This window comes from Streptomyces mutabilis, from assembly GCF_014649815.1.
Lineage (GTDB): Bacteria > Actinomycetota > Actinomycetes > Streptomycetales > Streptomycetaceae > Streptomyces > Streptomyces mutabilis.
Window position 1 is genome coordinate 1 of record NZ_BMTT01000022.1, and the last position, 57,234, is coordinate 57,234.

General features: G+C 71.8%; 47 protein-coding genes and 5 pseudogenes (1 of these 52 only partly in view). 30 read left to right on the forward strand and 22 right to left on the reverse strand.

The genetic code is table 11. The features are described 5' to 3' along the window. Positions 1–93: 93 nt before the first annotated feature. The 4 genes from IE142_RS29790 to IE142_RS29805 form a co-directional block, all read right to left on the reverse strand. Positions 94–2,532 carry a right-handed parallel beta-helix repeat-containing protein gene (locus IE142_RS29790; protein WP_191888616.1) on the reverse strand — a complete coding sequence of 813 codons (2,439 nt, stop codon included), beginning with the start codon at positions 2,530–2,532 and terminating at the stop codon, positions 94–96. A gap of 108 nt (positions 2,533–2,640) precedes the next feature. Beyond that, on the reverse strand, positions 2,641–3,246 hold the full coding sequence (locus IE142_RS29795) for an Rv1733c family protein (protein WP_191888668.1): 606 nt from the start codon (positions 3,244–3,246) through the stop codon (positions 2,641–2,643). A 201-nt stretch (positions 3,247–3,447) separates the two neighbouring features. Continuing rightward, complete coding sequence (locus IE142_RS29800; protein WP_191888617.1) at positions 3,448–4,275, reverse strand: MOSC domain-containing protein; 828 nt, start codon at positions 4,273–4,275, stop codon at positions 3,448–3,450. A 42-nt stretch (positions 4,276–4,317) separates the two neighbouring features. Beyond that, positions 4,318–4,758 (reverse strand): DUF6643 family protein, encoded by a 441-nt coding sequence (locus IE142_RS29805; protein ID WP_191888618.1) that lies wholly within the window; start codon positions 4,756–4,758, stop codon positions 4,318–4,320. A gap of 293 nt (positions 4,759–5,051) precedes the next feature. On the opposite strand from IE142_RS29805, the gene IE142_RS29810 reads away from it, so the two are divergent. Beyond that, positions 5,052–6,350, forward strand: a complete 1,299-nt coding sequence (locus tag IE142_RS29810; protein ID WP_191888669.1) for a TerD family protein — start codon at positions 5,052–5,054, stop codon at positions 6,348–6,350. Between the two features lie 37 nt (positions 6,351–6,387). Here IE142_RS29810 and IE142_RS29815 read toward each other — a convergent pair whose 3' ends face one another. Then, complete coding sequence (locus IE142_RS29815; protein ID WP_191888619.1) at positions 6,388–7,611, reverse strand: glycosyltransferase; 1,224 nt, start codon at positions 7,609–7,611, stop codon at positions 6,388–6,390. A 39-nt stretch (positions 7,612–7,650) separates the two neighbouring features. Between IE142_RS29815 and IE142_RS29820 the strand changes: the two genes are divergently transcribed. From IE142_RS29820 to IE142_RS29845, 6 genes are all read left to right on the forward strand, one after another. Further along, positions 7,651–8,436, forward strand: a complete 786-nt coding sequence (locus tag IE142_RS29820; RefSeq protein ID WP_191888620.1) for a glutamate racemase — start codon at positions 7,651–7,653, stop codon at positions 8,434–8,436. A gap of 78 nt (positions 8,437–8,514) precedes the next feature. Next, entirely contained in the window at positions 8,515–9,057 is a 543-nt protein-coding gene (locus IE142_RS29825; protein WP_191888621.1) for a hypothetical protein, read from the forward strand. 143 nt (positions 9,058–9,200) lie between these two features. Continuing rightward, a complete protein-coding gene (gene lnt, locus IE142_RS29830) occupies positions 9,201–10,814 on the forward strand; it encodes an apolipoprotein N-acyltransferase (protein ID WP_191888622.1) in 1,614 nt (537 codons plus the stop codon). A gap of 67 nt (positions 10,815–10,881) precedes the next feature. Further along, positions 10,882–11,361 carry an NUDIX hydrolase gene (locus IE142_RS29835; RefSeq protein WP_107480264.1) on the forward strand — a complete coding sequence of 160 codons (480 nt, stop codon included), beginning with the start codon at positions 10,882–10,884 and terminating at the stop codon, positions 11,359–11,361. 54 nt (positions 11,362–11,415) lie between these two features. Continuing rightward, a complete protein-coding gene (locus IE142_RS29840; RefSeq protein WP_191888623.1) occupies positions 11,416–12,216 on the forward strand; it encodes a 3-hydroxybutyrate dehydrogenase in 801 nt (266 codons plus the stop codon). Between the two features lie 100 nt (positions 12,217–12,316). Next, the gene (locus tag IE142_RS29845) at positions 12,317–14,287 is read left to right on the forward strand and encodes a helix-turn-helix domain-containing protein (RefSeq protein WP_191888624.1); all 1,971 of its coding nucleotides are present in this window, start codon (positions 12,317–12,319) and stop codon (positions 14,285–14,287) included. A 42-nt stretch (positions 14,288–14,329) separates the two neighbouring features. On the opposite strand, the gene IE142_RS29850 is transcribed toward IE142_RS29845, so the two are convergent. Beyond that, a complete protein-coding gene (locus tag IE142_RS29850) occupies positions 14,330–15,721 on the reverse strand; it encodes an MFS transporter (RefSeq protein WP_191888625.1) in 1,392 nt (463 codons plus the stop codon). A gap of 932 nt (positions 15,722–16,653) precedes the next feature. Here IE142_RS29850 and IE142_RS37045 point away from each other — a divergent pair. Further along, positions 16,654–16,829, forward strand: a pseudogene (locus IE142_RS37045) (PhzF family phenazine biosynthesis protein); the annotation flags it as partial. Positions 16,830–16,892: 63 nt separating this feature from the next. Here IE142_RS37045 and IE142_RS29855 read toward each other — a convergent pair. Both IE142_RS29855 and IE142_RS29860 read right to left on the reverse strand, forming a co-directional pair. After that, positions 16,893–17,933, reverse strand: coding sequence for an MBL fold metallo-hydrolase (locus IE142_RS29855; RefSeq protein WP_191888626.1), 1,041 nt, complete (start codon positions 17,931–17,933; stop codon positions 16,893–16,895). Between the two features lie 83 nt (positions 17,934–18,016). Next, positions 18,017–18,976 (reverse strand): serine hydrolase, encoded by a 960-nt coding sequence (locus tag IE142_RS29860; RefSeq protein WP_191888627.1) that lies wholly within the window; start codon positions 18,974–18,976, stop codon positions 18,017–18,019. A gap of 39 nt (positions 18,977–19,015) precedes the next feature. Here IE142_RS29860 and IE142_RS29865 point away from each other — a divergent pair, with 39 nt between their 5' ends. Together IE142_RS29865 and IE142_RS39380 are read left to right on the forward strand one after the other, a co-directional pair. Then, the gene (locus IE142_RS29865; protein ID WP_191888670.1) at positions 19,016–19,993 is read left to right on the forward strand and encodes a LysR family transcriptional regulator; all 978 of its coding nucleotides are present in this window, start codon (positions 19,016–19,018) and stop codon (positions 19,991–19,993) included. Positions 19,994–20,337: 344 nt separating this feature from the next. Next, positions 20,338–20,478 (forward strand): DUF6924 domain-containing protein, encoded by a 141-nt coding sequence (locus IE142_RS39380; RefSeq protein WP_381788735.1) that lies wholly within the window; start codon positions 20,338–20,340, stop codon positions 20,476–20,478. Positions 20,479–20,748: 270 nt separating this feature from the next. Here the strand turns inward: IE142_RS39380 and IE142_RS29870 are convergent, their stop codons facing one another. Continuing rightward, on the reverse strand, positions 20,749–21,453 hold the full coding sequence (locus IE142_RS29870) for an OBAP family protein (protein WP_229830979.1): 705 nt from the start codon (positions 21,451–21,453) through the stop codon (positions 20,749–20,751). A gap of 211 nt (positions 21,454–21,664) precedes the next feature. On the opposite strand from IE142_RS29870, the gene IE142_RS29875 reads away from it, so the two are divergent. Next, positions 21,665–23,161 carry a fused MFS/spermidine synthase gene (locus IE142_RS29875; RefSeq protein ID WP_229830981.1) on the forward strand — a complete coding sequence of 499 codons (1,497 nt, stop codon included), beginning with the start codon at positions 21,665–21,667 and terminating at the stop codon, positions 23,159–23,161. A 9-nt stretch (positions 23,162–23,170) separates the two neighbouring features. Further along, positions 23,171–23,581 (forward strand): ribosomal maturation YjgA family protein, encoded by a 411-nt coding sequence (locus IE142_RS29880; RefSeq protein ID WP_191888630.1) that lies wholly within the window; start codon positions 23,171–23,173, stop codon positions 23,579–23,581. A gap of 8 nt (positions 23,582–23,589) precedes the next feature. Here IE142_RS29880 and IE142_RS37430 read toward each other — a convergent pair whose 3' ends face one another. Further along, positions 23,590–23,712 carry a hypothetical protein gene (locus IE142_RS37430; protein ID WP_268252987.1) on the reverse strand — a complete coding sequence of 41 codons (123 nt, stop codon included), beginning with the start codon at positions 23,710–23,712 and terminating at the stop codon, positions 23,590–23,592. 94 nt (positions 23,713–23,806) lie between these two features. Here IE142_RS37430 and IE142_RS37050 point away from each other — a divergent pair, with 94 nt between their 5' ends. Continuing rightward, positions 23,807–24,055, forward strand: a complete 249-nt coding sequence (locus IE142_RS37050) for a hypothetical protein (protein ID WP_229830985.1) — start codon at positions 23,807–23,809, stop codon at positions 24,053–24,055. Here IE142_RS37050 and IE142_RS29890 read toward each other — a convergent pair. After that, on the reverse strand, positions 24,039–25,121 hold the full coding sequence (locus IE142_RS29890; protein ID WP_191888631.1) for a LacI family DNA-binding transcriptional regulator: 1,083 nt from the start codon (positions 25,119–25,121) through the stop codon (positions 24,039–24,041). The two genes, IE142_RS37050 and IE142_RS29890, sit on opposite strands and share 17 nt — an antisense overlap. Positions 25,122–25,258: 137 nt before the next feature. On the opposite strand from IE142_RS29890, the gene IE142_RS29895 reads away from it, so the two are divergent. From IE142_RS29895 to IE142_RS37055, 5 genes are all read left to right on the forward strand, one after another. Next, positions 25,259–26,563, forward strand: coding sequence for an ABC transporter substrate-binding protein (locus IE142_RS29895; protein WP_191888632.1), 1,305 nt, complete (start codon positions 25,259–25,261; stop codon positions 26,561–26,563). Positions 26,564–26,573: 10 nt separating this feature from the next. Continuing rightward, positions 26,574–27,530 carry a carbohydrate ABC transporter permease gene (locus IE142_RS29900; RefSeq protein WP_191888633.1) on the forward strand — a complete coding sequence of 319 codons (957 nt, stop codon included), beginning with the start codon at positions 26,574–26,576 and terminating at the stop codon, positions 27,528–27,530. Continuing rightward, a complete protein-coding gene (locus tag IE142_RS29905; RefSeq protein ID WP_191888634.1) occupies positions 27,527–28,345 on the forward strand; it encodes a carbohydrate ABC transporter permease in 819 nt (272 codons plus the stop codon). Before IE142_RS29900 ends, IE142_RS29905 begins: the two co-directional genes overlap by 4 nt. After that, positions 28,342–30,723, forward strand: coding sequence for a beta-xylosidase/alpha-l-arabinosidase (locus tag IE142_RS29910; RefSeq protein ID WP_191888635.1), 2,382 nt, complete (start codon positions 28,342–28,344; stop codon positions 30,721–30,723). The genes IE142_RS29905 and IE142_RS29910 overlap by 4 nt, the downstream gene beginning before the upstream one ends. Before the next feature lie 246 nt (positions 30,724–30,969). Continuing rightward, positions 30,970–31,197: a hypothetical protein gene (locus IE142_RS37055; protein ID WP_229830986.1), complete on the forward strand. Its 228-nt coding sequence runs from the start codon at positions 30,970–30,972 to the stop codon at positions 31,195–31,197. Here IE142_RS37055 and IE142_RS29915 read toward each other — a convergent pair. The 3 genes from IE142_RS29915 to IE142_RS29925 all read right to left on the reverse strand — a co-directional run bounded on the left by IE142_RS29915 (position 31,152) and on the right by IE142_RS29925 (position 34,106). Continuing rightward, a complete protein-coding gene (locus IE142_RS29915; RefSeq protein WP_191888636.1) occupies positions 31,152–31,724 on the reverse strand; it encodes a dihydrofolate reductase family protein in 573 nt (190 codons plus the stop codon). The genes IE142_RS37055 and IE142_RS29915 overlap by 46 nt on opposite strands. A 100-nt stretch (positions 31,725–31,824) precedes the next feature. Further along, the gene (locus tag IE142_RS29920; protein WP_191888637.1) at positions 31,825–32,190 is read right to left on the reverse strand and encodes a GPP34 family phosphoprotein; all 366 of its coding nucleotides are present in this window, start codon (positions 32,188–32,190) and stop codon (positions 31,825–31,827) included. A gap of 266 nt (positions 32,191–32,456) precedes the next feature. Continuing rightward, a complete protein-coding gene (locus tag IE142_RS29925; protein ID WP_191888638.1) occupies positions 32,457–34,106 on the reverse strand; it encodes a PucR family transcriptional regulator in 1,650 nt (549 codons plus the stop codon). 267 nt (positions 34,107–34,373) lie between these two features. Between IE142_RS29925 and IE142_RS29930 the strand changes: the two genes are divergently transcribed. From IE142_RS29930 to IE142_RS29945, 4 genes are all read left to right on the forward strand, one after another. After that, a complete protein-coding gene (locus tag IE142_RS29930; protein WP_191888639.1) occupies positions 34,374–35,642 on the forward strand; it encodes an aspartate aminotransferase family protein in 1,269 nt (422 codons plus the stop codon). A 41-nt stretch (positions 35,643–35,683) separates the two neighbouring features. Continuing rightward, positions 35,684–37,123 (forward strand): NAD-dependent succinate-semialdehyde dehydrogenase, encoded by a 1,440-nt coding sequence (locus tag IE142_RS29935; RefSeq protein WP_191888671.1) that lies wholly within the window; start codon positions 35,684–35,686, stop codon positions 37,121–37,123. Between the two features lie 46 nt (positions 37,124–37,169). Next, positions 37,170–38,615, forward strand: coding sequence for an argininosuccinate synthase (gene argG / locus IE142_RS29940; RefSeq protein WP_191888640.1), 1,446 nt, complete (start codon positions 37,170–37,172; stop codon positions 38,613–38,615). 374 nt (positions 38,616–38,989) lie between these two features. Next, positions 38,990–42,373: a CARDB domain-containing protein gene (locus IE142_RS29945; RefSeq protein WP_191888641.1), complete on the forward strand. Its 3,384-nt coding sequence runs from the start codon at positions 38,990–38,992 to the stop codon at positions 42,371–42,373. Positions 42,374–42,413: 40 nt separating this feature from the next. Here IE142_RS29945 and IE142_RS29950 read toward each other — a convergent pair whose 3' ends face one another. Both IE142_RS29950 and IE142_RS38810 read right to left on the reverse strand, forming a co-directional pair. Beyond that, on the reverse strand, positions 42,414–44,666 hold the full coding sequence (locus IE142_RS29950) for a PI-PLC domain-containing protein (RefSeq protein ID WP_191888642.1): 2,253 nt from the start codon (positions 44,664–44,666) through the stop codon (positions 42,414–42,416). Between the two features lie 64 nt (positions 44,667–44,730). Continuing rightward, positions 44,731–45,112 (reverse strand): annotated as a pseudogene (locus tag IE142_RS38810) (oligopeptide/dipeptide ABC transporter ATP-binding protein); the annotation flags it as partial. Positions 45,113–45,142: 30 nt separating this feature from the next. Here IE142_RS38810 and IE142_RS29955 point away from each other — a divergent pair. Beyond that, positions 45,143–45,819, forward strand: a pseudogene (locus IE142_RS29955) (hypothetical protein); the annotation flags it as partial. On the opposite strand, the gene IE142_RS29960 reads toward IE142_RS29955, so the two are convergent. Further along, positions 45,741–47,186, reverse strand: a complete 1,446-nt coding sequence (locus tag IE142_RS29960; RefSeq protein WP_191888644.1) for a glyceraldehyde-3-phosphate dehydrogenase — start codon at positions 47,184–47,186, stop codon at positions 45,741–45,743. The pseudogene IE142_RS29955 and the gene IE142_RS29960 overlap by 79 nt on opposite strands. Before the next feature lie 147 nt (positions 47,187–47,333). Between IE142_RS29960 and IE142_RS29965 the strand changes: the two genes are divergently transcribed. Both IE142_RS29965 and IE142_RS29970 read left to right on the forward strand, forming a co-directional pair. After that, entirely contained in the window at positions 47,334–47,765 is a 432-nt protein-coding gene (locus IE142_RS29965; protein WP_268252988.1) for an SRPBCC domain-containing protein, read from the forward strand. A gap of 396 nt (positions 47,766–48,161) precedes the next feature. Then, positions 48,162–48,563, forward strand: a complete 402-nt coding sequence (locus IE142_RS29970; protein ID WP_043375946.1) for an SseB family protein — start codon at positions 48,162–48,164, stop codon at positions 48,561–48,563. On the opposite strand, the gene IE142_RS29975 is transcribed toward IE142_RS29970, so the two are convergent. Beyond that, on the reverse strand, positions 48,560–48,991 hold the full coding sequence (locus tag IE142_RS29975; protein ID WP_191888645.1) for a MarR family winged helix-turn-helix transcriptional regulator: 432 nt from the start codon (positions 48,989–48,991) through the stop codon (positions 48,560–48,562). The two genes, IE142_RS29970 and IE142_RS29975, sit on opposite strands and share 4 nt — an antisense overlap. A 149-nt stretch (positions 48,992–49,140) precedes the next feature. Here IE142_RS29975 and IE142_RS29980 point away from each other — a divergent pair. After that, positions 49,141–49,441: pseudogene (locus IE142_RS29980) on the forward strand (ArsR family transcriptional regulator). Between the two features lie 65 nt (positions 49,442–49,506). After that, on the forward strand, positions 49,507–50,343 hold the full coding sequence (locus IE142_RS29985; protein WP_191888646.1) for an undecaprenyl-diphosphate phosphatase: 837 nt from the start codon (positions 49,507–49,509) through the stop codon (positions 50,341–50,343). A gap of 31 nt (positions 50,344–50,374) precedes the next feature. On the opposite strand, the gene IE142_RS29990 is transcribed toward IE142_RS29985, so the two are convergent. Beyond that, on the reverse strand, positions 50,375–51,433 hold the full coding sequence (locus tag IE142_RS29990) for a fatty acid desaturase family protein (protein ID WP_191888647.1): 1,059 nt from the start codon (positions 51,431–51,433) through the stop codon (positions 50,375–50,377). A gap of 129 nt (positions 51,434–51,562) precedes the next feature. Between IE142_RS29990 and IE142_RS29995 the strand changes: the two genes are divergently transcribed. Further along, the gene (locus IE142_RS29995) at positions 51,563–52,495 is read left to right on the forward strand and encodes a glutaminase (RefSeq protein WP_191888648.1); all 933 of its coding nucleotides are present in this window, start codon (positions 51,563–51,565) and stop codon (positions 52,493–52,495) included. Positions 52,496–52,516: 21 nt separating this feature from the next. On the opposite strand, the gene IE142_RS30000 is transcribed toward IE142_RS29995, so the two are convergent. After that, a complete protein-coding gene (locus tag IE142_RS30000; RefSeq protein WP_191888649.1) occupies positions 52,517–53,698 on the reverse strand; it encodes a D-alanyl-D-alanine carboxypeptidase family protein in 1,182 nt (393 codons plus the stop codon). Positions 53,699–53,949: 251 nt separating this feature from the next. Continuing rightward, positions 53,950–55,089, reverse strand: a complete 1,140-nt coding sequence (gene rho, locus IE142_RS30005) for a transcription termination factor Rho (RefSeq protein ID WP_191888650.1) — start codon at positions 55,087–55,089, stop codon at positions 53,950–53,952. Positions 55,090–55,361: 272 nt separating this feature from the next. On the opposite strand from rho, the pseudogene IE142_RS30010 reads away from it, so the two are divergent. Further along, positions 55,362–55,735 (forward strand): annotated as a pseudogene (locus IE142_RS30010) (virulence activator alpha C-terminal domain-containing protein); the annotation flags it as partial. A 4-nt stretch (positions 55,736–55,739) separates the two neighbouring features. Continuing rightward, complete coding sequence (locus IE142_RS30015) at positions 55,740–56,465, forward strand: class I SAM-dependent methyltransferase (RefSeq protein ID WP_191888651.1); 726 nt, start codon at positions 55,740–55,742, stop codon at positions 56,463–56,465. Positions 56,466–56,519: 54 nt separating this feature from the next. Here the strand turns inward: IE142_RS30015 and IE142_RS30020 are convergent, their stop codons facing one another. Continuing rightward, positions 56,520–57,234: the 3' portion of a GntR family transcriptional regulator gene (locus IE142_RS30020; protein ID WP_191888652.1), read on the reverse strand. It continues 29 nt past the right edge of the window; only the last 715 of its 744 coding nucleotides appear in the window; its start codon lies beyond the right edge, outside the window; its stop codon occupies positions 56,520–56,522.

Here is a 57,234-nt window from a genome sequence, read left to right on the forward strand (position 1 = left end):
CCCCACCATGTCCAGCACAACGAAACCGACCAGCTCAGGCAACGATTTCTAACTGGAGTACTAAGACTGCCGTCCGCGGTCGCGCCCGGAGCTCTACGGCAGCTCAGGCAGGTCCTCGGCGTACAGCAGGGTCAGGTCGTCCGTGTTCGGGTCGGCCAGCTGGGCGACCCGGCTCGCGTGCCGTTCCACCATCGCCTCGAACGTCTGGCGGGCGGTACGGCCGTTGCCGAAGGCCGGGCCCTTCGGAATCTCCGCGAAGTACTTCGTCAGCGCCTCGGACGCGCCCGGTGCCAGCCGGTACTCGTGCTCGTCGGCCTGTTGCTCCACGATCCGCAGCAGCTCCTCGGGGCCGTAGTCGCCGAAGGTGATGGTCCGCGAGAAGCGGGACGCCACGCCCGGGTTGACGGACAGGAAGCGTTCCATCTCCGCCGTGTAACCCGCGACGATCACCACGACCGCGTCCCGCTGGTCCTCCATCAGCTTCACCAGCGTGTCGATGGCCTCCTTGCCGAAGTCCCGGCCCGCGTCCTCGGGGGAGAGCGCGTACGCCTCGTCGATGAACAGCACGCCGCCGTGCGCCCGCTGGAACGCCTCCTGGGTGCGGATAGCCGTGGAGCCGATGTGCTCACCGACCAGATCGACCCGGGACACCTCGACGAGGTGCCCCTTCTCCAGCACCCCGAGGGAGGCGAGGATCTCGCCGTACAGCCGGGCGACCGTCGTCTTGCCGGTACCGGGGGAGCCCGTGAACACCAGGTGGCGCTTGACCGAGGCGGCCTTCAGACCCGCCTGCTGCCGGCGCCGGCCGACCTCGATCATGTCGGTCAGTGCCCGCACCTCGCGCTTGACGCTCTCCAGGCCGACGAGAGCGTCCAGTTCGCCCAGCACGGCATCGGAGGTCCGTGCCGGCTCCACCGGTCGCGCACCGGCGATCAGGGGCTCCTGCTCGGTGCTGCGCTGGCCGGGGATGGAGCCCAGCAGGCCGGGGGTCTGACCCACCGTCTGCACGGCCGGCTCCGGCGCGGCGGGCGCGGTCAGGCCGGTGCTCTCGTCGCTCGTGCAGTCCTCGACGAGCGGACCGGAGTCACGGCCGGCCTCCGTGCCGCCGTCCGCGAACTCGTACCCGCCCCGCGCGCACCGTTCCGTGCGGCACTTCTTCAGCGTCGTGCGGCAGCCGTCGATCACGTGGAAGCCGTACCCGGCGCTGCCGGTCACACGGCAGTTCAGGAAACTCCCGCGGCCGCCCGCCGACACGTAGACGCCGGCCTCCGAGGGGGAGTCGACCGTGCAGCGCTCGATGGTGGGGTCGGCGCCCTTGGTGACGATCACGCCGGTTCGGTTGCCGTCCAGGGTGCAGTTGTTCAACGTGCCGCCGCTGCCGTGGTCGCGGAACCAGGCGCCCGTGGCGGCGTCCCGTATGCGGCAGTCGTCGAGCTGGGCGGTGGCGCCGTCGCTCACCGACACCGCGGTGTTGCGCACCTGGGACAGGTCGCTGTCCACGACGTCCGCACGTGAGCCGCGGTCCAGGACGAACAGCGCGTCCGGCACGTCGTGCACCCGGCAGGAGTCGAGGACCGCGGTGGCGCCGTCGCTCACCCAGACCGCCGGGTAGTCGCCGGTGCTGTCGAAGATCTCGCACTGGTTGGCGTCCACGCGTGTGCCCGGGTCCCACACCGACAGTCCGTTGCGCCCGAACTGCCGCACGCTGGTGCGGGTCAGCGTGAGGACGGAGCGGGACCGCAGGTCGACCGCGTTCTCCGGGACGTCGTGGATGCGACAGTCGGCGAGGGTGAGCACCGCGTCCGTGTCGAGGGTGACGCCGTCGCCGGTGGTGCGGTGCACGTCGCAGTCGGTCAGGTGCGCGGTGGCCCGGTTCGTGACCTGCACGCCGCTGCCCCGCACCTCGTAGACCTCGCAGCCCACGGCCTCGAGCGCGGAGCCCTCTCCCGTCACCGTCAGGCCCGAACCCGCGGCGTGATGCACCCGGCAGCGCTCCAGCCTGGGATGCGCGCCGGAGCGCACCGCGACGCCCGCCTGCCCCGCGGAGACGACCTCGCACTCCTCGAACACGCCGCCCCCGCCGTCCAGGACGGCGAAGCCGGCACCGGCCGGGTTGTCGACGACGCAACGCCGCACCGTGGGCCGCGCGCCGCCGCGCACCTCAATCCCGGAGGCAGAACGCGCGACCACCCTCAGACTCAGCAGCTCCGGCGTACCGTCCTCGACGAGCACCGCGGGAGCCGCCGCGTCCTGGCCCTCCACGTACACATCCTGGATCACCGCCGAGGCACGCACGGTCAGCGGGACACCGTCCACGGGGGCGATCCGGACCGAACCCTGCCCGCCCTCGGGGCCGCGCAGGGTCACCGCCCGGTGGACGACGAGGTTCTCCCGGTAGGTCCCGGGGGCGACGGTGAGGACGTCACCGTCGGCCGCGGCCTCCAGGGCGGCGGCGAGCGATGCGTACTCACCCGTGCGGCGCCGCCACCGCGAGGTGCCGGTGTGCGTCACCTGGACCGTGCCCTGTGCCATGGCGTTGCTGTGCCCCCACCTCGTCGTACGCGGGTTGTCGCCGATTCGGTTCGGCCGGTCCACCGTAGCGTGCGCGCAGGTGGTGAGTTGACCGGAGGCGGAAGCCCGTCAGCTGTCCGCGCCGGTCTTGCCCCAGTCCGGGCCGGCCCGCTCCCACTCCTGCTCCAGGCGGGCGTACCGGCGGTGGACCATGCGCCGGACGGCGATCCGCCGGCCGGCCTCGACCAGGGCCGCGGCCACCGATCCGGCTCCGATCCCGGCGAGCACGGCGTGCGTCGTCGCGGTCGCGCCGTCGAGCGGGCGGGCCACCGTTCGTCCCTGCCCGTCGGTCCATATCGCGAAGTGGTCGCCGGGGGCAGGGTCGTCGAGGCTCGCCATGAGGGAGCCCTCGTGCCGCGAGCCGTCCGGCGCGGTCCAGTCGGCGAGCACCCGGCTGCGCAGGTCCCCGCCGGAGGCGCCCTCCGGGTCGACGGTCAGTGGCGGACGCTCCAGAGGGCGGACCACTGTGGCCGTCACCCGGTGCCGGGACTCGTGCTGTTCACGCACCGACCGCTGCAGGGAATCCTGCGCCGAGCCGCCCACGAGGGCGCCGACGAGGGGAGCCACGGTCAGGATCAGCAGCAGCCCCACCAGGGCCGTCCACGCCTCGGCCAGGTCCGTCGGGCGGCACAGCGGATTGTGCCGCCAGCGCCAGAGCCCTCCGATCGCCCGCACGATCCGCGCCCCCTTCCCGCTGCCGCCGCCCCCGGCCGGACCGTTCACTGCTCGCCCGTCCCGGGGCGCACGCGACGCACTCTCGCGAGCGCGCCCCCGCCGGGTTCCTCACGAACCTCTCACAAAGCCCAACGCGCGGGCCGCGGACCGGGTTCCCCGCCCCGGCCGGTGACCTGAACCGGTCGGTGGGGGAGGGACACGTCATCCGCAGACCCGCACGGGGTCGCCCACCCGGATCGTGCCGCGGCCGAGCGGGACCAGGTTCTGCCCGAAGACCAGTTCGCCGTCGGCGCGGCGGTGGAGGCCGAGGGTGTGCAGGGGTTCCCTGCCGCGCTCGGCGGTGCCCTGGTCGGTGGTCGTCACGACGCAGCGTCCGCACGGCTTGGCGACCCGGAAGGCGACTTCGCCCACGGTGACGCGGGACCAGCCGTCCTCGGCCCATGGTTCGGTGCCGAAGACGACAACGTTCGGCCGGAAACGGTTCATGGGCAGCGGGCCGTCGCCCGCGTGCTCTCCGCGCGCGATCAGGGAGTTGAGGGCGTCGAGGGAGGCCGTCGTGGTGAGCAGCAGCGGATATCCGTCGGCGAAGGTGACGGTCTCGCCCGGCAGCGCGTACCGCGGGTCGACGAGCCGACGGGTGGCGGGGTCGTCCAGGTAGACCAGCCGGACGTCCTCCTCGAGGAAGGCGCTGCACCAGGCGTGCACGGCATCGTCCTCGGCGGGGACCGCCTCGACCTTGTCCCGGAAGATCTGCGTCGGCACGGTGGCCCCCGCATGCGGAACCGGCACCGTGAGCGGCTCCCGGCCGGGTGCGGACAGCCGGACGCCGCCGCCGGGCAGCAACTCGGCGGCGACCAGGGCGATGCGCGGCTGCCTGCGTTGTGTGACGACCTTTCCCCCGTCGTCGATCAGCATCCAGCGGCGGTCTCCGGCCAGCCCCCAGGGCTCCACGACGGCCTCCCGGAGCGGCAGGCTCCGGGACGCCTTGACCGGATGGACGTGGATCGACTGCAGTCGCGAGTTCCCCATGGGGTCATCGTGCCAGGTGGCACCGGCAACCCCGGGAACGGCTCAGTAGCCGCGGTACTGCTGCTGGTTGTACGGGTCCTGATACGGCGCCGGAGCCGGCCGGGGAGCCGCGGGGCGCATCGCCTCGTACCCCGCCGGGCCGGGCGCCGCAGGGCGGGGCGGCTGAGGCTGCTGGGGGCCGGGGTACCCGCGCGGAGCGGTCGCCTGCTGCGGGATGTACGCAGCGGGCGCGTGCTGCAGCGGGGCGGGCTGCGGCGCCTGCTGCGGGTAACCGTAGGAGGGCTGGGAGGGGCCGGCCGGGAGGGCGGGCAGAGCCGACGGGAGCGCGGGCAGGTGGCTGCCCGGCGTGTCGTACGCGGCGGGGACCCGGATCGGGGCGATCTGCGGGGTGCCCCGCTCGGCCACGAGCGAGTCGTAGATCGGAGTGTCCGGGAAGGAGGCGGAGTAGTAGCCGCCGCCATAAGTGGAGCGGGGGGAGGTCATGGGACATAAGTTAAGCCCACGATGTGCTGGTTGGGGAGACCGATAAGAGGGTTGTTTTGCGTGTCCGCAGTGACCGGGCATCCCCAATGCGAGCGAATTCGGCGAAATGGGGGCGACACGCCGTGCGGTCTTGAGGTAAATGCCGAGTTCCGGGCGGGTTACCGGCCGTTGTCCCGGCGTCTTCCCGCACCACTCGTGAGCGAGGGGCGGCCGGGGACTAGGTTGGGCTCGAAATCAGGCGGACCGCCGGGACAGTCCCGGCTCGGTGACACGCAATGGGGGCGGACATGTCAATGCCGAAAGGATCGAACACCCCGGTGCCCACGACGGCGCTCCGGGTCGAACTGGGCCGGCGAACCGGCCCCGGAGTGCCCGACGTGGACGCCTCGGCGCTGCTCCTGGTGGGCGGGAAGGTCCGGACCGACGCGGACTTCGTCTTCTACAACCAGCCGGCGCACTCCTCCGGCGCGGTCCGCCACGAGGGCAAGCGGGACGCCGACGGCCGGGTGACCGACAGTCTGCTCGTCGACCTCGCGCGTGTGGAGCCCGCCATCGAGACGGTCATCCTCGCCGCATCGGCGGACGGCGGAACGTTCGGGCAGGTCCCCGATCTGTACATCGAGGTCCGCGACGCGGCGCGGAACACCGTCGCCGCCCGCTTCGACAACCCGGGCGCGACCGTGGAAACGGCTTTCGTGCTCGGCGAGTTCTACCGCCGCCAGGGCGCCTGGAAGTTCCGCGCCGTCGGACAGGGATACGACCGCGGGCTCGAGGGCCTGGCCACGGACTACGGCATCTCGGTGGACGAGCCGCAGCGGACACCCGCGGCCCCCACGCGACCGACGGCACCGGCCCCCGCGGCCGTCACGCCTCCGGTGGCCCAGCCCGCCCCACCCGCAGCGCAGCCCGCCGCCGCACCGCCGCCCCCGCCCGCGGCACCCCCCGCCGAACCGGTCCGGCTGACCAAGGTCACGCTGACCAAGGCGGCACCCTCCGTATCGCTCACCAAGCAGGGCGGCACCTCGGGCGGCATGCGCGTCAACCTCAACTGGGAGGTGCGCAAGCAGTTCTCCGGCTGGGCCCGCAAGCTCGGCCGCCCGGTAGCCATGCACGACGACCTCGACCTGGACCTGTGCTGCCTGTACGAACTCACCGACGGCAGCAAAGGCGTAGTACAGGCGCTCGGCAACGCCTACGGCGCCCTCGACCGGCCGCCGTTCATCCACCTCGACGGCGACGACCGCACCGGGGCCGTGGCGACCGGCGAGAACCTCACGATCAACCTCGACCACAAGCAGTACTTCCGGCGCATCCTCGTCTTCGTCACCATCTACGAGGGCGCCCGCTCCTTCGCCGACCTGCACGCCACGGTCACCCTTCAGCCGCAGTACGGCGCCCCGATCGACTTCTCGCTCGACGAGTGCACGGTTCCCTCGACGGTGTGCGCCCTCGCACTGATCACCAGCACCGGCGACGACCTGGTCGTCCAGCGCGAGGCCCGCTATCTGGTGCCGGAGCGCGGGGTGAGCCCGCAGCGGACGGTCGACCACGCCTACGGGTGGGGCATGGACTGGACCCCCGGCCGGAAGTGACGCCCGGGCGCGCGGTCGGCCTGCCACGTGCGCACGCTCAGCCCTCGTCGGCCACGGCGCCCGGACGGGCGTAGGTCCGGCCCTTCCAGGCCGCGCCGCGCCCCCGGTAGTGCCGCATCGCGGAGTCGATGGTCATGAGGAGGTAGAGGAAAGCGGTGAACGGCAGCAACGGGGCGAGCCACAGCGGCTGCCGGTAGTACCGCAGCATCGACAGGTACGTCCCCGCCATCACGAGCCACGCGGCGGCGCCCGGGAAGAGCGCCGCCGCGTTCCCCGTCGCCGCGCCCACGACCACCGCCGCCGGCGGCACCAGGTACACCAGCGCCAGACCGGCCACCGTCCCGGCGAGCACCAACGGGTTGTGGCGCAGCTGCGCGTACGCGCTGCGCGAGACCATCCGCCACAGGTCGTGCAGCCGCGGATACGGACGGACGCTGTCCACCCGGTCGGCCAGCCCCAGCCAGACGCGCCCGCCGACGCCCTTGACCGCCCGGGCGAGCGCCACGTCGTCGATGACGGCGTGCCGGATGGAGTCCGGGATCCGGGCCCGTTCGGCGGTATCGGCGCGCAGCAGCACACAACCGCCCGCCGCGGCCGCCGTCCGCGTCGCCCTCCTGCCGTCCGTCCCGCCGATCCACCGGAACGGGTACAGCTGCGCGAAGAAGTAGACGAAGGCCGGCACGACCAGCCGCTCCCACACGCTCTCCACTCGCAGCCGGGCCATCTGCGAGACGACGTCGTAACCGCCCGTGCGGGCCGCCGCCACCAGCCGGCGCAGGTTGTCCGGCGCATGGGCGATGTCGGCGTCCGTCAGCAGGAGGTACTCGGGCTCCCGCGTGCGGGCCAGGCCGACGCCGTGCCGCACCGCCCAGAGCTTGCCGGTCCAGCCGGCCGGCGGCTCCCCCGGCGAGGCCACGGTGAGTGGCAGTCCCTCCTGCAGCCGGGCCAGCTCGCACGCCAGTCCCCCCGTGCCGTCCGTGCTGCCGTCGTCGATCAGGAAGACCTCCGCGCGCCCCGGATAGTCCTGGGCGAGCAGGGACGGCAGACTCGCGGGCAGGACGGCCGCCTCGTCGCGCGCCGGGACCACCACGCAGACGGATGGCCACGCGTCCGGTTCCTCCTGGACCGGCAGCCGGACGTCCGTGCGCCAGAAGAAGCCCCGGGCGAACAGCAGCCACAGCCAGGCGGCGAACGAGAGGGCGGAAACGACGGTCACGACGGCAGTCCACACATCGGCGCTCACGTGCGCAGTCTGCCCCACGACACGGGGCCCCGACGGCGCATCGACTATGGTGGCCGGGTGAAGATCGCGCTCATGGACTCCGGAATCGGTCTGCTGGCGGCCACCGCCGTAGTACGACGCCTGCGACCCGACGCCGATCTCATCCTCTCCCTGGACCCCGACGGCATGCCCTGGGGCCCGCGCACCCCCGAGGACCTGACCGGACGGGCCCTCGCCGTGGCCGAGGCGGCCGCCGCACACCGTCCGGCCGCCCTCATCGTCGGCTGCAACACCGCCACCGTGCACGCGCTGCCCGCGCTGCGCGCCCGCTTCGAGCCCACACTGCCGGTCGTCGGAACCGTCCCGGCGATCAAGCCCGCCGCGGCCGGCGGAGGCCCCGTGGCGATCTGGGCGACACCCGCCACCACCGGCAGCGCCTACCAGCGCGACCTGATCGAGAAGTTCGGTGCCGGCGCGAAGATCACCGAGGTGCCGTGCCCGGGCCTCGCCGACGCCGTCGAGCACGCGGACGAGTCGGCCATCGACGCGGCCGTCGCTGCCGCGGCCGCCCTTACGCCCGACGACGTAACGACCGTCGTCCTGGGCTGCACCCATTACGAGCTGGTCGCCGAACGCATCCGCGCCGCCGTGCAGCGCCCCGCCGGACCGCGGCTCGTCCTGCACGGCTCCGCCGGCGCCGTCGCCGCCCAGGCACTGCGCCGGATCGGCGCCCGGCCCGACCCCGGCGCGCCTGCCGAAGGTACCCTCACCGTCCTGCTGAGCGGACGCGAGGGCACGCTGCCCGCGCCGGCGCTGGCCTACGACGAGGGCCGGCTGCTGCGCGCGGTCACGCCGGCGCGCTGACCGGCGGGCCCGCCGGTCGGCCCAGTCACCCTGCGCGACGAGGTACCGGTGCAGCGAAACCTGAGTAACCTCATATCCATGAGGCATCGCCACGGCGAGAGCATCCCCCCACCGCACGTCTGGACCGGACGTGCCACCAACCGGGTCCAGTGGTTCCTGTCCCTCATCGGCGCCGCCTGCCTGGCATTCGGCATCGCGCTGGCCGTCGAATCGGCCTGGGAGTCCGGAGGCGCCCCGCTGGCCATGGCGGTCGTCGGCTGCATCGCGGCGGGACTGCTGGTCCTCTTCGGCACGCTCGCCTTCGTGCACGTCGCGCTGAGGGTCGACGAGGAGTGCCTGGAGGTCCGCTGCGGCCACATCGGCGTGCCCCGCCGCCGCATCCCCCTCTCCCAGGTCGCCGGCGCCGAGTTCGCCCCGCACGTCACGCCGCGCCACTGGGGCGGTTGGGGCTACCGCTGGCGACCGGAGAAGGGCACCGCGGTCGTCGTACGCCGCGGCGAGGGGCTGATCCTGCGGTTGTGGGACGGCCACACCTTCACCGTCACCGTGGACGACGCGGAAGCGGCCGTCCAGGTCATCAAGGACCGCCTGCGGCCGAAGGCGCCCGGCTCGGCACGCTGAACGCGCCGTTGCGGTGAGACGGCCGGTCGGCGGACGGCCGGCGCGGGTCATGCGGTAAGTGCCGGCACCGCACGCCCATGGTCCGTCGGCAGCAGGGGGACCGTGCTGTCGGCCGTTCGGTCACTCGCCGTACACTCCGGGGGGTGACAGCCACCGCAACCTCCGTCGGCGAGCCGGACCGGAAGCAGCCGCAGAACGCACCCGCCACGCGCGCCGCCGCGCGGCTCCTGCGCCTCCTCCCTGCCGTCGCCGTCGCGCTCTCCGGAGTGCTGCTCTACGTCAGCTTCCCGCCGCGCGCCCTGTGGTGGCTGGCCCTGCCCGCCTTCGCCGTCCTCGGCTGGGCGCTGCGCGGCCGCGGCTGGAAGGCGGGCCTCGGCCTCGGCTACCTCTTCGGCCTCGGCTTCCTGCTGCCCCTGCTGGTGTGGACCGGCGTGGAGGTCGGCCCCGGCCCCTGGCTCGCCCTGGTCGCTATCGAAGCGGTCTTCGTGGCGCTGGTCGGCGCGGGCGTCGCGACGGTGTCGAAGTTGCCGGGCTGGCCCCTGTGGGCGGCGGCGCTGTGGATCGCGGGGGAGGCCGCACGCGCGCGCGTGCCGTTCGAGGGCTTCCCCTGGGGCAAGATCGCGTTCGGGCAGGCGGACGGGGTGTTCCTGCCGCTCGCCGCGGTCGGCGGCACACCGGTACTCGGCTACGCGGTCGTCCTGTGCGGCTTGGGCCTCTACGAGGTGGTGCGCATGGCCGTCCACGCGCGCCGCACCGGAGAGGTGCGGCGGAGCGCGGCGACCGTGGCCCTCCTCAGCGTGGCCCTGCCCGTCCTGGGGGCCGTCGCCGCCCGCCCGCTGGTCAGCGACGAGGCGGAGGACGGCACCGCGACCGTCGCCGTGGTCCAGGGCAACGTGCCGCGCGCGGGCCTCGGCTTCAACGCCCAGCGCCGGGCCGTACTCGACTACCACGCGCGCGAGACGCAGCGCCTGGCCGCCGGGGTCAGGGCCGGCAAGGTGGATCGGCCCGACTTCGTGCTCTGGCCGGAGAACTCCTCGGACATCGACCCCTTCGCCAACCCCGACGCCCGCGCGGTCATCGACCGGGCCGCCAGGGCCATCGGCGCGCCCATCTCCGTCGGCGGTGTGGTGGAACGCGACGGCAAGCTGCTCAATGAGCAGATCCTGTGGGACCCGGACAAGGGCCCGGTCGACACCTACGACAAGCGGCAGATCCAGCCGTTCGGCGAATACCTGCCGCTGCGCTCGCTCATCGGCGCGATCAACGACGAGTGGACCTCCATGGTCAGCCAGGACTTCAGCCGGGGGACGGAACCGGGCGTGTTCACCATGGCCGGGACCGAGGTGGGGCTCGTCACCTGCTACGAGGCCGCCTTCGACTGGGCGGTGCGCTCCGAGGTCACCGACGGCGCCCAGATGATCTCGGTGCCGAGCAACAACGCGACGTTCGACCGCAGCGAGATGACCTACCAGCAGCTCGCCATGTCCCGCGTCCGCGCGGTGGAACACAGCCGGACCGTCACCGTGCCGGTGACCAGCGGCGTCAGCGCGATCATCATGCCGGACGGGAGGATCACCCAGAGGACCGGCATGTTCGTGGCGGACTCCCTGGTCCAGGAGGTGCCGCTGCGTTCCTCCGAGACGCCCGCCACCCGCCTGGGCGTGGCTCCGGAGATCGTCCTGCTGCTGGTCGCGGCCGGCGGACTCGGTTGGGCCGTCGGCGCCGGTGTGCGCGGTCGGCGCGCCGGTGGCGTGTAGCCGTACGCCCGCCGAACCCCCCTCGACACCGCCCGGGCGGCACGGCCGGACCGTTAGGGTCGTTCGCATGGCTACTCCCGACTTCATCCGCGATCTGCGCGCAACCGCCGGACACCAGCTGCTGTGGCTTCCCGGAGTGACCGCCGTCGTCCTCGACGACGAGGGCAGAGTGCTGCTCGGCCGGCGGTCGGACAACGGACGCTGGTCCCTGATCGGCGGCATCCCGGATCCGGGGGAGCAGCCCGCGGCCTGCGCGGTGCGCGAGGTGGAGGAGGAGACCGCCGTACGGTGCGTCGTCGAACGGCTGGTCCTCGTCCAGGCGCTGAACCCGGTCACGTACGACAACGGGGACGTCTGCCAGTTCATGGACGTCACGTTCCGCTGCAGGGCCGTCGGAGGCGAGGCTAGGGTCAACGACGACGAGTCGCTGGAGGTCGGCTGGTTCGAGGCGGACGCGCTGCCGGACCTCGGGGAGTTCGGGCAGTTCCGGATCAAACAGGCGCTGTCCGACGCCCCCACATGGTTCGACACCACCAGCTCCGCCTGAAGTATGGAGCGCGCCCACATGTGGCGCGGGGCGTGGCCTGCCTAGGGTCGGGACATGACCTCGCCCAGTGTCCTTCCGGCTCCGCACGCCTCCTCGCTCGACCTCCGCGGCCGCACCGCCCTCGTCACCGGTGCCGCCGGCGGCATCGGCCGAGCCTGCGCGCAGCGGCTCGCCGCGGCCGGGGCCGAGGTAAGAGCCGTCGACCGGGACGCCGCCGGACTGGACGCGCTCACCGAGAGCTGCGCCGACCTCGCGGGCGGTGTCGCACCGCACGTCCTGGACCTGAGCGACCTGGACGCCGCCGAAGACGCCGCGGCCGGCACCGACATCCTCGTCAACAACGCCGGTCTGCAGCTGGTGCGCCCCATCGAGGAGTTCCCGCCGGACGTCTTCCACACCGTGCTCACCGTCATGCTGGAGGCCCCCTTCCGCCTCATCCGCGGTGCCCTGCCCCACATGTACGGGCAGGGCTGGGGGCGCATCGTCAACATCTCCTCCGTCCACGGCCTGCGCGCCTCGGCCTACAAGGCGGCGTACGTGGCCGCCAAGCACGGGCTGGAGGGACTGTCCAAGACCGCCGCTCTCGAAGGCGCGGCCCACGGCGTCACCTCCAACTGCGTCAACCCCTCCTACGTGCGCACCCCGCTGGTGGAGAAGCAGATCACCGACCAGGCCAGAGCGCACGACATCCCCGAGGAGCAGGTACTGACCGACGTACTGCTGAAGGACAGCGCCGTGCGGCGGCTCATCGAACCGGACGAGGTCGCGCAGGCCGTGGCCTACCTGTGCGGCCCGCAGGCGTCCTTCGTCACCGGTACGTCGCTGGTCCTGGACGGCGGCTGGACCGCCCACTGACCAGGACGCGACCCGCGCACCGAACCGGGCCGCGTACCCGGCCGGCCCGGGTTTTCCACAGGCCTGCCGGGACGACCCTGCGATGGGGAATCCTGTGAGCATGTCCCGCGATCACCTGCAGTCCGCCGAGCGCCCCGCCCACGATGCCGAGTCGCCGGCCGGTGACTCGGCGGACCCGGCGCCCGTGGCCGTCGAGACGCCCTTCCTGGACCTGCTGGCCAGGGGCGCCTCCGCCGACGCCTACGAGCAGCCGGTGCTCCTCGTCCGCGCGGAGGGAGGCCCGGCCGAGCGTATCGCCGCGCTCGAAAGGGCCAAGGCCCTCGCGCTGCGCGTCCGCTCCGAGCTGGAGGGCCGCCGACGCCGGGAGGCCGAGCTGTCCGCGCTCTTCGAGACCGCCCACGACCTGGCCGGACTGCGCGACCTGGACGCCGTCCTGCGCGCGATCGTGCAGCGGGCCCGCTCACTGCTCGGCACCGACGTGGCCTACCTCAGCCTCAACGACCCCGCCCGGGGCGACACCTACATGCGGGTGACCGAGGGCTCGGTCGCGGCCCGCTTCCAGCAGCTGCGGCTCGGCATGGGCGAGGGACTCGGCGGTCTCGTCGCCCAGACCGCCCGTCCCTACGTCACCGACGACTACTTCCAGGACGCCCGCTTCCAGCACACCCGCACCATCGACGCCGGCGTGCGCGACGAGGGCCTGGTCGCCATCCTCGGCGTCCCCCTCATGCTCGGCCACCACGTCATCGGTGTGCTCTTCGCCGCGGACCGGCGCGCCCGGGTCTTCGAACGGGAACAGATCGCCCTGCTCGGCTCCTTCGCCGCCCTCGCCGCGGCCGCCATCGACACCGCGAACCTGCTCGCCGAGACCCGCTCGGCCCTCGCCGACCTGGAACGGGCCAACGAGATCATCCGGGACCGCAGCGGCGTCATCGAGCGCGCCTCCGACGTCCACGACCGGCTCGCCGAACTCGTCCTGCGCGGGGGCGGGGTCCACGACGTGGCCGCCGCCGTCTCCCACGTGCTGGACGGCACCGTCGAGTTCACCGAGGCCGTCGCCGCACCGGCACGCGCCCTGGAGACCTCCCGCGCCGAAGGCCACGCGGTGCGGCACGAGGACGACTGGATCGCCGCCGTCACCGCCGGCGGCGAGCTGCTCGGCGCCCTGGTGCTCCGCGGCCACCCCGGACTCGACCCCGTCGACCAGCTCACCTTGGAGCGGGCCGCGATGGTCACCTCCCTCCTCCTGCTCGCCCGACGCTCCGCCGCGGAGGCCGAACAGCGCGTCCGCGGTGAGCTGCTCGACGACCTGCTCGACGCCCGCGACCGCGACCCACGCCTGCTGGGCGACCGCGCCCGGCGGCTGGGCGCCGACCTGACCGCCACCCACGTCGTTCTCGCCGCCCGCCTCGACACCACCGCGCCCGACGCCGACCAGGAGGCGGACGCGCGCAGACGGCTGTGGGCCGCGGCCTCCCACCTCGCCGCGACCCGGCACGGCCTTGCCGCCGCCAGAGACGGCGGCACCGTGCTCCTGCTGCCCCTGGCCGCCGACGACGGCGCGACGGACCTGGCCCGCCGCACCGCCCGGCACCTCGGCACGGCCGTCCACGAGGCCGTCACCGTCGGCGCCTCCGCTCCCGTGCAGGACCTCGTCGCCCACCCGGACGCCGTGGCCGCCGCGTACACCGAAGCCGGACGCTGCCTCGACACCCTACGGCTGCTGGGCCGCTCCGGGGACGGCGCCGCCGCCGAGGACTTCGGGTTCCTCGGCCTGCTGCTGGCCGGCGACCAGAACGTTTCCGGCTTCGTCGTCCGCACCATCGGCCAGGTCCTCACCTACGACGAACGTCGAGGCACCGAACTGGTGCGCACCCTCGACGCGTACTTCGCCTGCGGCATGAGTCCCGCTCGCACCAAGGACGAGCTCCACGTCCACGTGAACACGGTCGCCCAGCGCCTGGAACGCGTCGGGCGCCTCCTGGGTGACGACTGGCAGAGCCCCGACCGCGCGCTGGAGATACAACTGGCCCTCAGACTCCACCGCTTGTCGATACCGGCACAGCACTGACCCCCGCACGCACGGGCGTCCGGGGGCCGGTTGGGGGGCGGGTCAGACGGTGCGGGCCCCCGACGCACGGGAGGCGGACTGCTCGGCCCCGCCCGGCTTCGCGTCCTGCGGGGCGGTCGCGACCTCGGCGAGGTCCCGGTTGCGCGTCTCCTTGGCCACACCCACGGCGATCAGCGTCAGCACCACCGAGGCGATGACGTAGAGCGAGATCGGGGTGGAGCTGTTGTACTCGGACAGCAAGGCGGTGGCGATCAGCGGCGCGGGGGCACCGGCCGCGACCGAGGCGAACTGCGCGCCGATCGAGGCCCCCGAGTAGCGCATCCGGGTCGCGAACATCTCGGAGAAGAAGGCCGCCTGGGGTGCGTACATCGCACCGTGCAGCACCAGTCCCACGGTCACCGCGAGCAGGAGGCTGCCGAAATGCCCGGAGTCGATCAGCATGAAGAAGGGGAACATCCACAGCCCCACCCCGGCCGCCCCCAGCAGATACACGGGACGTCGGCCGATGCGGTCCGACAGCGCACCCCAAACCGGAATCACCGCGAAGTGCACGGCCGAGGCGATCAGCACCGCGTTGAGTGCGGTCTGTTTCGAGACGTCGGCGGCGGTGGTGGCGTAGACGAGGATGAACGCCGTGATGACGTAGTAGCTGATGTTCTCGGCCATCCGTGCGCCCATCGCGATCAACACGTCGCGCCAGTGGTGCCGCACCACGGCGACCAGCGGAAGCGGCTCGGACTTCGCCTTCCGTGTCTCGGCCTGCGCCAGTGCCTGCTTGAACACCGGCGATTCATCGACGGACAGACGAATCCACAAACCGACCATGACAAGCACTCCGGACAGCAAGAAGGGAATCCGCCAACCCCAACTGTTGAACGCGGAGTCCGACAGCACGGCGGTCAACAACGACAGCACACCGGTGGCCAGCAACTGCCCCGCCGGCGCCCCCGTCTGCGGCCACGACGCCCAGAACCCGCGCCGCCGCGCGTCCCCGTGCTCCGACACCAGCAGCACGGCCCCGCCCCACTCACCGCCGAGCGCGAAGCCCTGGACCAGCCGCAGCACGGTCAACAGCACGGGAGCGGCCGTACCCATGGTCGCGTGTGTGGGCAGCAGTCCGATCGCGAAGGTCGCCCCGCCCATCATCAACAAGCTCAGCACCAGCAGCTTCTTGCGCCCGAGCCGGTCGCCGTAGTGCCCGAACACCAGGGCCCCCAGCGGCCGTGCGGCGAACCCGACGGCGTAGGTCAGGAACGACAGCAGCGTGCCGACGAGCGGGTCGGAGTCCGGGAAGAACAGTTTGTTGAAGACGAGCGCGGCGGCGGAGCCGTAGAGGAAGAAGTCGTACCACTCGATGGTGGTGCCGATGAGGGACGCGGCGACGATGCGCTTGAGGTTGTTCGGCGTCGGTGGAGCGGATGCTGCGGAGGCCATGTGCGCCACTTCCTCGTGTGCGGTGGGGACGGGTACGTGTCGGCACACCGTAGAAATACGCAGGTCAGGCGCACATGTGGCGGGGCAACATAGTTCGAAGGTTGGCTATGCGCGCAGCCACCATGCCGGCTCGCGGGAAGCCGGTTCACACGATCGGTGATGCTCAAAACGAGTACCGTCCGGGGCGTCTGCACGGGCAAGAAGAGTCTTTCGGTGCGGGTGCGGGTGCGGGTGCGGGTGCGGGTGCGGGCGCGGGTGCGGTTCACGTTGGTCCCAGGAGATTCTTCGTCTGCTGGTGGTACACGCCTGACCGCGCTCCTGACCGGCGGTAAAGAGTGGAAACGTCAAGTGCCAGGCTGATTCGGCCCGCACCTGGTCCGCATCTTGATGAGTGGTACGTGGTGCTAGCGAGTGGGCCGCGGTACCACATGCGACGGCTCCGTGAGACGGCGAAGCCGCATTGGAGTACTCCGATGCGTTCGCGACACCAGCGCCCTCCAAGGGCTCGATCTTTCGGCAGGTCTCGTGGGCTCACAGATGAACGAGAGGTCGACTCTGGAGCGGGCTCGCGCCGTAACGATCAATGCCCGCGCAGTCGCCGCGACTCTCCGGTGATCACGGAGGCGCCGGGCTGCGCTGCTCTCGACAGAAGCCTCACGGCCCGGGGACACGGAGGCATCAGCCCGGCGCCCGCGTCATCACCGCGAGCCCCGCGATGGCATGCGATGACGCTCTTTGAAGAGGCCTTGCCGGCCAGGGGGGAACCAGACCTCCGCTGTCCTGTGCGAGCAGTCGTCTCGGGTCGTTGCATGGGCCCGGGCCGTCTGCTTACGCACTCTGGATTAGGGGATGCTCACACCGGACCTTCGCCGGTCGACCGCGGCCGCCCCCGGCAGCAAGCGCCACTTGATCACCGACCGCCGCGGAACAAGGCCTGGGCCTGGTGGGACGAGGCCGCCGGCCGAGTCCGGGCCCGGGACATTCGGGCCGTGGTGACGGCATCGACGAAGACGCAGCCACTGGAGCGGCAGCGCTCCTGCTCGCCGACCGGTTGGGGCGGGCTGTTGCGGTCTCCCGGGGCAGGGGGTCGCAGACCGTGGCGGCCCCCGGCACGGGACGACTCACATCGGCGGACGAGTCCGGGCCGTTGAGGAACGGCAGGGGAACTTTTTCACGGCAGCTGGTGATCCCCGCCACTCGTTCCGGGGCGCGGCTTCGGCCGCATGTCCCCGCCGTAGGTGGTGTGGTAGTCCGGGACGACGATTCGGCTCAACGGGGACTCCTGACGGACCAGCGCGACGAAGGCGTCCAGGTCCATCGCCGGGTCGCGGCGCGGTGGTTCGCTCAGGGGCTCTTCGAAGTTGTCCCAGTGGACGGGTACGACGACGTCGGGCTGGCCGAGTGCTCGCATCAGTCGAGGCACGTAGCGGGACGTCGAGGAGCTGGACGGCACCGCGATCATCGCGAGATCGGGGTTGAGCCCTTGGACCGCTCGCTCGGAGAAGTCGCTGGCGCCCATCAGGAAGGCCGAGGGCGCACCGCTGCCGGTGGTCACCTGGTAGGCAAGCGTGTCGCCCTCCGGCAGGTCGGAGATGGTGCGGGGGGCTGTCGGCGGTGGCGCGTGCAGGGTTCCCGGCGCGAAGTAGGTGTGCCGTTTGTTGCGGCTGTGCAGGCTCGACACCACCTGAACCGTGATTCCGTCGAAGTCCAGGACCTCGTCACCTTTGACCACCGAGATCTGCCCGGGGTCCACGCCGAACGCGGTCAGCAGGTGATACGTCGTCTCGGTGCCGACGATCCGGGCACCCGTGGCCTTGGCGATGTACGGCACGTCGGCGATGTGGTCCCAGTGGGAGTGGCTGACCAGGACGATTTCAGGGCGGCCGATGTGCTCCCGCACCCGTTCAGGATCGGACCTCAGCTTCGTACTCGGTTCGAAACCCCCGTCGAACAAACCGGTCTTGAACCGGGTGACGTACGGGTCGAAGAGCACTGTCCGCCCCTCGACGTCGATGCGCCAGCCGGACGTGCCCAGCCAACGGAAGGACGTCGAACCAGCCGGCGAGGCCGTGCGCGCCGTGGTGGTGGCGGCGTGGGCGGGGGAGGTGAGAAGCGGGGCGGCCGCGCCGAACGCGGCGCCGCGCAGCACCGTGCGTCGGCCGAAACCCTGGATGCGGCGCTTCGGGCGGGGTGCGTCTGTGTCGTCGCTCATGTGGTCAGGAGATCAGGAGACACCCGCCACAGTCCAAGATCGATACGTACGCGGTCTCATATGCATTCCCGTATGGGACCAGGTCATCCGCCACGACGGCGGAGGAAGTCGACAGCGATCCGAGCCGCTGTGCCGATCGCCGCGTCGACGGCCGTACGTGATGCGGCGAGTTCCCGCGTGCGGGCGAAGACGGAGACCGCGTAGCGGCTGCCGTCGGGATACCGAACGACCCCCGCCTCCATGTGAAGGCCGGGAAGGGTTCCGGTCTTCGCCGCGACCGTTGCCTCGTCCGGGAACCCCGACACCAGCCTGTGTCGGAAAAGCTGGCGGGACATCAGTTCCCGTACCTGCGCGCAGGCTTGCGGCGGGCCCGCCTCGTCCCGCCAGATGAGGCACAGCAGTCGGGTGATCTCGCGGGGCGTGCTGGCGTTGGTCCGCGAGGGATCCAGCACGCTCATCCGTCTCTTGCGGGCCTCCGGCAGCGCCGGGTAGCGCAGGGCGAACTCACTCTCGTCGCGTGCGCCGACCTCACTGAGCATCGACTGCAGCACATCGCGAGGACCGCCCACGATCCGGGTCCGTTCGAGGCGGAGCTCTTCGGCCAGGAGCCGTACCGTGTCCAGACCGACCTGTGCCAGCAGCAGGTCAGCCGCCGAGTTGTCGCTCACCGAGATCGCGAAGAGGGCCAGGTCGCGCAGGGACAGCTCGACGTCGTCCGCACAGCCGGCCGTGCCCCAGCCCCCCAGCCGGTCCGCTGCCGTGACCCGGACCCGCGCACGGGGGTCGAGCTGGCCGGCGGCGACCTGGCGCGCGAACTCGAGGACCAGCAAGACCTTGAAGACAGAGGCGATCACGACGGGCTCGTCAGCGCCGACGGCAACCTCGTCGGCTACCGTCCACTCACCCGCGGCCACCGTGTCGCCTGTCGCACGCCTGCCGATCGTCACCTCATCGCGGCACGGCTCCCCACCGATGGGAACCGCGTGCAACAACCCCTCGGCTCCCGCCCTCGCGAAGACCTCACGGACCTGATCCTCGACCATCGCTTCGCCCCTCACGTAAGGTCCCTGGCTGTGGATCTCTTGCGCCACCTGCGCATCTTTGTCGCCGTCGCCGAAGAGCTGCATTTCAGCCGGGCCGCCGACCAGCTCGGCATGGCCCAGCCACCCCTCAGTCAGGCGGTGCGCAGGCTGGAGAAGGATCTCGGCGCCGAGCTGTTCGACCGGTCGCGCCGACAGGTCAAACTGACACCCGCAGGCGCAATGTTGCTGGACGAAGCCCGTGCACTGCTACTCGGCGAGGAACGGTTGCGGACGCTGGCCCGCCGCGCCGGGGAGGGCGATTCGGGTACCTTACGTGCGGGCGTGCCCCCCGGCACGACGGTTGCCACGCTGTCGCTGCTGCTCGGCGCATGTGCGGAACACTATCCGGGCATGACCGTCGATCTCCAGGAGATCACCACCGAAGAGCAACTGCGACTGATCGCGTCCGGCGGGCTCGACGTCGGCCTCGTCCACCAGCCCGTGGACGTAACCGGCCTCCGTCTCGGTCCGGAGGTGCGGGTGGAACTCGGCGTCGTCCTACCGCGCGTCTCACCACTGGCCCGGCTTCCGGAGGTCGCTCTCGCCGAGCTGGCCGGTAGCAACCTCGTGCTCTTTCCACGTGCGCAGGCTCCCGGCTGGTACGACCGGATTCTGGACACCTGCCGGGCCGGGGGTTTCGTTCCCACCGGACTGCGGCATGCCTCGCACCCCGAGGTGTTGCTGGCCCTCGTCACCGCGGGGCACGGCATCGCCTTCGACCAGAAGCCGGTGGCCGGCAAGGAGCCCCGCGTCGTCTGGCGGCCACTGGGAGGCCGCCCCCTCACCCAGCGGACCAACGGAGTCTGGCCCGCCGGCCGATCCTCCCACCCGGCCGCTCCACACTTCGCCGAACTCGCAGCCGACGTACTCGCCCGCGACCGCGCGGCGACCCTGCACCGCGACGACGGCGCGCCCGCGGAGACAGAGCCGCCTCGCCCGTGGGCGGTGGTGTACGACGAAGCAGCATCGCGTTGGTAGGCGGTCTCGACGCCTTAGACGACCGGTGGGCTTCCTGAAAGTGGCAAAGGTGCGTGACGGCGCGTCAGCCAGGGACCTGCACGCCGCGGCCGATGCCGTGCTCGCGAACCGGGACGCACAGGGACGCTGACGCGCACACGCACCGCGCGTCGACAGCGGTCCACGCGCAGCCCCCGGAGCCGCACGGTTTCAGGCGACACGACCCGCGAGCGACAACCGGGAGCGCACTCGGCGGCCCTGGCCTGCTGACCGCCGGGCGACCCGCCCGTCGATGACCCGGTCGATGACGAGAGCCGGGCCAATGGTTCGCGCCTGGACGGTGCTGTGCCCCAATTGATGCAGGGCTGCCGGGTGAACGCGGGCGTTGTGTCCGCGTTGTGGCAGCCGAGCTGTGGAGCGTCGAGAACAACGTCGCGGGCGCGAACATGGACTTCGAGGAGTTCGCCCGAGCCGTTGGTGACGACGGCGTTCACCGGGGCTTCTGAGGCCGGAGCCGCACACCCCTGCTCGCGGTCCCCGGCCGTCCTCAGCCGTGGGGCAGCAGCGGAAGGCCGTGGCTCACCGGTGGTCCGCGTCCGGCCGGCCGGGTCTGCGGACCGGACGGTGGACCGGCGCGAGACGGGAGTTGCCGTCGAGTGCCGGATCTTCGGCGAGGGTGTGGCATCAGGACCCGGAGCCGTGGGCCGTTGTGGCGATTCAGCTGCCTGACTGCCGACCGGCGGGTGAAGGACCTGAAGCCCGGCCCGGTCATCAGGTCAGCGTTTGAAATCGACCTCTTCGATGCGTGTCTGCACGGTCCGGCCGCTTTCCCACGCGTTGGCGCCCGGTGCCACCTCCGGCATGGGGATGTCCGCCCGCTTCTGCCGATTGCCGGAGGTCGAGATGCCGAGCCGCTCGTCCCGGGCCCGGATCATCTCGTCCGAGGCCTGCCCGTCGTCGGTGAAGCCCATCATCAGTTGCGGGATTCCGTAGGGGAAGTCGTCGCGGTCGTACTGCCAGGTGTGGAACGTCTTGCCGTAGGTGGTCACGAGGTCCTCGAAGTAGGCGTGCTCGGCCAGGTCGGGGATGCCGGGGGCGGTGAGGCTGCCGGACTTGACCTCGTAGTGGTGGCTGTGCCACAGCCGCTTCTCGTCCTCGGGCAGGCCGCGGAAGCGTTCCTCGCTGATGATGTACTCGATGCCTATCAGGCGGGCGTCGGGCGCGTTGCGGTCGAAGATCACGCACTGATGCAGGTCGTGCCGGAGGTGAGTGCAGAAGTGCGTGGCCTCGACCTGCCGGCCCATGTCGTCGGCGTACATGTGGAAGCCGTTGAGGTAGGTGCTCATCGCGTCGACCGGGTACTTCGTCTGTACCGCCCCGGCGGCCAGGTCGAGCACGCGGTGCTTGAGGGGATGCCCCTTGCCGACCTTGCTGATCGTCGCCGCCTTGCGCCCGAACAGCAGTCCGACCGCGGCGGTCACGCCTGCCGCGGCTCCTATACCGATGGACGCGGCCGGCCTCACGCCGGAACCACTCGAACGGTGAGTGCCTCGTGTGGGTGCCATGGACGGCGAGTGCCCTGTGCCCGGCAGCCGTAACGAGCCACCGCCCGTCGGCCGCCACGCGGTCGACGAGCCGCGTGCGAGGATGTCGTCCGTGACCGGACCGCCTTCCTCGTCTGCCGCCGGAGACATGCCTCGCGACCATGGGCTCGGGTCCCGTACCGCCGCCGCGCTGGTGTTCGGGTCCTCCGCAGCGGTCCTGATCGTCGAGATCGTCGCACTGCGGCTGTTGGCCCCGTACCTCGGTCTCACCTTGGAGACCAGCACCATGGTGATCGGGGTCGCCCTCACCGCGATCGCCCTCGGCTCCTGGCTGGGCGGGCGCCTCGCGGACCTGGTCGATCCCCGCCGGCTGCTGGGGCCCGCGCTGGGAGTGTCGGGCGCGGCCGTGGCACTCACCCCCGCCGTCCTGCGCAGCACCGCGGAGTGGGCGCCCGTGCTGCTCCTGCTCGTCGCGGGTCTGACCATCCTGGTGCCGGGCGCGCTGCTCTCCGCGGTGACGCCGATGGTGACCAAGCTGCGGCTCACCAGCCTCGCCGAGACCGGGACGGTGGTCGGCCGGCTGTCCGGCGTCGGTACCGTCGGGGCCATCGTCGGTACCGTCCTCACCGGCTTCGTCCTCATTTCACGGTTGCCGGTCAGCGGCATCCTGATCAGTCTCGGCGTACTGCTGATGGCCGGCTCGGCGCTGGTCGGATGGCGAGCGCGCGGGTGGACCGGCACCCCTGCCCTCACTCTGGTGGTCGTGGCCGGCGGTCTGGCCACCGTCCCCGCGCCCGGCGGCTGCGACGCGGAGACCAAGTACCACTGCGCACGGGTCGTGGCGGACCCCGGCCGGGACGGCGGCCGCACGCTGGTGCTGGACGGCGTGCGACACTCCTACGTCGACGTCGACGACCCCACGTACCTGAAGTTCACCTATGTCCGTGCGATCGCGTCGGTGGTGGACACCGTCTTTCCCGGGAGTGAGCCGATCGCCGCCTACCACCTGGGCGGCGGAGGGCTCACCTTTCCGCGTTACCTCGCGGCCACCCGGCCGGGGACGCGCAGCCTCGTGTCCGAGATCGACGGAGGGGTCGTGCGCATCGACCGTGAGGAGTTCGGTCTGAGTCCGGAAGCCGGGGTCGACGTACGCACGGAGGACGGCAGACTCGGTCTGCGGAGGCTGGGGACCGGCAGCCGTGACCTCGTCGTCGGCGACGCCTTCGGGGGCGTCAGTGTGCCGTGGCACCTCACCACGGTGGAAGCGATGGCCGACGTACGGCGGGTGCTGAAGGATGACGGCCTGTACGTCGCGAATCTGATCGATCACGGTGACATGGCCTTCGCGCGTGCCGAAGTGGCCACGCTCGGCGAGATGTTCGAGCACGTGGCCCTCCTCGGCGAGCCCGCCGACATCGGCACCGGCCGGGCCGCCACCCCCGACGGTGGCAATCTGGTGGTGCTCGCCTCCGACCGGCCGGTCGACCTGCGCGCGGCCCGGGAAGCGCTTGACGACGGGCGAGTCGGCTGGGACATCGCCACCGGTGACGCACTCACCTCGTGGATCGACGGTGCCCGACCGCTCACCGACGACTACGCACCCGTCGACCAACTCCTGCAACCGCACGGCCCGCAGGTCGGGTGAGGACAGCCGATGGGTGACGGGATCCGTCTGCGGGCCGCCATGGCCGCGCTGTTGACCGTCGGCGCCGGTCTGGGACTGAGGGCGGTGACGGCGGGAGACGTGGCCAAGTACGGCGGGGACAGCCTGTACACCCTGCTGATCTTCGCCCTCGTCTTCCTGGCGGCGCCGCGGGTGACCGCGGCCAAGGCGGCGGCCATCGCGCTGGCCGTGAGCTGGGGCGTCGAGTTCCTGCAGCTCAGTGACGTACCGGCGGAGCTTTCCCGGCGCAGCACGGCCGCTCGCCTGGTGCTCGGCTCGACCTTCAACGCGCCGGACCTGTTCTGGTACGCGGTCGGTGCGCTGGCCGGGTGGCTCGCCGTCGCGTCCTCGGGAGCGGTCCGTGGCGAGCGTCCTTCATCGCTTGTGCGACGTGGAGCTTGAGCGCTGTGCTACGTGGTGCTCAGCGCTCGTCCGGCGTCGAGCGTCGCGGACGGCCGGTACGTCTCGTTCCGCTTCACGTGCCGGACCTTGCGGCCCCGGGGCACCAACGACACCGGTGACGTCTTCGTCAAGGACCTCAGGAACGGGGCCCTGCGCCATGTCCTCGGGCCGGAACCGTAGTTCGCCACGCACACCGGGAGGCTGAGCGCGGACGGCCGGCACGTCGTGTTCGTGGCGGCCGAGGAGCGGGTGCTCCGCGGCCCGCTCCAGGTGATCTACCGGATGGATCTGCGCACCGGGCGCACCGACACGGTCACCGCGCGGCCCGACGGCACGGCGAACCAGAGGCCGGCGTCCGGCCCGTCCACCGACGCCCACGGCCGGGCGGTGGCGTACGACGCCGTACCGCCGGACCTGTTGGGGGAGTCGTCCACCGCCACCGACCGGCAGGTCCTCGTCACGCGCCTGCGCTGAACCGCGCTCCGGGCGCCACGCCCGGCTCCCGGCGTAAGGAACCGGACGGTCCGGGCCGCGGTGCGGTGCTCCGCCGCACGACCAGATGAGTCGCCAGTTCGATGCGCCGGGCGGTTCTGCCGGCGCCGTCCGGGCGGAAAAGCATGCGGGTCGCCTCCTCGGCCATGTGCTGCAGTGGCTGGTGGACCGTGGTCAGCGGCGGGCTCGACCACTGGGCGGGCGGCACGTCGTCGTAGCCGACCACCGAGAGCTCCGCCGGGACGCGCAGTCCCTTGAGCCGGGCAGCCTCCAGTACGCCGAGGGCGTGGAGGTCGCTGCCCGCGAAGACGGCGGTGGGCCGGTCGGGGCCGTCCAGCAGGTCCATGGCGTGCTCGAAGCCGCCGGCCACCTGGAAGTCGCCGAAGCGGACCAGGCGGGGATCGACGGGCAGGCCCGCCACGGCCATCGCCGAGCGGTAGCCGTCGAGGCGGGCCCGTGCGCACAGCATGTCCTCGGGGCCGGTGATGATCGCGACGCGTTCATGCCCTTGGTCGGTGAGATGGCGCGTCGCCGCGAGGCCCCCGGCCCAGTTGGCGGAGCCCACGGACGGCACGTCGGGATCGGGATCGCCGGCCGGGTCGACGATGACGAACGGGATGTCACGCGAGCGGAGCCGGTGTTTCACCTCCGCCGGGAGCGAGGAGAAGACCAGCACGACCCCCAGCGGCCTGCGGCGGAGCGCTCCCTCGATCCAGTCGGGAGCGGGCGCGTGCCGCGTACCGCTCCGGGTGAGCACGACGGTCGCCCGATGGGCCTTGGCAACGTTTTCCACACCCTTCACGAGCTCCACCGCCCAGACGCTGTCCAGCTCGTGGAAGACGAGTTCGACGAGCGGGGAGCGCGGCCGGTCCGACGCCCGTCGACGGTAACCGTGCCCCTCCAGCAGCCGTTCGACCCGCGACCGGGTGCCGCTGGAGACATCCGAACGACCGTAGAGGACCTTCGAAACTGTCGGAGGGGAGACACCCGCCTCTTTCGCGACCTCGGCCAGCGTCACCCTTGCGCTCACCCTAACTTCATCGTGCATGCCAGCAGGATAGTTCACGCGATCGATAACGTTTTGGGTCGTCCCGCGCACGGCCATTGACCGTAAATCCCGACTGACTTTACTGTCCGACGGCATGGACTTTCGGTGATGAAGTCGAAACTTTCGAAAGGCGAACGATGAAGACACGTGCGCGCTTGCCCAGACTGGTCGCCACCGGCGCGACGCTCGCCCTGGCGCTGAGCCTTGCGGCCTGCGGCGAAGGGGACGGCGGGGCGTCGTCGGACGACGGCAAGATCCATGTCCTGGTCTACGGGGACGCCAGCAACAAGGTCGAACAGCAGATCGTTGACACCTTCAACAAGACGTCCGACGTCAAGGCGGTGCTCGACACCATCCCCGGTGCCGACTACCAGAAGAAGCTCCAGACGATCATCAACACCCCCCAGGCTCCGGACATCTTCTTCAACTGGGGCGGCGGCAGCATCAAGCCGTTCGTCAAGGCGGACCTGCTGATGCCGCTGGACGACATGATCAAGAAGAACCCGGACCTGGAGAAGAAGTTCCTGCCGACGGTCTTCGACAACGCCGTCGTCGACGGCAAGCCGTACGGCATCCCGATGCGCGGCACCCAGCCCGTCCTGCTCTTCCACAACAAGAAGGTCCTCGAAGAGGTGGGCGTCCAGCCGCCGAAGAGTTGGGGCGAGCTGCTCGCCGCGGTGGAGAAGCTGAAGGACGAGGGCGTCACGCCGATCGCGCTCGGGGGAGGCGACGTCTGGCCCACCCAGATGTGGTTCCAGTACCTCTACGACCGCATAGCCGGGCCGGAGCTGTTCGAGAAGGCCATCGGGGGCGACAAGAGCGCCTGGGAGAGCCCGGACAGCAAGAAGGCCCTCGACATGATCAAGGAGCTCGTCGACACCGGCGCCTTCGGCAAGAACTACGACTCCGTCAAGTACACCAACGGCGGCTCGGCCCAGCTGGTGGCTTCCGGCAAGGCCGGCTTCGAGCTGATGGGTTCCTGGTACTACTCCCAGCAGCTGACGGACCACCCGGACTTCGCCGAGAAGGACCTCGGCTACACCGCGTTCCCGGCCGTCGAGGGCGGCAAGGGCGACGCGGCCAACGTCGCCGGCAACACCAACAACTACTACTCGGTGATGAAGAAGACCAAGCACCCCGAGGCCGTCGCCGAGTTCCTGAAGCTCATGTACTCCGACGAGTTCGTCAAGGCGCAGCTGGACATCGGCAACCTGCCGACCACGACCGACACCGACGAGTTCATCGACGACTCGGGCACCCCCGAGTACTCGCGCTTCCAGTACGACCTCGTCGCCGACGCCCCGTCGTTCCAACTGTCCTGGGACCAGGCGTACCCGCAGAAGGCGAGCTCGGACATGCACAAGGCCGTCCAGCAGTTCTTCAACGGACAGCTCGACACGGACGGCTTCATCCAGGCCATGCAGGCCCTCCCGACCGAGTGACGAACGGCTCATGACCACACAGAGCACGAGCGCCCGGACCGCCGCCGGGCCCCGCAAGGAGTCCCGGCGGCGGCCGCCCGCCTCGTCCACGACCAAGGTGGGCCGCCCCGGCTTCGCCTGGGCGCTGCCCGCCGCAGTGTTCTTCGCCCTGTTCGCGATCGTGCCGCTGATCATGGTGGCCGTGCTGTCCTTCATGAGCTGGGACGGTCTCAGCTCGCCCGAGTTCGTCGGCACGGACAACTGGTCGCGCCTCATCGACGACCCGGTCATGCTCAAGAGCATCTGGCTGACCCTGTTGCTGACCGCGCTCGGCGTGGTCCTCCAGACCCCGCTGAGCATCCTGCTCGGCGTCTGGGCCGCCGGTCACCAGCGCAACCGCGCCGTCCTGTCGGTCATCTACTTCATCCCGCTGCTGCTGTCCGCGACGGCCGTGTCCGTGCTGTGGCGGGCACTGCTCGACCCGAACTTCGGCATCCCCGCCGACGCGACCTGGCTGTTCGGCGACGGCAACCTGTTCGGTGAACAGGCCACCGCCATCGGGGTGCTGGCGTTCGTCAGCACCTGGCAGTTCACCCCGTTCCACACACTGATCTACCAGGGCGCGGCCCGCGCGATCCCGCCGGTGCTGTACCAGGCGGCGGAGATCGACGGGGCGGGCCGCTACCGGCAGTTCTTCCACATCACCCTGCCGCAGCTGCGCACCTCCATGATCACCTCGATGATCCTGATGATCGTCGGGGGTCTGACCACGTTCGAGACGGTCCTCATCCTGACCCAGGGCGGCCCCGGCACCGACACCACCATCAGCGCCTACTACATGTACGACAAGGCGTTCAAGAGCTTCGACTACGGCACCGGCTCCGCGATCGCCCTGGCCCTGGTCGTGGCGGCCACGGTCATCTCGCTGATCGTCGTCCGGGTCTCCGGCTACGACAAGATGCGCAGCTCCATGGAGGGTGTGTCATGAGGCGCCGACCGAACTACCTGGGCGGCGCCGGATCGCTCGTCTGGCTCTTCCTGGTCGGCCTCCCGCTGTACGTGATGCTCGCAGCGACCCTGCGCACCCGCCAGGACTACGCCGAGAACGGCCCGGTCTCGATCCCGGACAGCTTCACGCTGGACAACTACACCGGCGCCTTCGACTCGGGGTTCGGCCAGTACTTCCTCAACACGCTCGTCGTCACCGTCAGCGTGATCGGCATCGTCCTGGTGCTGGTCCCGCCGCTCGCCTACGCGATCGTCCGCAGCCGCGGCAGGGCCACGTCGGCGATCTTCCGGCTGTTCCTGCTCGGCCTCGCCATCCCGGCCCAGGCCGTGATCGTGCCGATGTTCTACCTGATCAGCGAGGCCGGGCTGTACGACAACCTGCTCGGCGTCATCCTGCCCACGGCCGCGTTCTGCCTGCCGATGTCCGCCCTGATCCTCAGCGGCACCATGCGGGACATCTCGCCGGAGCTGTACGAGGCCATGGCGATGGACGGCGCGAGCCCGCGGCGCATGTTCTTCCAGCTCGTCGTGCCGCTCTCCCGCGGCGGCCTCTCCACGATCGTGGTGTTCTCCGCGCTCCAGGCGTGGAACGGCTTCCTGTTCCCGCTCGTGCTGACCCAGTCCGACGCCACCAAGGTCGTCACCCTGGGGCTCTACAACTTCCAGACCGAACACGGCATCGACATCCCCGGCCTGTTGGGAGCCGTGGTGCTGTCCATGACGCCCATCCTGCTCGTCTACCTGTTCGCCCGTCGTGCCCTGGTCCAGGGCCTGATGGGCGTCGGAGGAAAGTGATCGCCGACGTGGCCGTTGGAACCACCCCCGAAATCCCCCTCTGGAACGACCCCGCCCACTCCGTCTCCGCCAGGGTCTCCGCGCTGATCGAGGCGATGACCCTGCAGGAGAAGATCGCCCAGCTGTACGGCGTGTGGGTCGGCGCGTCCGACGAGGGCGGAGACGTCGCCCCCCATCAGCACGACATGGAGGAGGCCGTCGACCTCGACGCCCTCCTGCCCACCGGACTGGGCCAGTTGACCCGCCCGTTCGGCACCGCCCCCGTCGACCCCGCGCTCGGCGCGCTGTCCCTGCTGCGCACCCAGGCACGCATCGCCTCCGCCAACCGCTTCGGCATCCCCGCCCTCGCGCACGAGGAGTGCCTGGCCGGCTTCGCCACCTGGGGCGCGACCGCCTACCCCGTCCCACTGTCCTGGGGTGCCACCTTCGATCCCGGCCTGGTCCACCGCATGGCCGCCGCCATCGGCCGCGACATGCGCTCCGTCGGCGTCCACCAGGGCCTCGCCCCAGTCCTGGACGTGGTGCGCGACGCCCGCTGGGGCCGGGTCGAGGAGACCATCAGCGAGGACCCGTACCTCGTCGGCACCATCGGTACCGCCTACGTCCGCGGCCTGGAGGACGCCGGGATCGTCGCCACCCTCAAGCACTTCGTCGGCTACTCCGCCTCACGCGCCGGACGCAACCTCGCACCCGCCCCGATGGGGCCGCGCGAGCGCGCCGACATCCTGTTGCCGCCCTTCGAAATGGCGATCCGCGAGGGCGGTGCCCGGTCCGTGATGCACGCCTACACCGACGTCGACGGTGTGCCCGCCGCGGCCGACGAGAACCTGCTGACCGGGCTGCTCCGGGACACCTGGGGCTTCGACGGCACCGTCGTCGCCGACTACTTCGGCATCGCCTTCCTCAAGACCCTGCACGGCATCGCCGCCGACTGGGCCGGTGCCGCCGGTGCCGCACTGCGCGCGGGCGTCGACGTGGAACTGCCCACCGTCAAGACGTTCGGCGCGCCCCTGGCCGAGGCCGTGACCGCCGGCCGGGTCCCGGAGGCGGTGATCGACCGCGCCCTGCGCCGGGTGCTCACGCAGAAGGCCGAACTCGGTCTGCTCGACCCGGACTGGGACCCCGTACCGACCGCGCTCCACGACGCCGACCTGGACGACCTGGACGCCCTGCGCGGCCGGATCGACCTGGACGGCCCGGAGAACCGGGAGCTGGCCCGCACGGTCGCCGAGGAGGCGGTCGTGCTCCTGAGCAACGACGGCACCCTGCCGCTGGTCCGGCCGCGCCGCATCGCCCTGGTCGGACCCAACGCCGACGAGCCCACCGCCGTACTGGGCTGCTACTCCTTCCCGCAGCACATCGGCGTCCACCACCCCGGAACCCCGGTCGGCATCGAACTGCCCACCCTGCGCGAGACGCTGGCCGCCGAGTTCCCCGACGCGGAGGTGACCGTCGTACGCGGCACCGGGGTCGACGACGGGGACGTCTTCGGCATCCCCGAGGCCGTCCAGGCGGCCCGGGAGGCCGACGTCGTCGTCGCGGTCCTGGGCGACCGGGCCGGGCTGTTCGGCCGCGGCACCAGCGGCGAGGGCTGCGACGCCGAGTCGCTGGCCCTGCCCGGCGCCCAGCAGCAGCTCCTCGACGCGCTGCTCGACACCCGCAAGCCGGTCGTGACGGTGCTGCTCGCGGGGCGCCCGTACGCCCTCGGCCGGGCCGTGGCGGAGTCCGCCGCGATCGTCCAGTCGTTCTTCCCCGGCGCGGAGGGCACCGCCGCCGTCGCCGGGGTGCTCAGCGGACGGACGAACCCCTCCGGCCGACTGCCGGTCAGCGTGCCGCGCGGAGCGGGATCCCAGCCGACCACCTACCTCGGGGCGCGGCTGGCCCACGCCAGCGAGGTGTCCAACATCGACCCGACGCCCGCCTTCGGCTTCGGGCACGGCCTCGCGTACACCGCATTCGAGTGGAGCGACCTCGCGGTGGACGGCAAGGAAGCACCCACCGACGGCGAGTTCTCGCTAGAGTTCACCGTCCGCAACACCGGCGAGCGGCACGGCACCGAGGTCGTCCAGCTCTACCTGCACGACCCGGTCGCCTCCGTCGTCCAGCCGGTGCAGCGTCTCATCGGCTACACCCGCGTGCCGTTGGAGGCGGGGGAGGAACGCCGGGTGCGCGTCACGGTTCCGGCCGACCTCGCCTCCTTCACCGGTCGTGACGGCCACCGCGTCGTCGAGCCGGGCGACCTGGAACTGCGGTTCGCGGCCTCCAGCACCGACACGCGCCTGACGGCTTCGGTCACGCTCACCGGCCCGGAGCGCCGCGTCGACCACACCCGGCGCCTGCACGCCGTCTTCGCCGAGGAAGGCGCCGCCGACGCCTGATCCGCCGGCCGGACCACGAGCGGCGCACCCGGCAACCCGCCCGGGTGCGCCGCTCGTCGGAAGCGGGCCGCCCGTACGATGGGGACATGACGCGACGCTCGGCCGGACGCCGAGTTCAGTTCGTCGGTCTGGCCCACGGTGCCATCGGCGCGGTGATCCACCGCGACGTGCTCGCCGACATCGCCCGGGGAACCTCCTCGACTCGTAACGGACCGGGGCGGCCGGGCCGCCGCGCCCGCCCTGTGGATGGGCGGCCGGCTGCTGCGCTCCGCGGAGGAGCACGAGGACGTCCCGGCCCAGCGCGCCGCCGGTGCCGTGCTGATCGCCGTCGGTGTGACGGGCACCGCGCTCATGCCGAAGGCGGCTTCCCCGCACTCGCGGCCGTCGGGGGCCTCGTGCTGCGCCGCGCGCCGCGCGGCTGAGCCGGGTCAGCGCACGACGTCGAAGACCTGCTTCTGCAGACCGTTGGCGTAGACCTCGTGCTCGACGAGCCTCAGCTTCTGGGTGTCCTTGTCCGTGGTGCTGAACAGCCGCTTGCCCGCGCCGAGCAGGAGCGGGAAGACCAGCAGGTGGTAGCGGTCGATCAGACCGGCGTCGGACAGGCTCCGGTTCAGCGCGGCGCTGCCGTGGACGATGATCGGGCCGCCCTCGGTCTCCTTCAGCAGGGCGACCTCGTCGAGGGAGCGCAGGATCGTGGTCTCGCCCCAGTTCGGCACCAGGTCGTCGTCGGTCAGGGTGGTGGAGACTACGTACTTCGGCATCACCTTGTAGCCGGGGAACTCCTCCATGTCCGGCCACACCGGGCTGAACGCCTCGTAGCTGACCCGGCCCAGCAGCAGCGCCGTGGCCTCCTTCTGTTCCCGGTCCTTGATGGCGTACGCCTCGGGCAGGAACTCCACGTCCTTGAAGGTCCACCCGGAGTTCCGGTATCCGGGCTCGCCGCCCGGGGCCTCCACGACGCCGTCGAGCGAGACGAAGGCGGTGCTGATCAAGGTACGCATCTGCGGTTCCCCACTGTCTGTCTCGAATCCGTGCTCCAGCATGTTCGAGATGTACGACCGCCGGTCGGCGCGAAACTCATCGCTCCGTCCCGCGTGAACGTCAGACGGTCCTGACGACCGTCGTCACCGCCGTCACCGCGACGATCACCGCCAGCGCGTCCTCCGCCGCCTTCACGACGTGACGCACGGCCGCCGCGGACCACCGGCCCTGCGAGACCGACTCCACGGCCGCCACCGCGCGGCGCGCTGCGGCGTCCGGGAAGGCCGGGCGGTGCAGCTTCGCCCCGTGCAGCAGGGCCGCCAGGGACGCCGTACGCTCGTCCGGTGCCGCGCCGCCCAGGACGACGGCCTCCAGGCGCCGGCGCACCGCCGCTTCCACGGAGCCGAGTCGCCGGCGAAGCGTCCAGGCGGGCTCGCCCAGCGGCGTCGCGTCGACGACGGTGACCTTCTCGTCGGTCACCTCCACGCGGCCCGCCAGTGCAACTCCACCAGCGCGGCCGCGGCGAGCGCCGGCGCCACTCGCGCCGTCTCCCTCGCGGTGCCGGACTCGTGGTCCAGCGAGAGGAGCAGGAACTGCTCGCCGAGGGGAGTGGGGATCCCCGAGGGAGATGCCCTGTGTTCGGTCCTCAGGTGCCGGGCTGGGCGGCGGTCGCGGGTGAGGCTCTCGCCCGTGCCTTCGCGGACGCCCCCACCCGTACCCGCCGTTGCCGCACCGCCGGTTTCCCTGCGAGGTCAGCGCCCCCGCAGGGCGTCGAGCGCCTGCAGCGCCACGTGGAGTTCGGTGCGCTGTTCACCGGACTCCAGGTCGCGGCCGAGCAGCCGTTCGACGGTGCGCAGGCGTTGGTAGACGGTCTCCCGGGACACGCCCGCCGCGCGGGCGGCGGCGGTCTTGTTGCCGGCGGCGTCCAGGTAGCCGCGCAAGGTGGCCAGGAGGTCGGTGCCGTGCCGGGCGTCGTGGTCGAGGAGGCGGCCCAACTGCCGTTCCGCGTACTCCTGCACCCGGGTGTCGTCGCGGAGCGCGTACAGCAGGCGGGGAAGGCCGACGTCGGACCGTAGGTGGAAGGAGCGGTCCGGCGGGAGGGGCTGACCAGGCCCGGTCGCCTCGGCCACCCGGGCCGCCTCGCGGAACGAACGGGCGACGTCGGCGAGGTCCTCGGCCGGGGAGCCGGCGCACACGGTCGCGCCCGGGGCGGAGTCCAGGGCGGTCCGGCTCACGTGCTCGACCGACTGCCGGCAGGGCCGGGACGGGCGCAGCGCCAGCAGCACGCCGATGCGGGCGGGGGCCAGGAGCCCGACGAGCGCCTGCGTTCCCGACGCGTCCAGTTCCTCGGAGATGCGGGCCTCGGTCCTCGCGGTGTCCGCCTCGGCCGGGACGTCGGCGAGGACGGCGACGAAGCGGGTGTGCTCCGTGGGCAGCCCGAGCGCCGCGATGCGGGCGTGCGCGTCCGCCGGGGAGTGGTGACGCTGTTCCCTGAGGTCGCGCAGGGCGTCGCGGTGCGCGGCGCGTTCCCAGGGCGTGGGACGGGTGAGGCGGGCGATGGTAAGGGCCATCGCCGTGCGCTCAAGGACGGTGACGTCCTCGGGGCCGAAGGGCGGGGGAGCGGCCGCGCGGAACGGGCCGGACCGGCCGGGAGGGCCGTGGAGCATGGCCACCCGTCCCCAGGCCTCGCCCTGGAACTCGACCGGCGCCACGAGCCAGCCCTCGGGCCCGCGGATTCCCGCCCGGTCGGCGGCGGGAGTGGACCGGGAGCGCCGCTCCCAGTCGGCGAGCACGGTCTCCGCGGTGCTGCCGGAGGGCTCGCAGATCAGTGCCCGGTGGACCAGGTTCTCCAGGACGACCGTGTGTCCGCTCATCTCCGCCGCGGCGCGCAGCACGTCCCCGGGGCCGGCGCCTCGCAGGGTGAGGGCGGTGAACGCCTCGTGGACGCGCTGGGTCCGGCGCATCGCGTCCGTCTGGTTGCCGAGGATCAGTGTGTGGACGACCTGCGTGACCTCCAGGAAGTTCACGTCCTTGGCCAGCGTGACCAGGGGCAGGCCGCGCGCCCGGCAGGCGTCGACCAGCGCGTCGGGCGGCCGGTGGTACCGGCGGACGAGCTCGATGACCAGGGCCGCGGCGCCCACCGCGGCGAGTTCGTCGACGTAGCGGCGCACCCCGCCCGCGTCGTCGGGCAGCGGCATACCGGTGGTGAGGACCAGTTCGCCACCCTTGAGGAAGGAGGCCGGGTCCGTCAGTTCGGTGATGTGGACCCAGCGCACCGGGCGGTCGACGTGCTCCAGGCCGGTCACCACTCGCGGGTCGCCGTCGGCCACGACCGGCAGGGCCAGCACGTCGGCCACGGTGAGCGGACGGCCCGCCGGGCCGAGGTGCGGTTTCCCGCTCACGCTGCCTCCTGCACACCGGTCCCGTTCGGCGCCCGGGGCGCCCTTTGCCACTCTGACAAGCGCCACTGACCTGCGCAAGGGCGCCCGGGAGGGGCACCCGGCGGGTATCGGCGGCACGCTGGGAGGACACCGGTTGACACAACGTCCGGATACCGCGCCCCGCCCGGACAGATCACGCGTTGTCCGGGCGCGTACCGAGGGCATGTCTCGGGAGACGCAGCGCAGCCGACTACTCAGCAGAACCGACGACCAGGCCGGGAGACGAGCATGACCGCACTGTCGCCGCACCTTCGCCAGGCCACGCCCGTGACGGCGGTCCGGGGCGAGGGCGTCCACCTCCACGGCGAGGACGGCCGCCGCTATCTGGACTTCACCGCCGGCATCGGCGTCACCAGCACCGGGCACTGCCACCCCAGGGTGGTGGCCGCCGCTCAGGAGCAGGTGGGCACCCTGATCCACGGGCAGTACACGACCGTCATGCACCAGCCGCTGCGCCGGCTCGTCGACCGGCTCGGCGAGGTGCTGCCCGCCGGCCTGGACAGCCTGTTCTTCACCAATTCCGGCAGTGAGGCGGTGGAGGCGGCGCTGCGCCTGGCCCGCCAGGCCACCGGCCGCCCCAACGTCCTGGTCTGCCACGGCGGTTTCCACGGCCGGACCGTGGCCGCCGCCTCCATGACCACGTCCGGCACCCGCTTCCGGTCCGGTTTCTCACCGCTGATGAGCGGCGTGGTCGTCACCCCGTTCCCGACGGCCTTCCGCTACGGCTGGGACGAGGAAACCGCCACCCGCTTCGCCCTCAAGGAGCTCGACTACACCCTCCAGACGATCTCCTCGCCCGCCGACACCGCCGCCGTCGTCGTCGAGCCGGTACTCGGCGAGGGCGGGTACGTGCCCGCTACCCGCGCCTTCCTGGAGGGCCTGCGCGAGCGTGCCGACCGCCACGGCTTCCTCCTGATCCTTGACGAGGTGCAGACCGGCGTGGGCCGCACCGGCCGGTTCTGGGGCCACGAGCACTTCGGCATCACGCCCGACATCCTCGTCACGGCCAAGGGGCTGGCCAGCGGGTTCCCCCTGTCCGGCATCGCCGCCGCCGAGGAACTGATGCGGAAGGCGTGGCCGGGCTCGCAGGGCGGCACGTACGGCGCGAACGCGGTGGCGTGCGCCGCGGCGTGCGCCACCCTCGACGTCGTACGCGACGAGAAGCTCGTCGAGAACGCCGAGGTCATGGGGGCGCGGCTGCGCCAGGGACTGGAGGCGGTGGCCGCCCGTACGCCGGCCATCGGGGACGTACGCGGCATGGGGTTGATGCTGGCCTGCGAGTTCGTCACCGAGGACGGCGAGCCCGACCCCGGGACGGCGGCCCGGGTCCAGCGGGCCGCCGTCGACGAGGGCCTGCTGTTGCTGCTGTGCGGCGCCTGGAACCAGGTCGTACGGATGATCCCGGCGCTGGTGATCGGCGAGTCGGAGATCGACGAGGGGCTGCGGGCGTGGACGGCCGCCGTCGAGGCCGGCGTCTCGGGAGCCGAGGGCCGGTGAGCACCGCGAGGAGGGACATCATGACCGACACGCCGAGCCCCGTGACCGGGACACCGACCCGGCTGTTCATCGGCGGCGCCTGGGCGGACGCCGCGGACGGCGCCGTCATGCCGGTGGACGACCCGGCGACCGGCGACATCCTCTGCCACGTCGCCGACGCCGGCCCCAAGGACGCCCGGCTCGCCGAGGACGCCGCGGTCCAGGCGCAGGAGGAGTGGGCCCGTACGGCGCCGCGGGCCCGCAGCGAAATACTGCGCCGTGCCTACGAGATCGTCCTCGACCGCACCGACGAACTCGCTCTTCTGATGACGTCCGAGATGGGCAAGCCGCTCGCCGAGGCCAGGGGAGAGGTCGCGTACGCGGCCGAGTTCTTCCGCTGGTTCTCCGAGGAGGCCGTGCGGATCGACGGCGGGTACGGCGTCCTCCCTGACGGACGCAACCGCATGCTGGTCTCCCGACGCCCGGTCGGACCCTGTCTGCTGATCACGCCGTGGAACTTCCCGCTGGCCATGGGCTCCCGCAAGATCGGCCCGGCGATCGCGGCCGGCTGCACGATGGTCCTCAAGCCGGCCCCGCAGACACCACTGTCCGGTCTTGCCCTCGCCGCGATCCTCCAGGAAGCCGGGCTGCCGGACGGCGTGCTGAACGTCGTCACCACCTCCCGGGCCGGTGAGGTGTGCGAACCGCTCCTGCGCGGCGGTCGCGTCCGCAAGCTGTCCTTCACCGGCTCCACTGCCGTGGGGCGCCTGCTGCTCGCCCAGTGCGCTGACGCGGTGGTGCGCACGTCGATGGAGCTGGGCGGCAACGCGCCGTTCATCGTCTTCGACGACGCCGACCTGGACACGGCCGTGGACGCCGCCATGGTCGCGAAGATGCGCAACATGGGCGAGGCGTGCACCGCCGCGAACCGCTTCTTCGCGCACCGCTCGGTCGCCGAGGAGTTCGGGCGGCGCCTGGCCGAGCGCATGGGCGCCCTGGTCGTCGGTCCGGGGACGCGGGAGGGCGTCGACGTGGGCCCGCTCATCGACGCCGCCGGGCGCGCCAAGGTGGAGGGCCTGGTGTCCGACGCGGTGGAGCGGGGAGCCCGGGTGCTCGTCGGCGGCCGTACTCCCGACGGCCCCGGCTGCTTCTACCCGCCCACGGTGCTCACCGACGTCTCCCCGGACAGCCGCCTGATGGCCACGGAGATCTTCGGCCCCGTGGCGGCGATCCTCACCTTCGACGACGAGGACGAGGTGGTGCGCCGCGCCAACGACACCCCCTGGGGGCTCGTCGGCTACCTCTTCACCGAGGGCCTGGACCGCGCCCTGCGGGTCGGCGAGCGCCTGGAGGTCGGCATGGTCGGCCTCAACACCGGCCTGGTCTCCAACCCGGCCGCCCCCTTCGGCGGCGTCAAGCAGTCCGGGCTCGGCCGCGAGGGCGGAACGGTGGGCATCGAGGAGTTCCTGGAGTACCAGTACCTGGCGACGCCCGCCCGCTGACCATCCCGGCTTTGCATGGTCATGCGTCATCATGCATACTCTTCCTATGTCCAAGGTCCTCACCTCCCTCCCCACCGGCGAACGCGTCGGTATCGCCTTCTCGGGCGGCCTCGACACCTCGGTCGCGGTCGCGTGGATGCGTGACAAGGGCGCCGTCCCCTGCACGTACACCGCCGACATCGGCCAGTACGACGAGCCCGACATCGCCTCGGTGCCCGACCGTGCGAAGACCTACGGCGCCGAGATCGCGCGTCTGGTCGACTGCCGTGCGGCGCTGGTGGAGGAGGGCCTGGCCGCGCTCACCTGCGGGGCGTTCCACATCCGCTCGGGCGGGCGTGCCTACTTCAACACCACGCCGCTCGGCCGTGCCGTCACGGGCACGCTCCTCGTCCGGGCGATGCTCGAGGACGACGTCCAGATCTGGGGCGACGGCTCCACGTTCAAGGGCAACGACATCGAGCGGTTCTACCGCTACGGCCTGCTCGCCAACCCGCAGCTGAGGATCTACAAGCCCTGGCTGGACGCCGACTTCGTGACCGAGCTCGGCGGCCGCAAGGAGATGTCGGAGTGGCTGCTGGCCCACGGCCTCCCCTACCGGGACTCGACGGAGAAGGCGTACTCCACCGACGCCAACATCTGGGGTGCCACCCACGAGGCCAAGACGCTGGAGCACCTCGACACCGGAGTGGAGACCGTGGAGCCCATCATGGGTGTGCGGTTCTGGGACCCGTCGGTCGAGATCACCCCCGAGGACGTCACCATCGGCTTCGAGCGGGGCCGCCCGGTGACGGTCAACGGCAAGGAGTTCGCCTCCCCGGTCGACCTGGTGATGGAGGCCAACGCCATCGGCGGCCGGCACGGCATGGGCATGTCCGACCAGATCGAGAACCGGATCATCGAGGCCAAGAGCCGCGGCATCTACGAAGCCCCCGGCATGGCCCTGCTGCACGTGGCCTACGAGCGCCTCGTCAACGCGATCCACAACGAGGACACCCTCGCCCAGTACCACACCGAGGGGCGGCGTCTGGGCCGGCTGATGTACGAGGGCCGCTGGCTCGACCCGCAGTCGTTGATGATCCGGGAGTCGCTGCAGCGCTGGGTCGGCTCCGCGGTCACCGGCGAGGTCACCCTGCGCCTGCGGCGCGGCGAGGACTACTCGATCCTCGACACCACGGGCCCGGCGTTCAGCTACCACCCGGACAAGCTGTCGATGGAGCGCACCGAGGACTCCGCCTTCGGCCCGGTGGACCGGATCGGCCAGCTCACCATGCGCAACCTGGACATCGCCGACTCCCGCGCCAAGCTGGAGCAGTACGCCGGGATCGGCCTGATCGGCACCACCGACACCGCCATCGGAGCCGCACAGGCCGCCGCGACCGGCCTCATCGGCGCCATGCCGGAAGGCGGCGCCCAGGCCATCGCCTCGCGCGGCGAGGTCTCCGGCGACGACGAGCTGCTGGACCGCGCCGCGATGGAGTCCGGCACGGACTGACCGCGTACCAGGGGGATGCCCCAACCGGCAAGGGCCGGCTCGATGCCTACGGGCATCGAGCCGGCCCTTCTGTTTCTCGCCCCGGTGCACGACTTGCGTGTCGCACCCGGTTGTACCGGTGTCGCCGTGCCGCGTCGATCCGACATGCCCAGCTCAACCGCAACGCAAGCTGCACGCAAGCGACGCAAGGCGTTTGCGCATCAAACCCCGTCGTGGCGAGGAGCGTTGACAAACAGGTGACGCGCTAGAAATCTGATGACGCACTTTCCGCAAAGAATCGACTGTCCCGCTCAATTGATTCGCATGGTCGGTGCTTCCCCTTTGCTCGCCGACCTGTCGCACTCCCGGACTCCCACGGAACAAGAGGACCCCCCATGAGATGGAGATCTCTCGGCCGACGGTCGCTGACGGGCGCCGTCGTGACCGGGTTGGTGACGGTCGGGCTGCTGCCGCTGCCCTTCGCGGCCGGCGCGCAGGCCACCACGGGCGCCGCCGAGGTCAACCTCGCCCTCGGCCGCCCGGCCACCGCGGGCGGCTCACACGGCGCGTACCCCGCCGGGAACGCCACCGACGGCACCCAGGCCACCTACTGGGAGGGCCCGGCCGGCTCCTTCCCGCAGTGGGTGCAGGTCGACCTCGGCGAGGCCCGCGACGTCGAACGGGTGGTGCTCAAGCTGCCCGCCGGCTGGGAGAGCCGCAGCCAGACCCTCTCCCTCCACGGCAGCACCGACGGCTCCACCTTCCGCACCCTCGACGCCGCCTCGGCACGCGCCTTCGACCCCGCACGCGCCAACACCGTCGCCCTCGACCTCGACTCGCCCGCCGAGACGCGCTACGTCCGCGTCCACGTCGCCGGCAACACCGGCTGGAACGCCGCCCAGCTCTCCGAACTGGAGGTGTACGGCGACGAGGCGGTCACCGAGCCACCGCCCACCGGGACCAACCTGGCCCGCAACAAACCGGTCGAGGCCACCTCCTCGGTCCACTCCTACGTCGCGGCCAACGCCACCGACGACTTCATCTCCACCTACTGGGAGGCCGCCGGCCACCCCGCCGACCTCACGGTGAAGCTCGGCGCCGACGCGGACGTCAGCGCGGTGGTCGTCAGGCTCGACCCGGACCCGGTCTGGTCCGCCCGGACCCAGGGCATCCAGGTGCTCGGGCGGGCGCAGGGTGCGAGCGAGTTCACCTCGCTGCGCGCCCGCGCCGACTACTCCTTCAGCCCCGGCAAGGACAACACCGTGACCATTCCGGTCACCGGCCGTGTGTCCGACGTACGGCTCCGCTTCTTCTCCAACACCGGCGCGCCCGGCGGCCAGGTCGCCGAGTTCCAGGTCGTCGGTGCCGCCGCGCCGGCGCCCGACCTGACCGTCACCGGCCTCGACTGGTCGCCCGCCGACCCCTCCGAGCGGGACGAGGTCACCGTCGACGCCACAGTCCGCAACACCGGTACCGCCCCCTCGGCCGCCACGACCGCCGAGGTCACCGTCGAGGGCGCGACCGCCGGCACCGCCGAGGTGCCCGCGCTCGCCCCGGGTGAGTCCGCCGAGGTCGCCGTGGCCACCGGCACCCACGCGGCCGGCAGCTACGCGGTCGCCGCCGTGGTCGACCCCCGGGACACGGTCGCCGAACTCGACGACTCCAACAACAGCCGCGGCGCCGCGGACCGACTGGTCGTCGACCGGGCCCCCGGACCGGACCTGGAGGTGCGCTCCATCACGACCGACCCGGCCAACCCGGCCGTGGGCGCGCCCGTCACCTTCACCGTCGCCGTGCACAACCGCGGCACCAGCGCCGTCGAGACGGGCTCGGTGACCCGCCTCCAGGCCGGCTCCACCACCCTGAACGGCACCACCGGTGAGGTGGCCGCGGGCGCCACCGTCAACGTGCCGATCAGCGGCACCTGGAAGGCGACCGGCGGCGGCGTCACGCTCACGGCCACCGCCGACGCGACCGGCGTCGTCACCGAGACCAACGAGGACAACAACGTCCTCGCGAAGTCCCTCGTCGTCGGACGCGGCGCCGCCGTCCCGCACACCGAGTACGAGGCGGAAAACGGCCGTTACGAGGGCACCTTGCTCACCACCGACGCCAAGCGCACCTTCGGCCACACCAACTTCGGCACCGAGTCCTCGGGCCGCAAGTCCGTCCGGCTCGACTCCACCGGCCAGTACGTCGAGTTCACCTCCACCACGCCCACCAACTCCATCGTCGTACGCAACTCCATCCCCGACGCCCCCGGCGGCGGCGGAGCCGAGGCCACGATCAGCCTCTACGCCGACGGCGAGTTCGTGCGGAAGCTGACCCTGTCCTCCAAGCACAGCTGGCTCTACGGCAACACCGACGACCCCGAAGGGCTCACCAACCGGCCCGGCGGCGACGCGCGGCGGCTGTTCGACGAGTCCCACGCGCTGCTGGACCGCACCTTCCCGCAGGGCACCGAGTTCCGCCTCCAGCGGGACGCGGGCGACACGGCCGCCTTCTACGTCATCGACCTGATCGACCTGGAGCAGGTCGCGCCGCCGAAGACCAAGCCGGACAACTGCGTCTCCGTCACCGAGTACGGTGCCGTTCCCGGTGACGGACTCGACGACACCGACGCCATCCAGCGCGCCGTCACCGCCGACCAGAACGGCGACATCCCCTGCGTGTGGATCCCGGCCGGGCAGTGGCGCCAGGAGCAGAAGGTCCTCACCGACGACCCGCAGAACCGGGGGCAGTTCAACCAGGTCGGCATCCGGGACGTCACGATCCGCGGCGCGGGCATGTGGCACTCCCAGCTCCACACCCTGACCCCGCCGCACGAGGCCGGCGGCATCAACCACCCGCACGAGGGCAACTTCGGCTTCGACATCGACCACAACACCCGGATCTCCGACCTCGCCATCTTCGGCTCGGGCACCATCCGCGGCGGCGACGGCAACCATGAGGGCGGCGTCGGGCTCAACGGCCGCTTCGGCAAGGACACCAAGATCAGCAACGTGTGGATCGAGCACGCCAACGTCGGTGTCTGGGCCGGCCGCGACTACGCGAACATCCCCGAGCTGTGGGGCCCCGGTGACGGCCTGGAGTTCACCGGCATGCGCATCCGCAACACCTACGCCGACGGCGTCAACTTCGCCAACGGCACCCGCAACTCCACCGTCTACAACTCGTCCTTCCGCAACACCGGCGACGACTCGCTCGCCGTGTGGGCCAGCAAGTACGTCAAGGACACCTCCGTGGACGTCGGCCACGACAACCACTTCCGCAACAACACCGTCCAACTGCCGTGGCGGGCCAACGGCATCGCGATCTACGGCGGCTACGGCAACACCATCGAGAACAACGTCATCTCCGACACGATGAACTACCCGGGCATCATGCTCGCCACCGACCACGACCCGCTTCCCTTCTCCGGGCAGACCCTCATCGCGGGCAACGCCCTGCACCGCACGGGCGGCGCGTTCTGGGGCGAGGCGCAGGAGTTCGGCGCCATCACCCTCTTCGCGCAGGGGCACGACATCCCCGGCGTCACCATCCGGGACACCGAGATTTTCGACTCGACCCACGACGGCATCCAGTTCAAGACGGGAGGCGGTGCGATCCCGGACGTCAAGATCGACAACGTCCGCATCGACAAGTCGAACAACGGCTCCGGCATCCTCGCGATGGGCGGCGCCCGGGGCAGTGCCACCCTGACCGACGTCACGATCACCGACTCGGCCGAAGACGACATACGCATCGAGCCGGGCTCCCAGTTCAAGATCAACCAGTAGGACCGGCCGGCGGCCCCTGACCGGACCGCCGGCCCCAGCGTCACCCCCTCGGCGACGCGGCCACCACCGCGTCGCCGAGCCGTTCCGGTGACCGTTCGACGGGGAAGCGGCCGTCCTCCTCGCGGCGTTCGGCGTTGAGCTCGTCGACCGCGCCGAGCGCGTCACCGATCGTCGTGTAGTCCACCGCGACGAAGTTCACCGGTCTGCCGCGCCGCCGCTCGCAGTCGTGCGCCCGCTCCAGCACCCGCTCCCGGGCGTTGACCGTCCCGGCGTCCAGCCGCCGTCCGCCGCCGGCCGTGACGAAGTGGTTGAGCAGGAACAGCCGCTTGTCCGTGCCGCCCCGGTTCGGCAGGCAGGACATCTCGTCCGGACTGCGGAAGGCGAAGGGTGTCTCCATGCCGTACCGGTAGAAGTTGCGGTACCACGGCGCGGGCCCGTCGGCCTTCTCCGCGAAGACGACCAGCCGCCGACCGCCGTCGATCATGTCCCCCAGTTCCGGCCACGGGCGGTCCGGGTCCGGGTCCGGTTCGTACAGCAGGTCGGTCAGCCCGGCCTGCTCGAAGGCGGCCTGGCTGTCCACGGCCCCGACACCGTCCTGCAGGATCAGCGTGACGACCTCCGTGGGGTTCGCCCGCAGCCAGTCACCGATCTGCCGCAGAGTCGGCGCCAGCTCCAGGGCCCCGGCCCCGCACACGGAGTGACACAGCCACAGACCGGGCTCGGGCGGGTTCACCCGTCCCAGGATCGCGGTGAGCCGCCGCCGCAGTTCCGGGGAGAAGTCCGAGGTGCTCAGCCGGTCCGCGACCTCTTCGGGCCGCTCCCAGTGGTGCGTGTCGAGGAGCAGGACACGCACCCCGGCGTCGAGCTGACCGACGATGTCCGGGTCCTGGAGGGGGCCGATGAAACGGTCCGCCGTCGTCGCCATCGCGTTGTGGGACGCGAGCTGTGCGACCTCGTCGTACCGGGCGTCGCAGAGTTCGGCGCTGCCCTGGCAGATGCGGGGCGAGGAGCCGGTGATCGCCACCGGCGCCAGCATCGTGCCGACCAGCGCGCACGCCGTGACGGCGAAGGTCAGGGCCGGGCCGTGCCGCGGATCGGTGAGGGCCGGCAGGGCTGGCCTGGTCTCCCACACCCACCCGACGGTGATCAGCAGGGCGCCCGCGGCGAGCAGGATCACCGCGACGAGTACGGCGGTCGTCAGGAGCCGGTCGACGGCGGTGGCCTGGATGTCCGTGAGGAGTTCCGCCGCCGACGGGGGCCACGAGGCCGGACTGCCGAAAAGCGCGTCGACCGGCATGAGGCCCAGCAGCAGTACCGTCAGGGCGGTCAGCGAGGCGGCCGCGGCCGGCACCCAACCGAGCGGCATCAGCCGCCGCCTGACCGGACCGGGCGTCGACAGCCAGAGCAGGGTGAGCGCGGCGGCGCACAACGCCGCGGCCGCCGGTTCCACCACCTCCTGGAAGAGGCGGGTGACGGAGCGGGCGCGGTCCACCGGGGCCAGTGCCTCCTGAGCCGGGTCGATGTCGACCGTGATGACCCAGGTGCCTTCCCGCGCCTCCCGCAACAACTCCGCGGCTGCCGCCCGGACCTGGTCCGTCAGGGCGACCGGCGCCACCGAGGCCAGCGCCGCGGCCACGTCCCCCCGGACCAGTGCCGCCTGCACGGTCGGTCTGATAGCGGAGCGCGAGTCGGCCGGCACCAGGCGCATCAGCGCCTCCGTCGCAGCGAGGGCCTGGCCGGCGGAGAGCGGCAGCGACGGCAGGCCCTCCAGCGGCGCTTCACCGGCCACCACCTGCGCCGCCAGTTCGGACAGGCGTTGCACGAAGGCCTGGAAGTCGGGCTCGGACCGCTGCTGGAGGGCGGCGACGGCGTCACCGAAGTAGGCCTGGCTGAGCCGCTCGACGTTCGCCACGACGGGCTCGAGGTCGACCGTGACCCGCAGCCGCTCGCGGTCCCCCTCCAGATAGTGGATCACCTCGGCGATCTGCCGGTCGCCCATGGCCCGCAGCGTCTCCGGCGGGATCACGACCTTGAGGTTCGAGGTGATGGTCGACTGCGGGACGGGCAGCCGGTCCAGCAGCTCCTGGGTCAGGGGCGTACTGGCCGGGTCGACCAGCACCTCGTCGTAGAAGCGCTGGTAGGCCCGCTCGTCCTCCAGCACCTGGGAGTAGAACTTCGGATCGAGAACGGTGCTGCGCACGACGGCCGCCGCGGCCAGGACGGTCAGGCTCAGCACCGCCACGCACCAGATCAGCACCCCGACCCAGGGAGAGCGCCGAACCAGTTCGTCCATGAACCCATTCTCGTTTCAGCCGACCGTCCTGCGACACGGCGTCCCGGGTGGCACGCCAACACACTCATGCCCCGGCGCGGTCGGCCGACGCGGGGCAGCCCCCGCTCAGGACCTCCTCGATGGCGGCGCTCCGCTGCGGGTGCACACAGTGCCGGTGTTCGCCGGGACCGTCCGGCGCCGCCGGGAAGGCGGTGGCGCACGCGTCGTCCGCCTTCCAGCAGCGGGTGCGGAACGGGCAGCCGGAGGGTTGGTCGCCGACGGCACCGGGCCGTGCAGGACGATCCGCTCGGGGCGCTCCAGCAGGCTCGGCGTGGCCGACACAGCAGCGCCTCGGTGTACGGGTGCCTGGATGCGTCGGCGATACGTCGTGGGAGATGAACACCATGCCCAGACCGAGCCGCGCGCAGACCCACCAGAAGGTCGAGGATCCGGGGGCGAACCGACACCCTGGTCCGCATGACGTCCCGGCACGCGACGGGGGCGCGGCGGCCGTGCGCGTCAACGACCCGGAGGTCGTCGCCGTCACGGTCGCGGCCGTCGACCTCCCGGTGATCGGCCTGTGGAGGGACGGCGACAGTGGCGTCTTCACCACCTTGACCGTCCGCCACGCGCTCGCCCCCGTGGAGGCGGGCGCCGCGGCCGGCGCCACCGCCCGGCCGCGCCCCGACGGCAGCACCTTCGCCGCACTCGTCGAGGCCGTCCACGCGGCGGGCGTCCTGGTCATGGCCGACGTCTCGACCCTCGCCGAGGGCCGGGCGGCAGCGGCCCAGGGAGCCGACTTCGTCGGCACCACCCTGTCCGGCTACGTGCCGGGCTCCCCGGTCCAGTCCGCGCCGGACCTGGCTCTCGGGACCGACCTCGCCGGGTCGATCGGCACGCCGGTGATCGCCGAAGGCCGGATCGCCATGCCGGAACAGGCCGCGCAGGCACTCGCGGCGGGCGCGCACCGCGTCGTCGTCGGCACCGCCACACCGCGCCGACCCGTGTTCGCGGAGGGACTCACGAACTGACCCGGCGTGCGCGAAGGGGCGGTGGGAGACAACCTCCCACCGCCCCTTTCCCGTGCCGCCGCGATCAGACCGCCGGGGCCGGGTACGTCGGGTACTCCACCCCGGAGACGTGCTGGACGACGCGGACGACCTGGCAGGAGTAGCCGAACTCGTTGTCGTACCAGAGGTAGAGGATGGCGTTGTCGCCCTCGACCTTCAGTGCGCCCGCGTCCACGATCGAGGCGTGGCGCGAGCCGATGAAGTCGCTGGAGACCGCGTCGGGGGCGCTGATGAAGTCGATCTGACGCTTGAGCGGCGAGGTCAGCGACACCTCGCGCAGGTGGTCGAGCACGTCCTCGCGGGTGGTCTCGCGGGCGAGCTGGAGGTTGAGGATCGCGATCGACACGTCCGGCACGGGCACGCGGATCGAACTGCCGGTGATCCTCGCCTTGAGATCCGGGAGGGCCTTGGCGACGGCGGAGGCGGCACCCGTCTCCGTGATCACCATGTTCAGCGGCGCGCTGCGGCCACGCCGGTCGGACTTGTGGTAATTGTCCAGCAGGTTCTGGTCGTTGGTGAACGAGTGCACGGTCTCCACGTGGCCGCGCTGGACGCCGTACTCGTCGGCCATCGCCTTCAGCGGCGGGACGATCGCGTTGGTGGTGCAGGACGCGCAGGACAGGATCCGCTCGTCCGGCTTGATGGTGTCGTGGTTGACGCCGTGCACGATGTTGGGGACGTCGCCCTTGCCCGGCGCGGTCAGGACGACCTTGTCGATGCCGGGCCGCAGGTGCTTGGACAGACCCTCGCGGTCACGCCACTTGCCGGTGTTGTCGATGAGGATGGCGTCCTTGATGCCGTACGCCGTGTAGTCGACCTCCGTCGGGTCGTCGGCGTAGATCACCTTGACGGCGTTGCCGTTGGCGACGATCGTGCTGTTGTCCTCGTCGACGGTGATCGTTCCCTGGAACTGGCCGTGCACGGAGTCGCGGCGCAGCAGCGAGGCGCGCTTGACCAGATCCTGATCGCCACCGCCCCGGACCACGATGGCGCGCAGCCGCAGGCCGTTGCCCGAGCCGGCCTTCTCGATGAGCAGGCGGGCGACGAGCCGGCCGATGCGGCCGAAGCCGTACAGGACGACGTCACGCCCCTCGCGACGGTCGATCTTGTTGGCGCCGGTGGCTCCGGCGACGGCCTCGGCGGTGAACTCCTCCACCGACAGGTCGCGGTCGTCGCTCCGGTAGGTCGCGGCGAGCATGCCGATGTCGATCTGCGAGGGGCCGAGGTCGAGCGTGGTGAGGGCCCGAAGGAAGGGCATCGTCTCGGTGACCGACAGCTCCGCACCGGCGATCTGCCGGGCGAAGCGGTGCGTCTTGAGGATGCTGACCACCGACTTGTTCACCAGGGAGCGGCTGTGCAGCAGGACGGTGACGTCCCGCTCACGGTGCAGCTTCCCGATCATCGGGATCATCGACTCCGCGATCTCCTCGCGGTTCTTCCAATTGGTGAACGAGTCGTCGTTGACAGTCACGTCTCTATCTTTCGAGCTAGGCGGCGCTCATATGCTAACCCGACGGCCCTTGTGATCGATCAAGTGGGCCCCATGGTGATCAGATGAGTGCCCGGCGTGCCCGCTTCCGGGCTTGCCCGGCTGCCCCGCCGACGGAAACATGGGGCCGTGCACTCGGCGTCGCTGGACGCGGACGCCGTCGCGGCGTGGCGGGTCCCGGACGGCATGACGTCCCGAGTGCACGCGTTCGACGCCCGGGAAGGCGGGACCTTCCGCGTCTCGCTCACCTACCGCGACGGAACGGACGCCGAAGGCAAGTCGGGCGCGCACACGGACACCCACCACGGACCCTTCGCCCGGCTGGTGCCGGTGCCGGACGAACAGGTCGTGGAGGTGCTGGAGTTCGAGACGCCCGACCCCGCGTTCCGCGGCTCCATGACCGTGACCACGACGCTCGCCGACGCGTACGGCGGCACCGACGTCGTCGTGACGCACGACGGTCTGCCCGACGCCGTGCCCGCCGCGGACAACGAGACGGGCACCCGCATGGCCCTCGCGAAACTGGCCGCTCCGGTGGAGGCCGGTGAGCGTCCCTCCTGAGCGTCAGCGGTCCCGGTCAGGATCCTGCTCCACGGGCGGCTCGGGAACCTCACGCGAGTGCTGCTACCGGCCGGGCCCACTGTCCGCCTCGCGCGCCGCCCGGACCAGGTCGTCCTCGCCCGCGGGGAATCCGACGTCCCTGATGGCGCCGACCACCTCCCGGGCGTCGGTGCTGTGGAGCATGAGGCGATCTCCCGGTCCGTGGCTGAATCCCGGGGGCCCGGTGGGGCTCCGGGGGCGTCGGAGAACCTCCAGGTGACCCGCGGGCACCACTCATCACATTTCGAGCGATTCGTCGAACAGGATTGCGCCCCGGGCGTTCGGGTACGCGAGGCTGGACCGCCCCCGCGCCGATCACCGGGGCGGAGGCATTACCGCCGCTACCAGGGATCTGTCATGGAAACACCCGCGAACGACAACTCCGTCTCGCCCGCCCAGCGCGCGCTGGACGCACTCGCCGAGAACACCGAGGACACGGCGGCGCTCGACACGCTCGCGAGCAGCGACGTCCTCGTCCCGGTCCCCGACGACGCGAACGACCAGGAGTCCGCCGACCCGGGGATGCTTGCGCTCCCGGTGCTGGAGCAGCAGGGCGGTCGGCAGGTGGTGCCTGTCTTCACGTCCGAGCTCGAGATGGCGGACCTGCTGCCGTACGTCTCCCGCTACCGCATGGTGCCGCTGGGCGCCCTCGCGGCGCAGTGGCCGGCCGACGACCTGTCGCTGTCCATCGACGCCGGCTCCGAGCACCGCCTCACGCTCACGTCGGACGGCGTGCGCACCCTGCTGGCCCGTCCCTAGGAGCGAGAGCCCTCGTACCCCGAGGGGTGAGGGTCCGCGTCGTCGCCGAGCATGCGGGCCAGTACGGCCCGCTGCAGCGGCAGCACCTCGGTGTGCAGATCGCGGCCCTTGCGGGTCAGGGCGACGTACACGCCGCGCCGGTCCTCCGCGCACATCGAGCGCACGACCAGCCCGTCCTTCTCCAGCCTGGCGATGAGGCGCGACAGCGCGCTCTGGCTCAGATGGACATGGCCGACGAGGTTCTGCACCCGGCACTGGGAGCCCTCCTCGGGCCCCTCGGCCGCGAGGATGTCGAGCACCTCGAAGTCGCTCGCGCCCAGGCCGTGCGGATGCAGCACGCGGTCGATCTCGCAGAGCGTGCGCGCGTGGACCGAAAGGATCTCCCGCCACCGTTCCCCGAGCCGCGCCCCGGCCGTCCTGGCTGCCATGTCTGCACGGTAACACCGAAACCCCGGCGGCTCGTTTCCCGTGCAACAAGCGTGCGCGCAGCGCGAGGCCGGGGGCGAGCTGCGGGAGTCCCGGGCAGGCGGACGGTGGAAGGACACGGTACGAGCGGCCTGGAACCGGGGAGGGCGACATGCTCAGGACCCCCGTGCGCGGCACGCGTCGCGACATCCTCGAGTGGCTCGCGAACCCGGCCGCCCACTTCCCGGCGCGGCACCGCGCGGACGTCGTCGCGCACGGTGTCCGCGTGGAGCTCATCGCCGCGAAGCTCGGTGTGCCTCGCCGGGGCCGACACCCACGTCGAACTGCTCGCGGGACTCGGGCTGCTCCGCGCCACCCGCACCCGGCGGACGTACTACCGGCGTGACGAGGTGCGCATCGCCGAGGTGGCGCGGTTGTTCGAGAGGGGCTGGTGGCGACGCTCACGGGGGTGACACCGGCCGACGCGCTCCGGCGGCGCGGGGATCCTCTTACCCGTCTGTAGTAGGACATGGATCCCATGAGCGCCATCAGCATCGGTCAGGCCGTCGTCCTCGGAGCCGTCGAAGGGGTGACAGAGTTCCTCCCGGTCTCCTCCACCGGCCACCTCAAGATCGTCGAGGGGCTGATGGGCATCCCCGTCGACGACGACGCCGTCATCGGGTTCTCGGCGGTCATCCAGGTCGGCGCCATCGCCGCCGTGCTGGTCTACTTCCGCAAGGACATCGTGCGGATCGTCTCCGCGTGGCTGCGCGGGCTGACCGACCGGGAGCAGCGCTACCACCACGACTACAAGTTCGCCTGGTGGGTCATCCTCGCCACGATCCCGATCGTGCTCGTGGGCCTCACCGCCAAGCCACTGATCAAGGGGCCGCTCGCCTCCCTGTGGGTGGTCGCCGGCTCGCTGATCGTCGGCAGCGGCGTGATGTGGGTGGCCGACCGGACAGGCCGGCTCAAGCGGGGCGAGGACGACACCTCGTTCAAGGACGCGATGCTGGTCGGCGGCTCCCAGATCCTCGCCCTGCTCTTCCCCGGCTTCTCCCGCTCCGGCGCCACCATGTCCACCGCCCTGATGCTCGACCTGGACAGGGTGGCCGCCACCCGGCTCTCCTTCTTCCTCGGCATCCCGGCCCTGACCGGCGCCGGTCTCTACGAACTGAAGGACGCCCTCGGCGCCGGTACGGGCGCCGCGCCCCTGGTGGTCGGCACCCTCGTCTCCTTCGTGGTGGCCTACGCCTCCGTCGCCTGGCTGCTGAAGTTCGTCGCCAAGCACTCCTTCAACGCGTTCGTGATCTACCGGATCGCGGTCGGCCTCCTGCTGTTCGGACTGCTCGGCGCGGGCGTACTGCAGAGCTGACCGCGGCAGGCCGGGACCCGGCACGCACCGCTCAGCGGGCGTTGCGCAGCGGTTCCCCCACGCTCCTCATGTGGCGCAGCGCCTCCCGGTGCGAGGCCGACAGCCCCGTCTGGTGGTACGGGACGCCCAGTTCGGCGCAGTACCGCTCGGTGATGACCTGCGCCTCGCCGAGGGCCGGGGTCGGCATGCTGGGGAAGAGGTGGTGCTCGATCTGGTAGTTGAGGCCGCCCATGAACGCGTCGACGAGGACGCCGCCGCGTACGTTGCGGGAGGTGAGGACCTGGCGGCGCAGGAAGTCGAGCCGTGTGCCCTCCTCGATCATCGGCATGCCCTTGTGGTTGGGGGCGAAGACGGAGCCCAGGTAGATCCCGAACAGCCCCTGGTGCACGGCGATGAAGGCGAGTGCCTTGCCGGGGGAGAGGACCGCGAACAGGCCGCCGAAGTAGAGGACGAAATGGGCGACGAGCAGCGCGCCCTCCAGGACCGGCCGCTTCATGGACGGGCTGCGCAGGGCCTTGAAGCTGTTGAAGCTGAGATTGAGTCCCTCCAGCGTCAGCAGCGGGAAGAACAGGGCGGCCTGGTGCTTCCCGACGAAACGGGGCAGGCCCGTGGCCTTGCTCGCCTGGCGCCGTGACCAGACCAGGATGTCGGGCGAGACGTCCGGGTCCTTCTCCTCGTGGTTGGGATTGGCGTGGTGGCGGGTGTGCTTGTTCATCCACCAGCCGTAGCTCATGCCCAGCAGCAGGTTCGCCACCAGCAGGCCGCCCGTCTCACTGGGGCGCCGGCGGGTGAAGACCTGCCGGTGGGCGAGGTCGTGGGCGGCCAGCCCGAGCTGGCCGAAGACGACGGCCAGCCCCACCGCCACGAACGACTGGCTCCAGCTGTCCCCCAGTACCAGGAAGGCGGCGACACCGGCCGCGAGCGCCAGGGCGACCACGCCGAAACGCACCGTGTAGTACAGCGGGCGGCGCCTCAGCAGCCCCGCGTCGGCCATACGCCGGTTGAGTTCGGAGAAGTCGCTTCCCTTCGCGCGTCCCGTTTCCTGGTCGCGCGTGGGCAGGCTCTCGACGAGCACCGTTGGATTCACCATGTACTTCAGTATGCGGACGGGTCCACGGCCGCAGAATGACGCTCGCCCCCGAGCGGGGGTGTGGCCAGCACCACCCCCCGACCTGGGGTCCTCCCCGCCGCTGCGCGCCGGGACGGGCCCGGAGGGACAATGGCGATCATGAGTACGCCGACGACCTTCCAACCGGTCCTGGAACGCATCGCCGAGGAGATCGAGCGGACCCCGGGCAGCGGCCGGCCCGCGGACTACATCCCGGCGCTGGCGGCCTGTGACCCCCGCCGGTTCGGCATGGCCGTCGCCGAGCCGGACGGCACGGTGTACGGGGTGGGGGACTGGCGCGAGCCCTTCTCCGCGCAGTCCATCACCAAAGTGTTCACCCTCGCCCTCGTCCTGTCCCGCGAGGGCGACGCCCTCTGGGAGCACGTGGGCCGAGAGCCGTCCGGCAACCCGTTCAACTCCCTGGTGCAGTTGGAGTACGAAAACGGCATCCCGCGCAACCCGTTCATCAACGCCGGTGCCCTCGTCGTCACCGACCGCCTGCACACCCGTACCGGAGACGCCGCGGGCGAACTGCTCGCCTTCCTGCGCGCCGAGAGCGGCAACCCCGACCTGACCTACGACGAGGACGTCGCCGCCTCCGAGACAGCGCACGGCGACCGGAACGCGGCCCTGGGCCACTTCATGGCGTCGTACGGCAACATCGACAATCCCGTGCCGGTCCTGCTGGAGCAGTACTTCCGGCAGTGCTCTGTCGCCGCCTCCTGCGCGGACCTCGCGCTGGCGACCGGGTTCCTGGCCCGGCACGGCATCCGCGCCGACGGCACCCGGCTGCTGAGCCGCAGTCAGGCCAAACAGGTCAACGCAGTGATGCTGACTTGCGGGACGTACGACGCGGCCGGCGACTTCGCCTACCGGGTGGGCCTGCCGGGCAAGAGCGGGGTCGGCGGCGGCATCATCGCGGTCGTGCCGGGCCGCTGCACGCTGTGCGTGTGGAGCCCCGGCCTGGACGAGCGGGGCAACTCGGTGGCCGGGGTCGCGGCCCTGGACCGCTTCACGACACTGACGGGCCTGTCGGTCTTCTGAGGGAGAGGTCGCCGCGTGGCGTCAAGCCCTGTCGGCCCGGACGAGCTTGAGCCGCAGGACCAAGGCCATGGCACCCGCGCCGAGTCCGGCGACGCCCACGATCGCACCGGTCTCCGGCCATCCTGACTCCTCCCGTGACGGCCGGGCAGCCGTGACCGCCGCGGGCAGGGCCTCGGGGCCATGCCTCGGGCGGGCGGCCGCGGGAACCAGGGACCCGACCGGCTCCACGCGGCCGCCCGCCTCGAATCCCCAGTCGAGCAGTGCTCGGGCCTCCTCGTAGACGGCGTGGCCGCCGCCCTCCTGCGGGTTCATCACGGTCACCACCAGAGCCCGGCCGTCGCGGCGGGCGGCCGCGATGAGCGTGTTGCCCGCGTCGCTGGTGTAGCCGTTCTTGATGCCGATCAGACCCGGGTACGGCTCCACACCGTCAGCTCCGGTGAGCAGGCGGTTGGTGTTCATGATTCCGTACGAGCCCCCGTTCCGGCCGGGGAACATCGCGTCGACCTTCGCGCAGTACCGGGCGAAGTCCGGGTTCCGCAGCCCCGCCCGGCCGAACACCGCGAGGTCGTACGCCGACGACACCTGCCCCGGCGCGTCGTAGCCGTCCGGCGAGCGCACATGGGTGTCGTAGGCGCCGAGGGCGCGGGCCTCGGCCTGCATCCGGGCGGCCGTGGCGCTCCAGCCGCCGGTGAGCGAGGCGAGGACGTGAACCGCGTCGTTGCCGGAGTTCAGGAACACGCCGTTCCACAGGTCGGACACCCGGTAGGTACGGCCCTCGATGACACCGACCAGGCTGCTGCCGGGACCGATGCCGGACAGTTCGTCCGCGCTCACCTCGTGACGGATGCCGCCCGGCAGGACAGGCAGCACCGTGAGTGCGAAGAGGGTCTTGAGCGTGCTGGCCGGCGGCAGCTTGCGATGCGCGTCGTGCGCGGCCAGCACATCGCCGGTACCGGCGTCGGCCACCACCCAGGACAGCGCGGAGACATCGGGGACCCCGGGCGCGCCCGGCCGGGGCCGGACCTGGGTGCCGGAGCGGTACAGGAGTGCCTGCCCCGGCGCCGCGGCCCGTGACCCGCCGGGCGGACCGGGGTCCGGCCGTTCCGCGCGGGCGGCCGCCGCGGCGGGCATGAGCGTCAGCAGCCCGGCCGCGCAGAGCACACAGGTGGAGCGAACCGCCCGAGATGAGAAACCGATAGTCATACCGCAAACGTAGGAACGGGCCCCCGGACCGCCACGCTGCCCGGGCCGAGTCGCGTCCGCTAGCACCCGGATGACGTAGGGAGGGCGCGCACGGCCGCATCGGACGGGCACGTCCCCCGAGCCGGCACACGGTCGCGTCGGACGGTGCGCTCTCCGAGCCCTCACACGGGCCGCGCCGGGCGGCCGGTGGCCGGAGCCGACGCCCCGTCGGTCGACGCCCCCGTCGGACGACGGCCGTCAGCCGGCCGCCGTCAGCCGGCGGTCAGCGTCGGCTGGACGGTGCGCAGGAAGGCAGCGTTGTCCGGCGTCCGCCGCATCCGCTCCAGCAGAGTCTCCAGGCCCGACTGCCCGTCCCGGGTCTGAAGGGCCCGCCGCAGCCCGGTCACGGCGGCCGACTCGGCGGGCGACAGCAGCAGTTCCTCGCGGCGGGTTCCGGAGCCGGTCACGTCCACGGCCGGGAAGACCCGGCGGGCGGCGATCTCACGGCTGAGCCGCAGCTCCATGTTGCCGGTGCCCTTGAGCTCCTCGAAGTAATAGTCGTCGGCGCGAGAGCCGGTCTCCACCAGGGCGGTGGCGAGGATGGTGAGGGAGCCGCCCTCCTCGGTCTGCCGGGCGGCACCGAAGAACCGCTTCGGCCCGAGCAGCGCCCCGGCGTCGACACCGCCGCTGAGGGTGCGGCCGCCGGAAGAGGCCGCGTTGTTGTGCGCCCGGCACAGCCGGGTGAGGGAGTCCAGGAGGACGACGACGTCCTCGCCGGCCTCGACCAGCCGCTTGGCCCGCTCGATCACGAGCTCGGCGAGTGCGATGTGCTGCTTGGCGCTGTGGTCGAAGGTCGAGGCGTACAGCTCGCCGCGCACGGCCCGCCGCATGTCGGTGACCTCCTCGGGGCGCTCGTCGAGCAGCACCACCATCAGGCGGGTGTCGGGATGGTTGCCGGCGACCGCGGCGGCGATCTGCTGGAGGAGGACGGTCTTGCCGGTCTTCGGCGGGGCCACGATCAGGCCGCGCTGCCCCTTGCCCACCGGGGCGAGCAGGTCGACGAGGCGTCCGGTCGGCCCGGCCGCGGGGTGCTCGAGGCGCAACCGTGTGTGCGGGTGCAGCGGTGTCAGGTCACCGAAGCGGCGTCGGCCGCCCTGCCCGTCGGGTGCGCGGCCGCCCACCCGGGCGACGTCGGACAGGGCGCGGCGGTCACCGCGCACGCCCTCGACCAGATCGCCCTTGCGCAGGCCGTAGCGGCGGATCAGCGCGGGGGAGACGGAGAGGTCGGCCGGCTCGGGTCGGAGGCTCGGGCCTCGCAGGTGTCCCTTCCCGCCCGCGTCGATGTCGAGGACACCGCTCACGGTCTCGGCCGGGGACTGACGTACAGGGGGGTGTTCGAGTGTGGTGGTCATAAGGGTCGGTCCTTTCGAGGACGCGGGCACGGGACATGCGGAAGGAAGGGGTGAGGGGCCGCGTGAGGGGTCGTACGACACTCCTCCGGGCGGCGGGAACAGCACTTCGGACACAGCGGGTCGGAATTCCCGCTCACGAGGTTGTGCTGAGAAGCTGACGCGCCGGTCGTCATGACGGGCGAGTCGGCGAACCTGAGGAGAAACTGGCACCGGCGCCCGAGACGGGGCGTACACAAGTGCTTGTCGCACCGTACCACGGAATTCGTGGGGCGCTCACCGAAGCCGGTCGCGAGCAGCTGAGCGCCTTCGCCGCCGAGCCGACCCGGCGACCCACCGCCGTCCGCGACGAGTTCCTGATCAATGCAGGCCATGGACGGTGTCGACCCGGAGCGGGTGCAGGCGCTCGTGGAGGAACGCAGGGCCTGGGCGCTGGGCGAACTCGCCCGCTACGAACGGGTCCGCGAGCGCCTCCTGGACGGCGGCACCGAGGAGGAGCACCTGCGGGAGTCCGGCCGCGTCGGGCCGTACCTCACGCTCCTCGCCGGGATCGCGTTCGAGCGCGAGCACCCGCTGGTGCGAGCACGTCCTCACGGTGCTGCGAGAGCGGCGCGTCCCCGCGGCCCCCACCGGTCAGGCCCTAGGCTGAGCTGATGTTCAGCCCCGAAGGCCCCACCCTGCGCGAACTCGCCGTCCAGGCGCTGTCGTCGGTCGAGCACGGCTACGACCTGCTCGCGCCGAAGTTCGACCACACCCCGTACCGGACGCCCGACCGGGTGCTCGACGCCGTGGCCTCGGCCCTGGGATCGATGGGGCCGTTCGGCGCCGGACTCGACCTGTGCTGCGGCACCGGCGCGGGCGTGGACGTGCTGTCCCGGGTGTGCCGGGAGAGCGTCACGGGCGTCGACTTCAGCGCCGGCATGCTCGCCGTCGCCCGGGAACGCGCCGTTCCCGAGGGGCCTGCGGTTTCCTGGGTGCGCGCGGACGCCCGTGCCCTGCCCTTCGGCCCCGCCTTCGACCTCGTCGTCAGCTTCGGCGCCTTCGGGCACTTCCTGCCCCGCGAACTGCCGGGGCTGTTCGGCCAGGTGCGTTCCGTGCTGCGGCCGGGCGGCTGCTTCGTCTTCCCCGTCGTCGCCCCGCCCCGGCCCGGCTCCCGGGGCTACTGGACGCTGCTCGGCTTCGACGCCGCGATGCGGCTGCGCAACGCGCTGTGGCGGCCGCCGTTCGTCATGTACTACCGGACGTTCCGGCTCGGGGACGTGGGCCGGGAGCTGGCCCGCGCCGGTTTCCGCACGGACCTGCGGGCCCTTCCCGAGTTCGGGTACCGGCCCGACGGCAGCCCGCGCGCCCGGCTTGTCGTGGCCAGACGGCTGCCGTGATGACGGGGCGGGCGGGAGCCGGCCGCCTGCCGTGAGGACGGGCGCGGACGGGAGTCAGCCGGCCGCCGGAAGGGTGAACTCGTAGACCAGCGCGTCCTGCCGGGCGTCCAGGAGGAGGTCCGTGATCTCCAGGGGCCGCGCGTACTGGTCGTGCACTCGCCGGACGACGCGCACCGACGGCGTGTCCGCGAGCCGGGTGATCGTGTCGCGGTGGTGCAGGGTCAGGCCCGCCCCGCGCATCCAGTCGTACGCCCGCAGCAGCTGCGCCGAGGCGGAACCGTCGGCGCGGCCGCGATAGCGGGCCAGTTCCTCGACCTCGGCCAGGGCCACGGCGGAGAACGAGGTCACGGCCGTCCGCCGGCCGCTTCCGTCGGCGGTGGCGGACGTGTAGCGGTGCACCAGGGTCGGCCGGCCCGGCGCCAGCCCCAGGGCTTCGGCGTGCTCCCGTGACGGCGCCTCCCAGGCGACGGTGGCCAGGTCGCCGGTGCGCGGCTCCGCCGCCCGGGCGCCGACCGGGAAGACCAGGGACGCCGGGCTCTGCGGGGCCGGCCCCGGCAGGGCGACGTGGCTGCCCCGCCGGTCGGTCGCGAGCAGCCCGTCCCGGCGCAGCACTTCCAGGGCCTGCCGTACGGTCTCCCGGCTCACCCCGAAGTGCTCGGCCAGCCGGCGCTCACCGGGCAGCCGCCCGCCCGGCGGGAAGGTCCCTTCGCGCAGCTCGCCGAGCAGCCGTACGGCCACCCGCCGGTACAGGGGCGGTGCGTCGGCGGGG

Excerpts from the sequence above, each read along its gene's own strand:
- IE142_RS30015 (WP_191888651.1), top strand. The coding sequence starts at position 55,740 with ATGTTCAGCCCCGAAGGCCCCACCCTGCGCGAACTCGCCGTCCAGGCG.
- IE142_RS29950 (WP_191888642.1), bottom strand. The coding sequence starts at position 44,666 with ATGGACGAACTGGTTCGGCGCTCTCCCTGGGTCGGGGTGCTGATCTGG.
- IE142_RS29875 (WP_229830981.1), top strand. The coding sequence starts at position 21,665 with ATGCCTCGCGACCATGGGCTCGGGTCCCGTACCGCCGCCGCGCTGGTG.
- IE142_RS29805 (WP_191888618.1), bottom strand. The coding sequence starts at position 4,758 with ATGACCTCCCCCCGCTCCACTTATGGCGGCGGCTACTACTCCGCCTCC.
- IE142_RS29825 (WP_191888621.1), top strand. The coding sequence starts at position 8,515 with ATGAGGCATCGCCACGGCGAGAGCATCCCCCCACCGCACGTCTGGACC.
- IE142_RS29890 (WP_191888631.1), bottom strand. The coding sequence starts at position 25,121 with ATGCACGATGAAGTTAGGGTGAGCGCAAGGGTGACGCTGGCCGAGGTC.
- IE142_RS29915 (WP_191888636.1), bottom strand. The coding sequence starts at position 31,724 with ATGCGTACCTTGATCAGCACCGCCTTCGTCTCGCTCGACGGCGTCGTG.
- IE142_RS29810 (WP_191888669.1), top strand. The coding sequence starts at position 5,052 with ATGCCGAAAGGATCGAACACCCCGGTGCCCACGACGGCGCTCCGGGTC.
- IE142_RS29930 (WP_191888639.1), top strand. The coding sequence starts at position 34,374 with ATGACCGCACTGTCGCCGCACCTTCGCCAGGCCACGCCCGTGACGGCG.
- IE142_RS29895 (WP_191888632.1), top strand. The coding sequence starts at position 25,259 with ATGAAGACACGTGCGCGCTTGCCCAGACTGGTCGCCACCGGCGCGACG.
- IE142_RS29905 (WP_191888634.1), top strand. The coding sequence starts at position 27,527 with ATGAGGCGCCGACCGAACTACCTGGGCGGCGCCGGATCGCTCGTCTGG.
- argG (WP_191888640.1), top strand. The coding sequence starts at position 37,170 with ATGTCCAAGGTCCTCACCTCCCTCCCCACCGGCGAACGCGTCGGTATC.
- IE142_RS29860 (WP_191888627.1), bottom strand. The coding sequence starts at position 18,976 with ATGGTCGAGGATCAGGTCCGTGAGGTCTTCGCGAGGGCGGGAGCCGAG.
- IE142_RS29835 (WP_107480264.1), top strand. The coding sequence starts at position 10,882 with ATGGCTACTCCCGACTTCATCCGCGATCTGCGCGCAACCGCCGGACAC.
- IE142_RS29790 (WP_191888616.1), bottom strand. The coding sequence starts at position 2,532 with ATGGCACAGGGCACGGTCCAGGTGACGCACACCGGCACCTCGCGGTGG.
- IE142_RS29850 (WP_191888625.1), bottom strand. The coding sequence starts at position 15,721 with ATGGCCTCCGCAGCATCCGCTCCACCGACGCCGAACAACCTCAAGCGC.
- IE142_RS29840 (WP_191888623.1), top strand. The coding sequence starts at position 11,416 with ATGACCTCGCCCAGTGTCCTTCCGGCTCCGCACGCCTCCTCGCTCGAC.
- IE142_RS29845 (WP_191888624.1), top strand. The coding sequence starts at position 12,317 with ATGTCCCGCGATCACCTGCAGTCCGCCGAGCGCCCCGCCCACGATGCC.
- IE142_RS29985 (WP_191888646.1), top strand. The coding sequence starts at position 49,507 with ATGAGCGCCATCAGCATCGGTCAGGCCGTCGTCCTCGGAGCCGTCGAA.
- IE142_RS29995 (WP_191888648.1), top strand. The coding sequence starts at position 51,563 with ATGGCGATCATGAGTACGCCGACGACCTTCCAACCGGTCCTGGAACGC.
- IE142_RS30000 (WP_191888649.1), bottom strand. The coding sequence starts at position 53,698 with ATGACTATCGGTTTCTCATCTCGGGCGGTTCGCTCCACCTGTGTGCTC.
- IE142_RS29900 (WP_191888633.1), top strand. The coding sequence starts at position 26,574 with ATGACCACACAGAGCACGAGCGCCCGGACCGCCGCCGGGCCCCGCAAG.
- IE142_RS37055 (WP_229830986.1), top strand. The coding sequence starts at position 30,970 with ATGGGCGGCCGGCTGCTGCGCTCCGCGGAGGAGCACGAGGACGTCCCG.
- IE142_RS29800 (WP_191888617.1), bottom strand. The coding sequence starts at position 4,275 with ATGGGGAACTCGCGACTGCAGTCGATCCACGTCCATCCGGTCAAGGCG.
- IE142_RS29855 (WP_191888626.1), bottom strand. The coding sequence starts at position 17,933 with ATGAGCGACGACACAGACGCACCCCGCCCGAAGCGCCGCATCCAGGGT.
- IE142_RS29945 (WP_191888641.1), top strand. The coding sequence starts at position 38,990 with ATGAGATGGAGATCTCTCGGCCGACGGTCGCTGACGGGCGCCGTCGTG.
- IE142_RS29990 (WP_191888647.1), bottom strand. The coding sequence starts at position 51,433 with ATGGTGAATCCAACGGTGCTCGTCGAGAGCCTGCCCACGCGCGACCAG.
- IE142_RS29975 (WP_191888645.1), bottom strand. The coding sequence starts at position 48,991 with ATGGCAGCCAGGACGGCCGGGGCGCGGCTCGGGGAACGGTGGCGGGAG.
- rho (WP_191888650.1), bottom strand. The coding sequence starts at position 55,089 with ATGACCACCACACTCGAACACCCCCCTGTACGTCAGTCCCCGGCCGAG.
- IE142_RS29880 (WP_191888630.1), top strand. The coding sequence starts at position 23,171 with ATGGGTGACGGGATCCGTCTGCGGGCCGCCATGGCCGCGCTGTTGACC.
- IE142_RS29970 (WP_043375946.1), top strand. The coding sequence starts at position 48,162 with ATGGAAACACCCGCGAACGACAACTCCGTCTCGCCCGCCCAGCGCGCG.